Annotated in this window: 47 protein-coding genes and 1 pseudogene (2 of these 48 running past the window's edge); 29 read left to right on the forward strand and 19 right to left on the reverse strand. The window is 35.1% G+C overall.

Annotation, left to right across the window (positions count from 1 at the left end):
- The 6 genes in view from BB050_RS20210 to BB050_RS20235 are tightly spaced (at most 6 nt apart) and all read left to right on the forward strand, a layout consistent with a single transcriptional unit that may run on beyond the window.
- Positions 1-2,006: the 3' portion of an N-6 DNA methylase gene (locus BB050_RS20210; protein ID WP_066034884.1), read on the forward strand. It extends 499 nt beyond the left edge of the window; only the last 2,006 of its 2,505 coding nucleotides appear in the window; the start codon falls outside the window, past its left edge; its stop codon occupies positions 2,004-2,006.
- Positions 2,006-2,740 carry a hypothetical protein gene (locus BB050_RS20215; RefSeq protein ID WP_066034885.1) on the forward strand — a complete coding sequence of 245 codons (735 nt, stop codon included), beginning with the start codon at positions 2,006-2,008 and terminating at the stop codon, positions 2,738-2,740. Before BB050_RS20210 ends, BB050_RS20215 begins: the two co-directional genes overlap by 1 nt.
- Positions 2,741-2,742: 2 nt before the next feature.
- Positions 2,743-3,108 carry a hypothetical protein gene (locus BB050_RS20220; protein WP_066034886.1) on the forward strand — a complete coding sequence of 122 codons (366 nt, stop codon included), beginning with the start codon at positions 2,743-2,745 and terminating at the stop codon, positions 3,106-3,108.
- Positions 3,109-3,114: 6 nt separating this feature from the next.
- Positions 3,115-3,387: a hypothetical protein gene (locus BB050_RS20225; protein WP_066034887.1), complete on the forward strand. Its 273-nt coding sequence runs from the start codon at positions 3,115-3,117 to the stop codon at positions 3,385-3,387.
- Positions 3,388-3,873 (forward strand): hypothetical protein, encoded by a 486-nt coding sequence (locus tag BB050_RS20230; protein ID WP_066034888.1) that lies wholly within the window; start codon positions 3,388-3,390, stop codon positions 3,871-3,873. It abuts the gene before it with no gap.
- Between the two features lie 3 nt (positions 3,874-3,876).
- Positions 3,877-5,217, forward strand: a complete 1,341-nt coding sequence (locus BB050_RS20235) for a restriction endonuclease (RefSeq protein WP_066034889.1) — start codon at positions 3,877-3,879, stop codon at positions 5,215-5,217.
- Positions 5,218-5,268: 51 nt separating this feature from the next.
- On the opposite strand, the gene BB050_RS20240 is transcribed toward BB050_RS20235, so the two are convergent.
- Entirely contained in the window at positions 5,269-6,012 is a 744-nt protein-coding gene (locus BB050_RS20240; RefSeq protein WP_066034890.1) for an SDR family oxidoreductase, read from the reverse strand.
- A gap of 98 nt (positions 6,013-6,110) precedes the next feature.
- Between BB050_RS20240 and BB050_RS20245 the strand changes: the two genes are divergently transcribed.
- Positions 6,111-6,446 (forward strand): winged helix-turn-helix transcriptional regulator, encoded by a 336-nt coding sequence (locus BB050_RS20245; protein WP_008463411.1) that lies wholly within the window; start codon positions 6,111-6,113, stop codon positions 6,444-6,446.
- 321 nt (positions 6,447-6,767) lie between these two features.
- On the opposite strand, the gene BB050_RS20250 is transcribed toward BB050_RS20245, so the two are convergent.
- Complete coding sequence (locus tag BB050_RS20250; RefSeq protein WP_066034891.1) at positions 6,768-8,528, reverse strand: peptidase associated/transthyretin-like domain-containing protein; 1,761 nt, start codon at positions 8,526-8,528, stop codon at positions 6,768-6,770.
- Positions 8,529-8,959: 431 nt separating this feature from the next.
- On the opposite strand from BB050_RS20250, the gene gndA reads away from it, so the two are divergent.
- The 4 genes from gndA to BB050_RS20270 all read left to right on the forward strand — a co-directional run bounded on the left by gndA (position 8,960) and on the right by BB050_RS20270 (position 14,694).
- The gene (gndA, locus tag BB050_RS20255; protein ID WP_066035240.1) at positions 8,960-10,369 is read left to right on the forward strand and encodes an NADP-dependent phosphogluconate dehydrogenase; all 1,410 of its coding nucleotides are present in this window, start codon (positions 8,960-8,962) and stop codon (positions 10,367-10,369) included.
- 32 nt (positions 10,370-10,401) lie between these two features.
- Positions 10,402-11,943, forward strand: coding sequence for a glucose-6-phosphate dehydrogenase (gene zwf / locus BB050_RS20260; RefSeq protein WP_066034892.1), 1,542 nt, complete (start codon positions 10,402-10,404; stop codon positions 11,941-11,943).
- The gene (gene pgl / locus BB050_RS20265) at positions 11,924-12,640 is read left to right on the forward strand and encodes a 6-phosphogluconolactonase (RefSeq protein ID WP_066034893.1); all 717 of its coding nucleotides are present in this window, start codon (positions 11,924-11,926) and stop codon (positions 12,638-12,640) included. Before zwf ends, pgl begins: the two co-directional genes overlap by 20 nt.
- 329 nt (positions 12,641-12,969) lie before the next feature.
- A complete protein-coding gene (locus tag BB050_RS20270; RefSeq protein ID WP_066034894.1) occupies positions 12,970-14,694 on the forward strand; it encodes a tetratricopeptide repeat protein in 1,725 nt (574 codons plus the stop codon).
- A gap of 411 nt (positions 14,695-15,105) precedes the next feature.
- On the opposite strand, the gene BB050_RS20275 is transcribed toward BB050_RS20270, so the two are convergent.
- The 3 genes from BB050_RS20275 to BB050_RS20285 form a co-directional block, all read right to left on the reverse strand.
- A complete protein-coding gene (locus BB050_RS20275) occupies positions 15,106-15,474 on the reverse strand; it encodes a hypothetical protein (RefSeq protein WP_066034895.1) in 369 nt (122 codons plus the stop codon).
- 302 nt (positions 15,475-15,776) lie between these two features.
- Positions 15,777-16,376 (reverse strand): REP-associated tyrosine transposase, encoded by a 600-nt coding sequence (locus tag BB050_RS20280; RefSeq protein ID WP_008463401.1) that lies wholly within the window; start codon positions 16,374-16,376, stop codon positions 15,777-15,779.
- Between the two features lie 184 nt (positions 16,377-16,560).
- The gene (locus BB050_RS20285; RefSeq protein ID WP_066034896.1) at positions 16,561-17,022 is read right to left on the reverse strand and encodes a hypothetical protein; all 462 of its coding nucleotides are present in this window, start codon (positions 17,020-17,022) and stop codon (positions 16,561-16,563) included.
- 603 nt (positions 17,023-17,625) lie between these two features.
- Here BB050_RS20285 and BB050_RS21690 point away from each other — a divergent pair.
- The 7 genes from BB050_RS21690 to BB050_RS20315 all read left to right on the forward strand — a co-directional run bounded on the left by BB050_RS21690 (position 17,626) and on the right by BB050_RS20315 (position 26,465).
- Complete coding sequence (locus BB050_RS21690; protein ID WP_236940380.1) at positions 17,626-17,976, forward strand: hypothetical protein; 351 nt, start codon at positions 17,626-17,628, stop codon at positions 17,974-17,976.
- Between the two features lie 215 nt (positions 17,977-18,191).
- The gene (locus BB050_RS20290; protein WP_236940381.1) at positions 18,192-19,286 is read left to right on the forward strand and encodes an efflux RND transporter periplasmic adaptor subunit; all 1,095 of its coding nucleotides are present in this window, start codon (positions 18,192-18,194) and stop codon (positions 19,284-19,286) included.
- 50 nt (positions 19,287-19,336) lie between these two features.
- Entirely contained in the window at positions 19,337-22,453 is a 3,117-nt protein-coding gene (locus tag BB050_RS20295; RefSeq protein ID WP_066034898.1) for an efflux RND transporter permease subunit, read from the forward strand.
- A 215-nt stretch (positions 22,454-22,668) separates the two neighbouring features.
- On the forward strand, positions 22,669-24,153 hold the full coding sequence (locus BB050_RS20300; protein WP_066034899.1) for a TolC family protein: 1,485 nt from the start codon (positions 22,669-22,671) through the stop codon (positions 24,151-24,153).
- 387 nt (positions 24,154-24,540) lie between these two features.
- The gene (locus BB050_RS20305) at positions 24,541-25,101 is read left to right on the forward strand and encodes a Crp/Fnr family transcriptional regulator (protein ID WP_066035241.1); all 561 of its coding nucleotides are present in this window, start codon (positions 24,541-24,543) and stop codon (positions 25,099-25,101) included.
- Positions 25,102-25,364: 263 nt separating this feature from the next.
- Positions 25,365-25,691, forward strand: a complete 327-nt coding sequence (locus BB050_RS20310) for a DMT family transporter (protein WP_026728926.1) — start codon at positions 25,365-25,367, stop codon at positions 25,689-25,691.
- A 327-nt stretch (positions 25,692-26,018) separates the two neighbouring features.
- Positions 26,019-26,465: a GNAT family N-acetyltransferase gene (locus tag BB050_RS20315; protein ID WP_066034900.1), complete on the forward strand. Its 447-nt coding sequence runs from the start codon at positions 26,019-26,021 to the stop codon at positions 26,463-26,465.
- On the opposite strand, the gene BB050_RS20320 is transcribed toward BB050_RS20315, so the two are convergent.
- Positions 26,462-27,331 carry a LysR family transcriptional regulator gene (locus BB050_RS20320; RefSeq protein ID WP_066034901.1) on the reverse strand — a complete coding sequence of 290 codons (870 nt, stop codon included), beginning with the start codon at positions 27,329-27,331 and terminating at the stop codon, positions 26,462-26,464. The genes BB050_RS20315 and BB050_RS20320 overlap by 4 nt on opposite strands.
- Positions 27,332-27,394: 63 nt before the next feature.
- Here BB050_RS20320 and BB050_RS20325 point away from each other — a divergent pair, with 63 nt between their 5' ends.
- Together BB050_RS20325 and BB050_RS20330 are read left to right on the forward strand one after the other, a co-directional pair.
- Entirely contained in the window at positions 27,395-27,916 is a 522-nt protein-coding gene (locus tag BB050_RS20325; RefSeq protein WP_066034902.1) for a GNAT family N-acetyltransferase, read from the forward strand.
- Position 27,917: 1 nt separating this feature from the next.
- Positions 27,918-28,805: a DMT family transporter gene (locus BB050_RS20330; protein ID WP_066034903.1), complete on the forward strand. Its 888-nt coding sequence runs from the start codon at positions 27,918-27,920 to the stop codon at positions 28,803-28,805.
- 282 nt (positions 28,806-29,087) lie between these two features.
- On the opposite strand, the gene BB050_RS20335 is transcribed toward BB050_RS20330, so the two are convergent.
- Entirely contained in the window at positions 29,088-30,422 is a 1,335-nt protein-coding gene (locus BB050_RS20335; RefSeq protein ID WP_066034904.1) for a sensor histidine kinase, read from the reverse strand.
- A gap of 2 nt (positions 30,423-30,424) precedes the next feature.
- On the reverse strand, positions 30,425-31,774 hold the full coding sequence (locus tag BB050_RS20340) for a sigma-54-dependent transcriptional regulator (protein WP_066034905.1): 1,350 nt from the start codon (positions 31,772-31,774) through the stop codon (positions 30,425-30,427).
- A 286-nt stretch (positions 31,775-32,060) separates the two neighbouring features.
- Here BB050_RS20340 and BB050_RS20345 point away from each other — a divergent pair, with 286 nt between their 5' ends.
- Positions 32,061-32,771, forward strand: coding sequence for an ABC transporter ATP-binding protein (locus tag BB050_RS20345; RefSeq protein ID WP_008463377.1), 711 nt, complete (start codon positions 32,061-32,063; stop codon positions 32,769-32,771).
- Between the two features lie 4 nt (positions 32,772-32,775).
- Entirely contained in the window at positions 32,776-35,187 is a 2,412-nt protein-coding gene (locus tag BB050_RS20350; protein ID WP_066034906.1) for an ABC transporter permease, read from the forward strand.
- 64 nt (positions 35,188-35,251) lie between these two features.
- On the opposite strand, the gene BB050_RS20355 is transcribed toward BB050_RS20350, so the two are convergent.
- From BB050_RS20355 to BB050_RS20395, 9 genes are all read right to left on the reverse strand, one after another.
- Positions 35,252-35,863: a DUF417 family protein gene (locus BB050_RS20355; RefSeq protein WP_066034907.1), complete on the reverse strand. Its 612-nt coding sequence runs from the start codon at positions 35,861-35,863 to the stop codon at positions 35,252-35,254.
- A gap of 79 nt (positions 35,864-35,942) precedes the next feature.
- Positions 35,943-36,755 carry an AraC family transcriptional regulator gene (locus BB050_RS20360; RefSeq protein WP_066034908.1) on the reverse strand — a complete coding sequence of 271 codons (813 nt, stop codon included), beginning with the start codon at positions 36,753-36,755 and terminating at the stop codon, positions 35,943-35,945.
- Positions 36,756-36,821: 66 nt separating this feature from the next.
- Positions 36,822-38,255, reverse strand: a complete 1,434-nt coding sequence (locus BB050_RS20365) for a glycosyltransferase family 2 protein (protein WP_066034909.1) — start codon at positions 38,253-38,255, stop codon at positions 36,822-36,824.
- Between the two features lie 12 nt (positions 38,256-38,267).
- Positions 38,268-39,089 (reverse strand): hypothetical protein, encoded by an 822-nt coding sequence (locus BB050_RS20370; protein WP_008463372.1) that lies wholly within the window; start codon positions 39,087-39,089, stop codon positions 38,268-38,270.
- 1 nt (position 39,090) lies between these two features.
- Complete coding sequence (locus BB050_RS20375) at positions 39,091-40,308, reverse strand: YaiO family outer membrane beta-barrel protein (RefSeq protein WP_236940382.1); 1,218 nt, start codon at positions 40,306-40,308, stop codon at positions 39,091-39,093.
- Positions 40,305-40,670 carry a response regulator transcription factor gene (locus BB050_RS20380; RefSeq protein ID WP_008463369.1) on the reverse strand — a complete coding sequence of 122 codons (366 nt, stop codon included), beginning with the start codon at positions 40,668-40,670 and terminating at the stop codon, positions 40,305-40,307. Before BB050_RS20380 ends, BB050_RS20375 begins: the two co-directional genes overlap by 4 nt.
- A gap of 76 nt (positions 40,671-40,746) precedes the next feature.
- Entirely contained in the window at positions 40,747-42,732 is a 1,986-nt protein-coding gene (locus tag BB050_RS20385; RefSeq protein WP_066034910.1) for a GAF domain-containing hybrid sensor histidine kinase/response regulator, read from the reverse strand.
- Between the two features lie 157 nt (positions 42,733-42,889).
- Entirely contained in the window at positions 42,890-43,528 is a 639-nt protein-coding gene (locus BB050_RS20390; protein ID WP_066034911.1) for an NAD(P)H-binding protein, read from the reverse strand.
- 166 nt (positions 43,529-43,694) lie between these two features.
- The gene (locus tag BB050_RS20395) at positions 43,695-44,606 is read right to left on the reverse strand and encodes a YybH family protein (protein ID WP_066034912.1); all 912 of its coding nucleotides are present in this window, start codon (positions 44,604-44,606) and stop codon (positions 43,695-43,697) included.
- A gap of 253 nt (positions 44,607-44,859) precedes the next feature.
- Between BB050_RS20395 and BB050_RS20400 the strand changes: the two genes are divergently transcribed.
- The 3 genes from BB050_RS20400 (at position 44,860) to BB050_RS20410 (ending at position 46,536) form a co-directional block, all read left to right on the forward strand.
- A complete protein-coding gene (locus tag BB050_RS20400; protein WP_008463364.1) occupies positions 44,860-45,453 on the forward strand; it encodes a hypothetical protein in 594 nt (197 codons plus the stop codon).
- 115 nt (positions 45,454-45,568) lie between these two features.
- Positions 45,569-46,054: a GNAT family N-acetyltransferase gene (locus BB050_RS20405; RefSeq protein ID WP_066034913.1), complete on the forward strand. Its 486-nt coding sequence runs from the start codon at positions 45,569-45,571 to the stop codon at positions 46,052-46,054.
- A gap of 2 nt (positions 46,055-46,056) precedes the next feature.
- Complete coding sequence (locus BB050_RS20410) at positions 46,057-46,536, forward strand: MarR family winged helix-turn-helix transcriptional regulator (RefSeq protein ID WP_008463362.1); 480 nt, start codon at positions 46,057-46,059, stop codon at positions 46,534-46,536.
- Here the strand turns inward: BB050_RS20410 and BB050_RS20415 are convergent.
- Positions 46,533-46,889: a winged helix-turn-helix transcriptional regulator gene (locus BB050_RS20415; RefSeq protein ID WP_035690806.1), complete on the reverse strand. Its 357-nt coding sequence runs from the start codon at positions 46,887-46,889 to the stop codon at positions 46,533-46,535. The two genes, BB050_RS20410 and BB050_RS20415, sit on opposite strands and share 4 nt — an antisense overlap.
- A 107-nt stretch (positions 46,890-46,996) precedes the next feature.
- Between BB050_RS20415 and BB050_RS20420 the strand changes: the two genes are divergently transcribed.
- From BB050_RS20420 to BB050_RS20430, 3 genes and pseudogenes are all read left to right on the forward strand, one after another.
- Positions 46,997-47,629 carry a nitroreductase family protein gene (locus tag BB050_RS20420; RefSeq protein WP_008463360.1) on the forward strand — a complete coding sequence of 211 codons (633 nt, stop codon included), beginning with the start codon at positions 46,997-46,999 and terminating at the stop codon, positions 47,627-47,629.
- Between the two features lie 268 nt (positions 47,630-47,897).
- Positions 47,898-48,275 (forward strand): hypothetical protein, encoded by a 378-nt coding sequence (locus tag BB050_RS20425; protein ID WP_008463358.1) that lies wholly within the window; start codon positions 47,898-47,900, stop codon positions 48,273-48,275.
- A gap of 127 nt (positions 48,276-48,402) precedes the next feature.
- A pseudogene (locus BB050_RS20430) lies at positions 48,403-48,855 on the forward strand (transposase); the annotation flags it as partial.
- A 196-nt stretch (positions 48,856-49,051) separates the two neighbouring features.
- On the opposite strand, the gene BB050_RS21990 reads toward BB050_RS20430, so the two are convergent.
- Positions 49,052-49,558 carry a hypothetical protein gene (locus BB050_RS21990; protein ID WP_066034915.1) on the reverse strand — a complete coding sequence of 169 codons (507 nt, stop codon included), beginning with the start codon at positions 49,556-49,558 and terminating at the stop codon, positions 49,052-49,054.
- 606 nt (positions 49,559-50,164) lie between these two features.
- On the opposite strand from BB050_RS21990, the gene BB050_RS20440 reads away from it, so the two are divergent.
- Positions 50,165-57,671, forward strand: partial view of a PKD domain-containing protein gene (locus BB050_RS20440; RefSeq protein ID WP_066034916.1) — the 5' portion only. 3,701 nt of this gene lie beyond the right edge of the window; 7,507 of the gene's 11,208 nt are visible here — the first part of the coding sequence; the start codon lies at positions 50,165-50,167; its stop codon lies off the right edge, out of view.

Raw genomic sequence — 57,671 nt, forward strand, 5'->3', positions numbered from 1 at the left:
CTGGACAATTTAGAACACCTCGACATATTATTGATTTTTTAGTTGAAGTTGTTGATCCTAAAAAAGACGAAACTATACTTGATCCTGCTTGTGGTACAGCAGGTTTTTTAATTTCGGCTTTTAAACATATTAAAGAAAACAACAATAACTTAACTCCAGACGAACGCAAAAAACTAATTAAGAATTTTATTGGTTACGATATATCTCCAGATATGGTTCGTTTGAGTTTAGTCAATTTATATCTACATGGTTTTTCTGATCCTCACGTTTTTGAATATGATACATTAAGTAGCGAAGATCGTTGGGACGAAACCTTTGATATTGTCTTGGCCAATCCTCCATTTATGAGTCCAAAAGGAGGTATCAGACCTCATAAAAAGTTTACAATTAGTAGTAATCGATCAGAAGTTCTTTTTGTTGATTATATAGCTGAACATTTAACTCCAAAAGGAAGAGCTGGAATTATTGTTCCTGAAGGTATTATATTTCAAAGTGGTACAGCCTATAAAGCATTACGTAAAATGCTGGTGGATAAATATCTGTACGCTGTTGTGAGTTTACCTGCTGGTGTTTTTAATCCTTACAGCGGTGTAAAAACCTCTATTCTATTAATGGATGCCAATTTATCTAAGAAAACAGAAGATATTTTATTTATCAAAATTGATAACGATGGTTATAGTTTAGGTGCGCAACGTAATCCTGTGAAAGGAGGACAACTTCAAGAAGCTGTATCCACTTTAAAAACATTTAGACAAAATTGTATTGATGGGAAAGAGTTTAATAATACAACTTTGGCACAAAGAGTAACTAAAAATGAAATTGGAAAAAGTGGGGATTATAATTTGAGTGGTGAGCGTTATAAGAACACAGAAGTAAGATTATCCTCATATCCAATTGTTGAACTTGGCAGTTTAATAAATGTTGACAATGGAAGGGTGTTAACAGAATTCGAAGATAACGGTTCAATAGCTTGCATTAAAGTAAGTGATATGAATCTACCTGAAAACACTACTGATCTAATTACATCTTCACATTGGATAAAAGAAACTTCCTTTTCCTTATTACCAGTTAATTCGATTGTATTTCCCAAAAGAGGTGCTGCTATTGCAACTAATAAAAAACGTTTTACCAAAATACCATGCTTAATTGACAACAATTGTATGGGGATTTCTGTAAATAATGAAAAAATATTAAATCCTAGATATTTATTTGCTTTTATGAGACAATTTGATTTGACAACAATTTCAAATTCAGCTGGTATCGCTTTGATAAATAATCCTGATATAAAAGGAGTGAAAATTCCACTTCCACCACTATCTATTCAAGAAGAAATTGTTGCTGAGATTGAAAGCTATCAAAAAATAATTGATGGTGCTAAAATAGTGGTTGATAATTATAAACCTAGAATTGAACTTGATAATAGTTGGGAAAAACTTGCTTTTGAAGATATTTGTGTAGTTAATCCTAAAAAATCAGAAATAAATAATCTCGATGAGAAGACTGAAGTTTCATTTGTACCTATGGCTGATTTGAATGAAAATCAAATGGATTTTGTTGTTAATCAAGTAAAACCTTTAAATGAAGTATATAAAGGTTATACTTATTTTAAAGAAGACGATGTATTACTTGCAAAAGTAACACCTTGCTTTGAGAATGGTAAAGCAGGGATAGCAAAAAACTTAATCAATGGTATTGGTTTCGGATCAAGCGAATATTATGTATTTAGGCCAAATAAGAAAATACTTTCAATCTGGATATATCTTAATATTATTACTGACAATTTCAGAGAAAAAGGAAAACTTAACATGACGGGAACAGGTGGTTTACAAAGAATTCCAACTGATTTCGTCAAGTCATATAAAATTCCAGTTCCTTCAATTAAAATTCAACAAGAAATAGTTTCTCAAATAGAAAAAGAGCAAGCTTTAATTAATGCTAATAAAGAACTAATTTCTATCTATGAACAAAAAATAAAAGATAGAATTAATAAAGTTTGGACTACATAATGGATGAAGCAATAAACATATTTAAATTTTTACCTTATAGTTATAGAAATCAAAGTGAGCAAGAATATATTACATATTTATGGGATTGCTACCAAGAAAACTATAACAATCAGAAGTATCAGTTTGCTTTTATGGCTTATCATATGTTATTTATGAGTTTTGTATATTTTAATTTGTGGCAAGTAAAATCTATAAAAGAAGATGATTTTAATAAAATTAAACTAGGATTTACTGAGGCTTTAGGAAATGCTATTAACCCATATGATTTTAGCATTGAAAACGAAAGAAAAGTTTTTGATTTATTAAAATATGTTTGCGCTTCACATTCAGATGTTAAAGCTTTAATTGGCAATTATAAAAAATTAGTTGATGAAAGAAATAATATTGCCCATGCAAATGGAGCAATTCCATTTAGAACGGATATATACCTTCACAAAAGAATAAATGACATACTTCAATATGCTAGTGAAATACAATCTTTTACTAAATCGATAATTCAAGAATGCTTTGAAAAATTTTTAATCGAAAGTAAAGATGAAGAAACCAGAGAGTATTCGATTATTGATGAGCAAATAAATCAAGTATTAATTCATAATCATTATTTATCAATAAAAGATGTCGGTGATTGCTTAGAATACGACATACATATCCTAAGTGATGACATTAATTTTCAAGAAATTGAAAGAATTTATGATTCATTAAGTAATTGGTATGAAAATGAAACTAATAATTAATCATGAAGAGGAATAAAGGAGATATTCTAGAAGCAAGAGATCGAAGGTTTGAAGCAGGTAAACATTATATAATTTTTTATGATGGTTATGATGATAATGAATTTATTGCTGGAGTTTTAACTTCCACTGATAATTTTCCTGTAAATATTTTAATGGCTGCTTTACATTTTGAAGAAAGAGACAAAAACGGAAACGATTTCAAAATTACATATAAAAATAGCAAACTAGTTCCTGCTAAATTGTTTAAGCCTGAAGAATGGGGTCCTTTTGAAAAAGTTGGGCAATTAACAGATGAAGGAATTGCATTTGTAGACCTTCACATTGGAGAACTACAACCAGAATACTGGCAAAATTATATTCAAAGATAAATCCCTATGGCTATACCATCAAATATAACTAAAGATCATATTCTAAAAGCAATTAAAAGAATTGACGACGAAGTTAATTTTAATCCAAAACGAAAAGAAAGAGTTTGGGCTCTAGAATTCAATAACAAACTTTATCCATGCAAATTGGTAATTTCCTATGCAAATTTATATCCCAATAGAGAAGAATTAGCTTCAAACCCAAAAGTTTTTACTACATACATGGCACAAAGATTTTTAAAAAGTAAAGGTTTTAATAATATCATTAGAATAAAAAAATAAATGAAAAAAATATTTATTCTCAAAGGAATTAGTGGTTGCGGTAAAACAACCAAAATAAACATTATTGCGCATTGGATCATTAATACTTACGCGATTCCTAATACTATTGGATTAGACCCGACAAACTACCTAATAGATACTTTTGGAATCTTAACTATTGGCAAACTAAAAATAGGCATTAACAGTGCTGGCGACCATGAAAATCAAGTTAAGAAAATTGACAAACTCGTAGAATTATCTTTATCTAATAATCAAGAAAGCGATAGTGATAGTAATAATGATATCGATATAATAATTTGTGCTTGTAGAACTAGAGGAAAAGGAAGAAAACACATTACAAAGAATTACAATTATTCAAAAGGTTGGCTCCAGAAATTCATTAATGTAGAAAAATTTAATCCATCAAATATACTTCTAGAAACAAACAGAGATAAAAGAATTTTTGATGAATTGAAAACTTGGTTAGTTGGTTTAGAAAAAAAGTAAATTATGATCGCCAAAAACACGCAAAACCAAATCATTGAAATTTGGGAAGATTATCAAAAAACAAATAAAAAAGTTCTTGATACAAAAGGCAATATTATAAAAGATATTGATGAAAATAGAATAGATTCTATTAAACATATCAAAGACATACTTGACATTTTTATGACAGGTGATTATTTTGTCAATGAGTTTAAAACTAGTTTAGACAGTTATAATAAACGCAATAACTATTGGGGATTTACTGCCACAAAAGGACAAATGTTTTTTAATCAGCTAACGAAAAACAGTGAGCCAAATCTTGATTCTTTAACTATATTGCTAAAGGAGGTAATCTCTGAACCTTCCAATTTAGAAGATGCATTAAATAAAATTGAAAAATTAGAAAAATTTGCTGGCTCAATTTTCAAAACAGCTCCAGATAAGCGTAAAGCTCCAAATCCTGGCTCTGTCGGTTATTTTCTTTCCTATTTTTGGCAAATATATAATCCAGAAAAATGGCCAATTTTTTATACTTCACTTGTAAACGGTTTTAAGGAATTAGAAATATGGGAAGATCATAAAACTCAGAAGGAAAACTATAAATATTTCTTTAATTTAAACGAAGAAGTTAAAAAAATCCTTGAAGAACATACAGGAAGAGAAATTAGTAACTGGGAAGCAGAACATACATTTTGGAATTTCACTGGAAAGCCAAGAGTGGATTACAAAAAAGCAAAGCCAGAAATAATAATTTTAGAACCATCTCAAAATGATGAGCAAATTAATTTTAAAGCGAATTTTGATTTAAATGATTATTTGATTCCACGAATAGCTCGACTTGTAGAATTAGGAAATTGCAATGATAAATCATCTTCAGCGAAAGGAAATGAGTTTGAAAAGATGGTTGCAGAAACTTTCAAATTCTTAGGATTTGAAATCGAAAATTTTGGTCAAGGAACAGGAAGAAACCCTGATGCCATCATAAAATTTAGAGAGGAGCATACTGCCTTTATTGTAGATGCAAAAGCTTACAATGAAGGCTATTCTATGGGACGTGACGATAGAGCAATAAGAGAGTATATTGCAACTTTTTGCCCAAAATTAAAGAAAGAGGGATTTACCAAAATTGGATTTATTATAGTTAGCAATTCATTTAAAACAAATTTGCAAGATTTTGCAAATGAAATTACTTGGAACACTGATATTAAAAGATTTATTCCACTTACAACAGAAGCATTACTTTATTATTTAGGCTATAAAACGAAAGACGACAAAGTTAATCTTTCAGTTATTATTGAACATTTGACCGGTTTTAGCGGTATTATAAACTCACAAAATGTAATTCAACGTTTTGAAGATATTTAAGAAAAGAGATGTACATTAAGTTGCTTTATGTACATCTCTTTTAAATTATTATCACCCCAAACTCATCCCACCATCCATAATAACATCAGCTCCAGTCATAAACACCGCAGCATCACTACTTAGATACGAAACCATTTGAGCCACATCTTCTGCCCTTCCCATTTGTTTTAGCGGGACTTTTTCTACTACGACATCCATAATGCCTTTTACGGTGGTTTCATCTAGGCCTACTTTGTTCATGACTTCGGTTTGAGTTGGTCCTGGGCTAACCGAATTGACACGAATCTTTCTTGGTGCTAATTCTAAAGCCGCCGATCTCATAAACGAATTCAAAGCCGTTTTACTCGCCGAATAAACCGAAGATCCCGGACCCGGCATACTCGCAGTATTCGAAGAAAGAAATACCACCGAAGCGCCATCTTTCAGAATCGGAATAAATTTGCTTAAAGTGAAAAAAGCACCTTTTAGATTCACATTCATAATACTGTCGTACAGTTCTTCTGTGGTTTGTTCAATGGTTCCTAAACCCGCAATTCCAGCATTGATAAACAAAATATCAACCGAACCGATATCGGCTTTTACTTGAGTTGCCAGTTTTTCGATATCCGAAATATTCGATTGATCTGCTGTGATGGCTGTAACACCAAGTTCTAAAGCGGCTTTTTCTATGGCTTCTTTTCTTCTTCCTGTAATAATTACGTTTGCGCCTTGCTCTTTTAATTGTTTGGCTGTTGCGTAACCTATTCCGCTGTTTCCGCCTGTTATAACGGCTGTTTTATTTTTAAGATTTTCCATCTTTTTGATTATTTAAAATTTATTTGGCAAATTTAAATTCAAAATGGTATAACTTTGTAACCAGTATCATGGAGTATACCAAACTAATACTAAACAATATGGAAAGAAACCAGAAAGAAGAAGTACAAGCGCTTCAGGACACGCTACATGTTTTGGGCGGAAAATGGCGTTTGCCTATCATCAATTCAATCTGCAACGGAAATCATCGTTTCAGGGAAATCGAACGCAGTATTCCAGGCATTACAACACGCATGCTTTCGCGAGAACTCAAAGAAATGGAACTGAATATGCTGATTAAAAGAACCGAAGATCGCGATGCCGAAATTCAGGTGAAATACGAATCGACACCGTATTGCAAATCATTTGGTCCTGTTATTGAAGAAATGATCAAATGGGGAAAATCACATCGAGAGGAGATTATTAGAAACTCTTAAAATATTCTCCCGCAGATTGTGCCAATTTTGCAGATTATACAAATCAAAAAAATCTGCTTTATCAGCTGAATCTGCGAGAGAAAAATAAGGAGACGCTAAAATTGTTTTAAACACATAGAAACATAGTTGCAGATTGCGTATAAAAGGCGTTTCACTTTCATTAATTCACATAGTTACTATGTGTTAGAAACTAGTTTCTTTTTTTTCTCTTTAAGGGTTAAAAAAAATCTATGCCTCTATGTGTTTAAAATTATTCGACAAGAAAGTTAAACTTTAAGCATTAAGGAAATAATCGCATCGCTCGGAAATCATTAGAAATTCCTAAAAAAAAGTCAATCCAAAACTCCATCCTATCCATCCCAGAATATCTTTACTGTTATTTTTAATTACAGTATAATTCTTGGTGCGATCTTGAACAAATGTCGAAGTATTTAAATTGCCGTCTTTATCTTGTTTCTCAGACCAATAAAAATTCAAAGAAGGACCTGCAGCTATTGCTACGCCTTTACACAATTGAAAAGAAAAAGAGGAATCAAATTTAGATAACGAGTTATAAATATCCCAATTTCCTAAATAAAGATACTGCGTACTAAATTCGGGATTAAAAGTGAAGCGTTTCCCTAACGGAATGTTCTTTCCTAATCCAATTCCAAAAGAAAATAGCTTTTCTTCGTCTTTTCGATCGCTTCTTCCTGCCATCAAAATAGTATACATTTTATGGTCTCCCGTTTTTACAGCAAGATTTATATCTGAAATTTCGTTGCTTGTAACACTGATTTTCTTGTAACCGCCTTTTTTAAAATTCAAGAGACCAAAACTATAACCAGAAGGCGAATCTGTAATGTTGACTAATCCAAATTGGACTCCTTGTAATTCTTTAGCATAATTAAAAAGTCCCGTAATTTGAGCACCTTGCACGGTATCTTTTCCAATATTGCAAATTCCTGAAAGCTGTAATCCGTTTTGCGAACCCTTTACCGTGTTGCTAATTCCTGCAATTTGAAGTCCTTTTGAATCCTTATACACGTTATTATAAATACCGCTCATCTGCAAGCCAATTTGCGAGCCTTTCACACTATTATGAATACCGCTTATCTGCAACCCTCTTAAATTGCCAAAAACATTACTATAGATTCCGGCTAACTGCACTCCATTTACAGATCCTCCAACGGTATTAAATATTCCAGCCATTTGAAGCGCATCGACATTCATACGGTTAATATTATAAAGTCCAGCCATTTCTAATCCGCGAACTCCAGCATTATAGCCACCCAAAATGTTTAAAGAAAAATTATTGACAATTTGAGTATTCAACATTCCTCTCGTGCTGATACTCGGAATCAAAGAAGCTTGTACGGGAACTTTAGAAATAAATCCTCCCAGATTGAGCGCTTGTATTTTTTGTTTGGAAGAAATAAAGAAACGGCCAATTCCTGATCTTTCAATTTCAGAAAAATCTCCATCGATATAATCTGTTTTATTCTTTTTGTCTCCCATCTGAATTTTAATTTCAGAAAGAAATACCATTGTCACCGTTTTATAATTCTCCTTAACGGCTGTCAGTTCTATGGCTTGAGGCGCATTTTTTAATCGAAGTTCAAAATAACCATCCTTATTGGTCAATGTAGACAGCAGTGCATTTTTCTCCAATACACTCACATTCTCAAGGCGATTGTTCGTTTTTGTATCTATAATATAACCGACTACAATTTGTTGTCCGTCACTCATAACGGTATTTTTCTCCAATACAAGAGCCAATTCTAAAGGAGCATAACGCACAATAATATATCCTGGCGATTCTTTATATTCATATTTGGCACCTAACAGCTGATCTAAAACTCCTTTTATAGTAGTATTATCAGTATGAACGCTAACAATGCTATCTTTTACAGCCAGCTTGCCATAATAAGCAAATCTAAAACTTCCTTTTTCTTCCATTAAATCCAAAACATTGCTTAATGGTTTCTTATCTGCATGAACAGATATTTCGTTTTCTAATATGGATTGGGCATTTACTTTAAAAAAGACGCTCGGAATGATAAAGAAAATGACTGTAAAAACAAGCTTTGTGCTACTTGGCATATAAAAGGAATATGATAATTTAATGAATTAAATCTTGGATCCAATAATTGAGTTTTCAAAAATACCTCAATTCCTATATTTTCAGTAAACATTTTTATAATTTTTTACTTCTTTTCTCTTACGAACATAAAGCCGCTTCTAATAAAAGTAATTCCAAATGGCATTAGCAGTATTACAACGATTTAGTTGAAAAACAGCAATAATAAGCGTAATTTTTACACATAAAAAGTATCACAATAAAGACCAAAAGTGAACGATTTTACCCCTTATTTTTCAGCATTTTTCTCTAACTTAGCGGTCTACATTTTGAAATGTAAGATTAAAATAACCATTGTTTTGCTGCAAAACATTGAATGAAAAAGAATTACCATACTTTCTCTTACTTTTTGCTGCTAAAACATTTCTTCTAATAATTTAGTTAATTGAAAACTATGAGCAAATTTGATTTTGGAATTGTAGGACTCGGCGTAATGGGCCGTAACTTACTTTTAAATATCGCCAGCCATAACTTTGCGGCTGCAGGTTTAGACTTAGACACCGAAAAAGTCAATTCTCTTCAACAAGAAGCCGAAGCCAATCACACTATTGAAGCTACAACAGATGTAAAACATTTTGTAGAGCTTATCCAACAACCAAGAGCGATTATGTTATTGGTTCCTGCGGGAAAACCAGTTGACAGCGCTATCGCTAGTTTATTGCCTCACTTAGATAAAGGAGACATTATTATTGACGGTGGAAACACTTATTTTACTGATACTGACAGAAGATTTTTGGAATTGTCTGAAAAAGGAATCCACTTCTTCGGAATGGGAATTTCGGGCGGTGAAAAAGGCGCTCGCTTCGGTCCTGCTATGATGCCAGGGGGAGATCAAAAAGCTTATGAAAGATTACGCCCTATTTTTGAAGCGATTGCAGCAAAAGTAGATGGCGAGCCTTGCGTTGAATATTTAGGAAACGGTTCTGCTGGAAACTACGTAAAAATGGTTCACAACGGAATTGAATACGGAATCATGCAATTGATCTCTGAGATTTATGACTTAATGAAAAGAGGTTATAACTTGGATGACGCAACGATTCAGAAAACTTTTGAAGAATGGAATCAAACCGATGATTTGAGATCTTATTTGATTGAAATCACTGGAAAAATACTAAAGCAAGAAGACACAGACGGAGGTCTTTTAATCAATAAAATTTCAGATTGGGCAAGATCTAAAGGAACGGGAAAATGGACTTCGCAAAATGCAATGGACTTGCAAGTTCCAGTTCCGACAATCGACGCTGCGGTTAATATGCGCGATATGTCTAAAACAAAACCTGAAAGAATTGAAGCGGCTAAAAAATTAGTTTGGAATTCTAATCCAAGCGATGTCAACGCAAGCGAAGCTATTGCTGCTTTAAAATCGGCTTTGTTCTTTTCTATCGTTGTTACGTATGCTCAAGGATTAGCGCAGCTTCACACCGCTTCTAAAGAATACAACTACGGATTAAATCTGGAAACGGTTGCTAAAATCTGGCGTGGCGGATGCATTATTCGTGCGACAATTTTAGAAGATTTCAGAAAAGCATACGTGGCAAAAGCAGATTTGCCAAACTTACTTTTAGATGGCAGCATCGCTTCAAAATTAACCGAAAATCAAGCAGGAATGCGTGCGGTGATTCAATTTGCTGTTCAAAAAGGCTTGCCAATTTCGGGATTAATGAATTCGTTAGCGTATTTTGATGCTTACCGATCTGAAAACCTTCCGACAAATCTAATTCAAGCACAACGTGATTTCTTTGGGGCACACACTTACGAGCGTATCGACAAAGAAGGCGTTTTCCATACCCAATGGGCTGAATAAGACAACTAAAAAAAACAACACAACCACACACAATGACTAAAAACAAAAATATAAATCCGACAATTATTGTAATTTTTGGCGGAACCGGAGACCTGGCAAAGAGAAAGCTCTTTCCGGCTTTTCAGAATCTGTATCTTGATGGCCGTATGGCAGAGAAGTTTCAGATTATTGCTCTTGGTAGAGCTCGAAAAAGTGATGAGGAATTCCGCAGTTATGTTTTAGAAAATCTAAATACTTTCTCTAGAAAAAAAGGACTTTCTGATGCAGAAACTCAAAAATTTCTTTCGCATATAAGCTATCACAGTCTTGATATCGACAAAGAAGAATCGTATTTGGGATTGAGCGAAAAGATAAACAGTTTTGACTTAGAATTTGGCGAGCGTTCAAACCGTCTTTTCTACCTTTCGATTACTCCTTCTTTTATCTCGACCATCTCAAGCAATATCAAGAAAATTGGCCTTGCGGCGAATGCCAAACAGGATCGTATTATTATTGAAAAGCCTTTTGGTTACGATAAAGCTTCTGCAATAGAGTTGAATGAAATGCTTTCGCAAACTTTCAAAGAAGAGCAGATTTATAGAATCGACCATTATTTAGGAAAAGAAACAGTTCAAAATATTTTGGCTTTCCGTTTTGGAAATTCAATGTTTGAACCATTATGGAGCCGTAATTTTATTGATTTCGTGCAAATTACCGTTGCGGAAGAAGTCGGCGTTGAAGAACGAGGCGGATTCTACGAAGGTGTCGGCGCATTGAAAGACATGATTCAGAACCACTTGTTTCAGATTTTATGCATGACCGCTATGGAAGCGCCTGCTTCTTTGGCAGCAGACGATATTAGAAATCGTAAAGCAGATGTGCTGAAATCAATCCGAAGAATTAAACCAGAAGAAGTTGATCACTACATTGTAAGAGGTCAATACGACGCTGGAACTATCAATGGAAAACCTGTTCCGGGTTACCGCCAGGATAAAGGCATTGCTCCAAACTCTAATACAGAAACTTATGTGGCGATGAAAATTTACCTAGACAACTGGAGATGGCAAGGAATTCCGTTCTATTTGCGTTCTGGAAAAAGAATGGAAGAAAAACAGTCGTCCATCATTATTCAGTTCAAACCAGTGCCACACTCTTCGTTTTCTTATGGAAAAGAAGGCATGACTCCAAACCGTCTAATTATTAATATTCAGCCGGATATGGACATCAAACTGCAGTTTATGACTAAAAAACCTGGTTTATCAATGTCGTTGCGACCAGCTGAAATGGTATTTGATTATTTTGCTTGTTCGACCATGTCGCCAGAAGCGTATGAAACTTTATTGGCAGATGCTTTGGCAGGAGATCCCACTCTATTTATGCGTTGGGATCAGGTAGAAGAAGCTTGGGACGCGATTGAAACGATTCAGCAGGTTTGGAAAACTACTGCTCCAACCAATTTCCCAAATTACAAAGCAGGAAGTTGGGGGCCAGAAGAAGCTGATGAACTATTAGCACGTCAAGGACACAAATGGATTCCGAACACACAAAACATTAAAAAAGAAGAAGAAATTCTAAATGGTACAGATATACAATAACACCGACGAAATTAATACTAAAGCAGCAGATCTTTTTGTAGAATCGGCTCAAAAAGCGATTGCCGCAAAAGATAAATTTACAGCCGTTCTAACGGGAGGTTCTTCTCCAGCGGGAATCTACAAATTATTGGCTTCTGATGCTTACAAAAATAAAATAGAATGGAGCAAGGTTTATATTTTTTGGGGAGACGAAAGATGGGTGCCGCTAAATGATGATTTGAGTAATGCTAAAATGTCTTATTCAACATTATTAAGCCACGTGCCTATTCCGCAAGAAAACATTTTTGAAATGTACAAAGATGATGTAACTCCTGAGGATTATGCTGCTGAATACGAAAAGTCTATCAGAACTATTTTAGGCGAAGAAGGAAAATTTGACTTGATTTTATTAGGTATGGGAGATGACGGACACACGGCTTCTCTTTTCCCAGGCGAAGCGGTTTTAGAAGAGCAAACAAAATGGGTTGACGCTTATTATTTAGCTCCGCAAAAAATGTATCGCATCACGCTTACTGCTCCACTAATCAATAAAGCAGAAAAAATTGTTGTAGTGGCTTTTGGAGAAAAGAAGGTTCATGCTTTGAAAGAAGTGACAACTGGCGAATACAACCCGACTCTTTACCCAATGCAATTGATTAAACCTGTTTCGGGCGAATTATTGTTTTTGGTAGATAAAATTGCTGCTGGAACAAACTAAGAAATTGTTTATTACCATATAATTCAAGGTCTATGCTGAAAAGTGTAGGCCTTATTTTTTTTTCCTCTTTTTTCTCTCGCAGATCTTGCAGATTTGGCAGATATTGTAATTAAAAAAAATCTGCTGAATCTGCAAAATCTGCGGGAGAACTTTTATGCTCAAAGCAATTCAAAAACCGAACACAAAACACTGAAAAACAAATATTTAAAAAACCTATTTCTTTTTTATTTAATTTTGTTTAATACTCTCCGATTTAATCTATTAGATTATAAGCATCATTTTTCTTTCGAGCTTTTACATTGATTATATAATTTCAAATCTTTTTTGCAATGAAATATAATTACTTTCTAATTGCGTTTTTTCTTCTTTTTGTTTGCTGTAAAGAAAAAAACACAGAACCCAAATCAGTTAAAGTCAGCGCTTCGCAAGGATGTTATATTCCTAAAACGAATGATAAGGATTGGTACACCCAAAACAAAAAAGCACCAAAGTTTAAAGGTCTGGAAGGCGTTACGTTTAAAATTACAACCAATAATCCAGAAGTTCAGGAATATTTCAATCAGGGGTTAATGCTGGCCTACGGATTTAATCACGCCGAAGCAGCAAGATCGTTTTATGAAGCTTCGCGTTTAGATCCGAATTGCGCTATGGCGTATTGGGGTTTTGCTTATGTCTTAGGTCCAAATTATAATGCGGGAATGGAAGAAGATAATTTTCAGCGTGCTTATGATGCCGCCCAAAAAGCCAAAAAACTTTCTGCTAAATGTTCTCCGAAAGAAATTTCCATGATTGATGCCTTATTAGTGCGTTATGCTAAAAATCCTCCTGCAGACAGAAAACCATTGGATACCGCTTACGCCGCAGCCATGAAAAAAGTCTATCTTAAATTTTCTTCAGACCCTGATATTGGCACGCTCTATGCCGAATCCTTAATGAATCTTCACCCTTGGGATTTGTATGAAAAAGATACCGAAGTACTCAAAAAATGGACACCGCAAATATTGGCTGTTTTAAACGAATTAATCAAAAAAAATCCCAAACATCCTGGTGCGCATCATTTTTTGATTCATGCCGTAGAAGCTTCTGCACATCCAGAAAAAGGACTCAAAAGTGCCAAATTACTGGAGACTTTAGTTCCGGGTTCGGGACATTTGGTGCATATGCCTTCTCATATTTACATTCGTACGGGAGATTATCATGAGGGTTCACTTTCCAACATTGAAGCGGTTCGAATTGATAGTTTGTATTCTACTGCCTGTAATGCACAAGGCGCTTATCCTCTAGCCTATTATCCGCACAATTATCATTTTTTGGTGGCAACAGCGGCTTTAGAAGGAAATTCAAAATTGGCTTGGGAATCGGCACAAATATTACAGCAGCATATGTCGCCTAAAATCATGCGTGAAGCTGGTTGGGGAACTTTACAGCATTATTATAGCATTCCGTATTATATCGCCGTAAAATTCTCGATGTGGGATAAAATTATGGAGATTCCGCAGCCCGAAAAAGATCTGGTATATCCAAATGCGATTTGGCATTATGCAAGAGGAATGGCCTATCTCGGAAAAAATGATATCGCCAATGCCGAAAAACAGCTTGCTTCTCTGAACCAATTAGCCAAAGATAAAACCTTAAAAGAGGTTACGATTTGGAATATCAATACAACTTATGATTTGGTTCAGATTGCTAATAATGTTCTTTCAGCGGGAGTTGAAGCGAAAAAGAATAATAAGGATAAAGCAATCGCGCTTTTAAATAAAGCAATAGAAATTGAAGATCAATTAAATTACAACGAACCGCCAGATTGGTTTTTCTCCGTTAGACATTATTTAGGTACAGTTTTACTTAAAGCTGGAAAATACGCTGAAGCTGAAAAAGTATACAAACAAGATTTACAAACGCTCCCAAAAAATGGCTTCGCCTTAATCGGACTTTATAATGCTTTAAACCTTCAGAAAAAAGAAAAAGAGGCTTTAAAAATTAAAACCTCTTTTGATCATGTTTGGCAATATGCCGATGTGAAGATTGTGGGTTCTTCTAGTATTTTGGAGTGATTTTTAGTTTTTATGATTTTTCATTTCCAAGGAAAAAAATGCGCAAAGTCTAAATAAACTACCCCAAAATAGTTTTTAACTTTTTAGGGGCAGTTCAGAGACATTTGCGCAGCTTTTCAATTAAAACTTAGAACTCTTTGCGGGGCGTGGGCAGCTTTTCTATTCAAATCTGGAACTCTTTGCAGAGCAGGGGTCTCGTTATTGTTAAATTCAACTTTATTTATTTTTTAAAATTTAATACTCATAACTAATGTTTAATTTAGGAATAGTTCTTTGTAATGCTGAGCCTTTTTGTACAGCAAGCAACTATCATCTCTAAATTACTTTTTTTACTGATATTTATTTTATTTCAATATATTAGAAATCTAAAATCTCATATTCTTAATCTTGAAACATAACCAATTTGAACTACTATGACAAAATTTGAGCTATCTCTTTAGTTAGATTATGTATTACAAGCCATTTTGGATTAGTTAAAAAAGAATCGCTATTCCAATCTTTACTCTCAATATCTTGCATAAGAACAAATAGTCGTTCTAATTTAAATCTAACTTCATCGTCAATCAAATTTTCTGAATGAAGTTTATTAATATTAATAGGATTTAAAAAGGTATAAAAATCTCCTTCTAATTCTTCTAAATTAAATTCAATTAAATGATTTCTCTCATCAATGTTAATACAGTTTGGAACTACCATTAATTTTAATGTATCTTCTAAAGACTTATAGATACCTATTATCTCGTTATCTTTTCTTTGCATAGAATATTCTTGATTTATCATTAGCTGTTGCTCTATAACGTTCCCCTACAACCTTATACTTACCTATTGAACCTTTAGTTATTTTATAATATGTTGAATTTGGATGGTGGCTGTTTCCTGTAGTAAATGAGATGAATCCATCACCACCTTTCTCTAGAAATTTCCAACCATCTCCAGAATTTAGATTTTTCTGTTCCCTCAGCTCTCCGAAGTCTTCCTAACTAGTGCTGCGCAAATGTCTCCGACTTTGCGCCATTTATAACTTTTCTAAAAAAAAAAAAAAAACAAAAACTTCTAAAAAGTCTCCGACTTTAAAACTAAAACTAATACAAGCCATAAATATTTATTGATTTCGGATCCAACACATTTACTATTGGATTATCAGCCTTCTCAATTTTCAATAAGCCTGAATCATTTACATAATTAGTTGCGCTTGAATAAATATAATCTGAAGCTTTAGCCACTAATCCAGCTCGCACGGGATTCAAATGTACATAATGAAGCTTTGACCACATAAATTCTAGCGAATAAATTTCTTCTGCGTGGTTTCCGTATTGCCAAAATTGATATTTTTTATTTCTCTGATGGCCTTCAGCTGCAAGTTCAAAACGTTGCAGCATCCATTCTTTTCTGCTTTCAGGGCTATTTTGAATTTTTTCTAGAATATTTTTTGCAACAAACTTTTTAAAATCTCTTATCAAATCTGACAGTTTTCCATCTTCAGATTGTATTATTAAATGCATATGATTACTCATAATCACGTAACCGTATAAAATCATTCCTTTGTTTTTAATACAATAATCGAGAGACTCTATAACTATATCACGATAACATTGACGCGTAAAAACATCAATCCAGTCTACAATTGTCGGCGTAATAAAATGTGGTAGTTTTTGATCTCGAATAACATAACCTTCTTTCATTTGATTTTTTTTATTCAAAAATAACGATTTTTCTGACTTATTAGTTTTTTTAGAAGTAATCGTAAAAAGTCGGAGACTTTTATCAGGTTTATAATATCTGAGACCAAAAAAAATTGCGCAAAGTCAGAGACATTTGCGCAGCTTTTCAATTCAAGTATGGCACTCTTTGTAGAGCTGGGTTATCTTAAAAAATATTTAAAGTCACAATTTGATTGTCAATGCATGAAGCAATAATTGAATTCTTTGTCACAACAAATCTATCAAATATTTCAGGTAAATAAAACTCATTTAAAATTTTAATATTATTTATCCCTAATTGAATAACTTTTAATTCAGAAGCAATGTAAATTTCATTTTCAATAACAATAAAATTTATAAAATATTCATCTAACTCTATTTTATATCTTATTTCTTCTTTTTCACAGTCTACAATAATAAAGTCAAAGTCAACTCCTAAACCAAAGTTAATAGAATCTATTACCTTAATAACTGGTAAAATAAAATCTCCTCTCCAACCAAGTTGAAAAACACGTCCATTCCATTGGATTTCTCCAAAATTATCGTCCGAATTTTTCTCTAATAGAACACTAGAACCTTTCTTAGTTTTGAATTCCGCTTTATTTATTTTCTTAAATTTAATACTCATCTTTTAGGATTTAGTTTAGGGATAATAGTTGATATTTTTAGCGTAGCATTCAAATTTCCTCCCTAATAATAAAAGCCAACATTTAAAGCATGCTCACCAACTTGAATCTGTTTCGTTATAGTTGTTCCATATGGTTCAATCTTTGTTTTCATCTCAATTCCAGAAGAAAATGCTTTGTTAAAAATCCTAATTAATGCTCTTTCATTAACCTGATAGCGCGGATTTGCAATCCGTGATCCCAAAAGCTTTCTGGACCTACTTTGCGTTGCCTCTAGCGCTTCTTAAAAGCACTGAACCTCAAAAAATCTCCGACTTTAAAACGAATACAAGTATAGAGATATATTGTTTTTAAATCCAAAAATTTACTACGGAAATATCAACTTTTCTTCAGTATAAAACATTTAAATCATAACTTATAACCAAACAAAAAATCAATCCCCTAAAAACCAACTCCAATTATTATCAAATTTTTAAATCTCATGGTTTTTAAAATAATTTTAAGAAACCTTATTTTTCAAATTACTATATTTGGCGCACGTTAAACAAAATAAATCCTCTTTTTAAGGAACAAGATTATAATTACCGCTGCACTGAATGAAACCCATGAAGTTCATATATATCGTCCTACTATCGCTGCTTTGCTTTTTCAGAGGCACCGAGACGTATCAGCCGATTCATCATTTCAGCAATTGTATTACCTTAGATAGTGTTGCGGCAGACGACACGCAGATTTTTTCTTCGGACTTTTCTTCTTCTAAGAATTTAGAAGTTCATTATAAGCTCAAAAAGAAAATGAAATGCAGAGCGACTACTTTAGAACAAAGTACGATCAAAGCTCCGTATCTCAGCAATTTGGTTAATTTCAAGCTTTATAAAGAAAGCTTAATCTATGGTATAGCTTCAATATACCATATCGAAAGGCATCCTCATCTTCATTTGTACCAACTTTTCTAGGCTGCAAAATTTCGTCGTTTTTATATTCTAGTATTCTGGAACAATACCTCATTTACATCTGTGATTGAGCTGTTATTGCTATAAAAACATTTCTCTAAAACGGTACTTTTTCAAATAAAAGCATCCGTACGCCTTATTATTTTCAAAATCCAAATTCAGACTCCCGATATTTAGTATCAAGGGAGCACATCTATTTATTCAAAAATTTAAACCTAATGATGAGCATTTATAAAAATCAATTTCTTTTATGCACCTTGGCTTTATTCGTTTTAGTCTCGTGCGGAGATAAAGCAAAAAAAGATTCAAACAACATAAAAACGGTTCCTGTTTACAAGGTAACCCTAAAAGACACAATAGTATCGAGCAAATTTGTTGCCGATGTACATGCTAAAAACAATGTGGAAATCCACGTTCGTATTCCAGGTCTGTTAGACAAAGTTTACGTTAGCGAAGGACAAAAAGTAAAAAAAGGACAAATCCTTTTTAAAATAAGCGATGTTGAACTTCAGATTCAACTTCTAAAAGCAGAAGCCGTTTACAAAAGTTCTAAAGCCGATTTAAGAATTGCAACTGTAGAATTGGAACAGGCTCAAACCCTTTTCAATAAAAAAGTAATTGCAGACAAAGAATTAGAATTATCTAAAGCAAAATATGAAGCGGCTTCCGCAAAAGTGGCTCACGCTCTTGCAGAAAAGAAAGCAATCAACCAACAGATTAGCTTTACCACAATCCGCGCACCATTTGACGGAACAATCGACCGTATTCCGTTTAAAGAAGGAAGTTTAGTAGAAAACGGTTCATTGCTTACAACTGTTTCTCAATTGGACGATGTGTACGCTTATTTCTCAATTCCTGAGAATACCTATTTCCAAATGATGGAAGACAAAACCTTAAACACCCAAGGTGATATCAAATTAGTATTGCCAAACGGACAAGTTTACGATCAAAAAGGAGAATTAAGAACCGCTGATGGAGAAATCGACAGACAGACAGGTTCTATTCAATACAAAGCGAAATTTCACAATCCGCAAGGATTTATCAAACACGGAACTTCTGGAAAACTCATTATTTCAGAACCCAAAACCAATGCAATTTTAATTCCGCAGAAAGCAGTTTTTTCTATTCAGGACAAACAATACGTTTTCCGCGTGAACAAAGATGGAGTAGTTAAAATGACGAATGTTACAATCGAAACGACTCTAGATGATGTGTATATCTTGAACGAAGGTCTAAAAAGCGACGACCTAATCGTGCAAGAAGGCACACAATCATTGAGAGACGGCGATAAAATCAACATGAAACAAATGTAGGTTATCGATCTGTAAAACAGTTATTTAATTATTTATCTAAAACATTCAAAATGATAGAGTTATTTATCAGAAGGAAAATATTGTCATTAATCATCTCGGTTATGATAGTCCTTCTGGGATTGCTGGCGTTGTTTCAGCTCCCTATTACCCAATTCCCAGACATTGTACCACCGTCTGTAACCGTTACAGCAAAATATACAGGAGCAAACGCAGAGGTTTCGGCCAATGCCGTCGCCCTTCCTTTAGAAAGAGCCATAAATGGAGTTCCTGGAATGACGTATATGTCAACTGTAACTTCCAACGATGGTTTAACCTTGATTCAGGTTTTCTTCGAAGTAGGAACCGATCCCGATCTGGCTGCCGTAAACGTGCAGAACAGAGTTACCACGATTCTTGATGAACTTCCAGAAGAGGTAATTCGTGCCGGAGTTACAACCGAAAAAGAAGTAAACAGTATGTTGATGTACTTGAACATCACAAGTACCGACAAAACTCAGGATGAGCAGTTTATCTTCAACTTTACCGATATTAATATTCTTCAGGAATTAAAGCGTATTGATGGTGTCGGACGTGCCGAAATCATGGGGCAGAAAGAATATTCGATGCGTGTTTGGCTAGATCCACAAAAGATGCTTTCGTATAACATTTCGGCAAATGAAGTGATTGCTTCGCTTCAAAAACAAAATATTTCTGCCGCGCCAGGTAAAGTGGGTGAAGGTTCAGGACAGATGAACAATCAGCTGCAATATGTAATTAAGTACGGCGGAAAGTTCTTTGAACCAAAACAATACGAAGAAATTCCTTTGAGAGCCAATTCAGACGGAACTATCTTAAGATTGAAAGACATTTCGAAAATCGAATTTGGCGCGATGAGTTATGGAATGGTTTCTAAAACCGACGGAAAACCTTCTGCCTCAATCATGCTAAAACAACGTCCAGGTTCAAACGCTTCTGAAGTTATTGCCAGCGTAAAAGAAAAAATGGCTGAATTGAAAGCCTCTTCTTTTCCTCCTGGAATGGAATTTAATATTGCTTACGACGTTTCACGTTTTCTTGACGCTTCGATTCATGAAGTATTAAGAACTTTGGTTGAAGCTTTTATTTTAGTAGCGTTCGTCGTTTTCCTTTTCCTTCAGGATTGGAGATCGACTTTGATTCCTGTACTGGCAGTACCTGTGGCGCTTATTGGTTCGTTTACCTTTATGTCGATGATGGGATTCTCAATCAACTTATTGACACTTTTCGCTTTGGTACTTTCCATCGGAATTGTGGTCGATAACGCCATTGTTGTTGTTGAAGCCGTTCACGTAAAAATCTCCGAAGAACATATGTCGCCAATGGACGCTACCATTAGCGCGATGAAAGAAATTACAGGTGCCGTTATCGCAATTACAATTGTAATGGCCGCCGTATTTATTCCCGTTGCATTCTTGAGCGGTCCTGTTGGGGTCTTCTACAGGCAGTTCTCATTGACAATGGCAATTAGTATCGTGATTTCGGGTATTAACGCCCTTACGCTTACTCCTGCCCTTTGTGCTATTATGCTGAAAGCACACGATCCGAATAAGGAGAAAAAATCGCTTTTAGACCGTTTCTTCCATAGATTTAATCATTGGTTTGATAATATTACTTCAAAATACATCAAAGTATTAGTAAAATTCGCTGATCGCAACACTGTAACCGTTGGTTTATTAGTGCTTTTCTGTGTATTAACTTGGGGAACAACTAGATTTTTAGCGTCAGGATTTATCCCTACTGAAGATCAGGGAATGGTTTACGTAAGTGTTACAACACCACAAGGAGCAACAGTTGAACGTACCGAAAAAGCTTTGGACGAAGTAACCAAAATTGCTCAAGGAATTAAAGGTGTAGACAACGTAACGACTCTTGCGGGATACAGTATTGTAACCGAGATCGCAGGAGCTTCGTACGGAATGGGAATGATCAACTTAAAAGATTGGAGCGAACGTGATATTTCGGTTACCGAATTCATGGCAGAACTTACCGAAAAAACCAAAAACATTACCGATGCACAAATCGAGATTTTTGCACCGCCAACTGTTCCTGGTTTTGGTAATACCAGTGGTTTCGAGCTTCGTTTATTGGATAAATCTGGAGGAAGCATCACCAATACCGATAAGGTAACCAAAGAATTCATTAAAGAGTTAAATGCTTCGCCAGAAATTCAGAACTCATTTTCGAGTTTTGATGCTACTTTCCCGCAGTATTTAATTCATATTGATTATGATCTTGCGGCTAAAAAAGGAATTTCAGTAGACAATGCCATGAGCACTTTACAAACTATGTTAGGTTCTTTTTATGCCACCAATTTTATCCGTTTCTCTCAAATGTATAAAGTGATGGTTCAGGCAAGTCCGCAATTCCGTCAAAATCCAGAAAGCATTTTGGATATGTATTTGAAAAATGATGCAGGCGAAATGGTTCCGTTTTCTACTTTCATTAAATTAGAAAGAGTTTACGGACCAGAAGTTTTAACGCGTTACAACATGTACATGTCGGCTATGATTAACGGTGAACCTGCCGAAGGTTACAGTTCTGGAGATGCCATTGCTGCTGTTGAAAGAATTGCCGCAGAGAAACTGCCAAGCCGTTTTGAAGTGGAATGGTCAGGTATGACGCGTGAAGAGATTTTGTCTGGTAACCAAACCATATACATTTTTGCCCTTTGTATACTATTTGTATACTTACTGCTTGCGGCTCAATACGAAAGTTTATTGCTTCCGTTCCCAGTATTATTAAGTCTTCCTGTTGGAGTTTTCGGTTCTTACATTGCACTTGTAATGGTCGGACTGGACAATAATATTTATGCCCAAGTAGCGCTCGTCATGCTGATTGGTCTGCTCGCCAAAAACGCCATTCTGATTGTAGAGTTCGCCATGGCACAGAACAAACTCGGACGAGACATTGTCGAAGCAGCGATTGAAGGAGCAAGACTTCGTTTCCGCCCAATTTTGATGACTTCTTTTGCTTTTATTTCAGGATTAATTCCGTTGTGTATCGCTTCTGGAGCGGGTGCAATTGGTAACCGTTCAATCGGAACAGCTGCAGCAGGCGGAATGTTAATCGGAACTGTGTTTGGTCTTTTAATCATTCCAGGACTTTACATACTGTTTGCGAAATTAGAAAAACGAATGGCTAAATCTTAATGTTTAATTTTTTAAACATATAGAATCATTCCCAATAACTATCGGGATTAAAAAGTTATAAAGATGTTTCACTTTATTTAAATAATCCCGATGCATTGGGTCTATCTTTTAGAAACTAGTTTATTTCAAGTCCCTTTTGCAGAAATAAAAATCTATGTTTCTATGTGTTAGAATAAAAATTTAGACAAAAAGATTGAACAAAATAAATTAAAACAATGAAAGAAATATTAAATCAATATAAAAATACTGATGTGATAAGGACAACCAAAAGTGCCGTTATAATAACCGGAATTCTACTTTTGACCGCTTGTTCTGCACCAAAAGTCAGCAACAAACTAGACGCTGCAAAACTTCCTGAAAATTTTGATGCTCAAAGAAAAGAAGCTTCAACCGAAACATTTATTCCGTTAAAAACAGAGACCTTCTTTAAAGATCCAAAATTAGAAGCTTTACTAAAGAAAGCCATTGCCAAAAATCCTGATTATTTAATCATGCAGGAAAGAATTCTTATTGCCAATTCGCATTTAAAAGTGGCAAAACTGGCGCTTCTTCCCTCTTTAGATCTTGTGGCAGATGCATCTGGAACACATTTCGGAAAATACACTATGGAAGGTGTTGGAAACTATGATACCAACTTTTCTCAGAATATTACCGAAAAACAAAGAATAAACGAAGATGTTACTCCTAACCTATTTTTAGGAGCAAAAGTTTCTTGGGAAGCCGACATCTGGGGAAAACTGAGCAATCGTAAAAAAGCGGCTCAACAAAGATTTTTTGCTTCTCAGCAAGGAATGCGTCTTTTGCAAACGCGTCTGTTGGGCGATATTGCAGATCTTTATTTCAAATTGATTGCTTTAGACAAACAAGCCGCTATTTATGACAACAACTTGAAAACACAAGAAAAAGCCCTTGATATTGTTTCGGCTCAAAGATCTGTCGGAAAAGCTACAGAATTGGCTGTACAGCAGTTTAATGCACAAAACAATAACATTCACGCCGAAGCTTCAGAATTAAAATTAAGCATTGATCAGACTGAAAAAGCTTTATTGACACTTTTAGGTGAATATGGTGGAAAAGTTGACAGAAGCAGCGACTTTCTAGCTGGACATTTAGAGGTTTTAAACCAAAAAATAAGCGTAGATTCTATCATTCATAAAAGACCCGATGTGTCTGAAGCTTATTTTGAATTATTAGCAAGCAACGCTGACGCTAAATCGGCTCGCGCCGCTTTTTTTCCAACGGTAAATCTAGGCGGATATGCAGGTTTCAATTCGTTTTCATTCAATACTTTTTTTGATGCAGGTTCTTTCGCTTGGCAGTTGCTGGGCGGTTTGACGGCTCCTGTTTTCAACAAAGGACAGATCAAACAAGAATTTTATGTTTCCAACAGAAGGCAGGAAATTTCATTTCTTCAATATCAGAATGCAGTCACCACAGCTTTCAATGAGTTAAGTGCTTTACTGCACCGAAACGAAGCTTATGAAGACGTTTTAAAATATAAACTAAACGAAATTGATCATCTCGAAATCGCCGTAAACGTCTCAAACGATTTGTATTTGAGCGGTTATGCCAATTATCTGGAAATCATCAATGCACAAAAAAATAAATTGCAAGCCGAATTGGATTTTGTTGATATCCAACTTCGAAATGCAAACTCACAAGTATTGCTTTACAAAGCTTTAGGCGGAGGAATAAATTAGTTTATATGTTGGTCAAAAATTGCTTCTGTTTATAATAGCTCATCGCAGAGGTTATTTTATATCCCATTTCTTTTGAAGTGGGATTTTTTTTATTTAAAATATGACCCGTTGGACTAAATTATTTTTAACACATAGATAAAAGCCATGTGTTTTACCGCAAAGTCCGCAAAAGATTTTTTAGAATCATTATAGTGAAAAAGTTCGCAAAGCTATGTCTGCACAAAGCTTTGCGAACTTAAAATATCGATTAGGATTAGTCTCAAAATAAAAATGTCTTTGCGAACTTTGCGTTAATTTTTATACCCTTCAACAGGAAAGCAATTGTTTTTTTATCGAAATTTTTCGGTTACACTTAACAACTATTATCTTTATTCCAAAAAACAAAAAATGGATATTTCCAACATTCTTGATCGCATACACGAACTTCCTGAGCAGTCTAAATTGGCTCTGCAAAACAATGTCACAGAAATAGCTCTTGCTAAAGGACATATTTTGCTAAAAGCCAACAAAATAGAATCTAATATTTATTTTATAAAGAAAGGATTGGTCAGAGCTTATGTTGAAAGAGATAATGAGGTTACTTTCTGGTTTGGAAAAGAAGGCGAAACTGTTATTTCCATGAAAAGTTATGTCGAAGAACAACCTGGATATGAGACTATCGAACTTTTGGAAGATTGCGAATTGTATGAACTCAAAACAGAAAATCTTAGAAAACTCTTTAATGAAGATGTTCACATCGCCAATTGGGGCAGAAAATTTGCAGAAAAAGAATTGATCAAAACCGAAGAACGTTTGATTTCTAAACAATTCAAAAATGCTTCTGAACGCTATTTGGAATTAATGAAAGATCATCCCGAACTCTTGCAAAGAGTGCAATTAGGACATATCGCTTCTTATTTAGGCATTACACAAGTCAGTTTGAGCAGAATTCGTGCAGAATTAAAATAACAGTTAGAGCAAAATTATTTTAACACATAGAAACATAGCTTTTAGAAACTTTAAAGCGTTCCACTAATTTCCATACACATAGTTATGCGTTAAAGCTTGCTTTTTTTGTAATCTTAACCGCAACAATAAAATCTATGTCTGTATGTGTTAAAATTAAATTTGGTTCCACTTAAGTCAATTCCTAAAAAAAATGTTTTTTTTATCATTTGTTAATTTTTTTCTGATTTTCATAAAAGAACTTTGCACCACAAAATTTTAACTATATGAACTGGATTATTTTAATCATCGCAGGACTATTTGAAGTAGCATTCGCCTCATGTCTCGGAAAAGCAAAAGCAACAACAGGAACAGAAATGTACTATTGGTATATTGGTTTCTTTATATCATTAACCGTAAGTATGCTTTTATTAATGAAAGCTACAGAAACCCTTCCTTTAGGAACTGCTTACGCTGTTTGGACAGGAATTGGCGCTGTTGGAACGGTTTTAGTCGGTATTTTTGTTTTTAAAGAACCTGCAGCTTTCTGGAGATTGTTTTTCTTAGCTACTTTAGTTGGTTCTATTGTTGGTTTAAAGGCGGTTTCGCACTAAAAATATATTTTACGATTATATTCAACTTTGTCAAAGTTCAGAACTTTGACAAAGTTTTTTTTTATTATTAAACACATAGAAACATAGATTTTTTCTTTATCTCAAAGGCAATCAAAAGAAACTTGTTTCTAACACATAGACATTAGCTATGTGATTTTTAGAAAAGAGAAACGCCTCTACTAAGTCCAACAAACTATGTTTCTATGTGTTTAAAAAGTATTTGCTCTACACTTTAATGCAATTTCAGCATCACATGATAAAAAAATAGCATTTTACATCATTATTCCCTATTCTATCTTTGTCAAAAAATTAAGCCTAAAATAAAAAATGACATTCAGCCATTCCATTAAATCATTTGACGAATTAACTAATCACGAAATGTACAATATGCTTCGTTTGAGAAGCGACGTGTTTGTAGTCGAACAAAATTGCCCTTATCTCGATTTGGACAATAAAGATCAAAAAGGTTTTCATTTATTGTATTATGTCGATAACGAATTGGCAGGTGTAACGCGCTTGCTTCCTAAAGGAGTATCATATGATGAAGTTTCAATTGGAAGAGTGGTAATTGCCAAATCGTATCGCGGATTAGGTTTGGGAGTAAAACTAATGGAAGCTTCGATTGAAGGTTGTGAGGAAAAATTTGGAAAAGGACCAATTCGAATCAGTGCACAATACCATTTGTCAAAGTTCTATCAATCCTTGGGGTTTGTAGAACAGGGAGAAGTTTATGATGAAGATGGAATTCCGCATATTGGAATGCTGCGAACTTAACAGTTAGGGATAATCAGTTTCAAAACATTGGCCAAAACCGGGTTATGATCTTCGGTTCTCCAATTGACATATAAATCGGTCTCTAAAGGCAACTTTATAAATCGGATTCCTGGAATTTCGTGATAGACATACGAATCGGGTAAAATGGCAATTCCGAGTCCTTTTCGAACCAAAGCGATAATCGCAGAACCAAATTCAGAATAAAGATAAACCTCGGGAGCATTTTCGAAAGAATTGAACAACCTTCGGATAAGATCACTGTAACTGCTACCTTCGTCATTGGTCGGTAAAATAAACTTTTGAGAAGCAAGCGTTTCCTTGGTTAAATCGGCAGGTGTCTGATAAGGATGATCTTCTGGAACGACAATTGCCAAATAATCGGTTTGGATTTTTTGAGACTGAATATCTTTATCGGTATTAATATCTCTGGTAAAAGCCAGATCAATTTTATAATTTCGAAGAAAATCCTGCTGATTCTCGTATAAAACCTGAACTAGTTTGATTTTAAGCTTCGGAAAAGCGTCTGAGATACGGGATAAGATTTCGGGCATAGCAGAAGCCGAAATAGAATCGGGATGAGAAATCGTAATCGTACCGCTCTCTCCCAACTGAATCTGGCGGGCAGATTGATGAATAAATTCCAATTTACTCAATTCTACCTCCCATTTTTCTTTTAAGAATTGGCCAGCGGCAGTCAGTTTAACATTGCGTTTGTTACGTTCAAACAACTGAACGCCAAGTTGATTCTCAAGAGACTGAATCTGACGGCTAAGTGCTGATTGTGTAATATTCATTTTTCCGGCAGTATTCCAGAAATGAAGTTCGCGGGCCAAAGCCAAAAAATATTTAATCTGCTGTAAATCCATTGATGCAATTTACGCATTTATAAAGAATAAAAAACAGCTTTTAACGCATTAAAGAAATAAAAAATGAACGATCTAAAAATAACTAAAGCAGCGATCGATGATGTTTTAAAGCTTCAATCTATCGGCAGACAAACTTTTTCTGAAACTTTTGCAGATGTCAACAGCGAAGAAAACATGAAAAAATATTTGGACGAAAGTTTCGCCATAGAAAAATTGATGGAAGAACTAAACAATCCATCGTCTTATTTTTATTTAGCTGTTTTAAACGAAAAAGTGATTGGCTATTTGAAATTGAATACTGCAGATGCTCAAACCGAAAAAGAAGATTTAAACGCCTTAGAAATAGAACGTATTTATGTTGCAAAAGAATTTCACGGCAAAAAAGTCGCACAAGCATTATATGCTCAGGCAGAAAAAATAGCCGAAGAAATTAAGGCAAACTATATGTGGCTTGGCGTTTGGGAAAAGAATTTCAGAGCTGTGAGTTTCTATACTAAAAATGGTTTCGTACAATTTGACACGCACATTTTCAGATTAGGCGACGACGAACAAACCGATTTAATGATGAAAAAAGTACTGATTTAAAATGGAAAGAAGACAGCTTTTATTGTTTTTATTAATTCTTGGCACTGCATTTTGGGGAATCTCATATTCTATTACCAAAATGGCAATTGGCGAATATTCACTAAATGTATTTTTATTTTACCGTTTCCTGTTGGCTGTCGTGGTATTGAGTATTATTTTCTGGAAATATGTTAAAGACATCAATCACGAAGCTATTAAAACAGGCCTTTTGCTTGCTGTTCCAATGTTTTTAGGCATTCAGCTGCAAACTGTTGGACTTAAATATACAGATGCTTCACAATGCTCTTTTATTGCGGGATTAACCGTTATTATTATTCCACTATTAAAACTGGCAATTTATAAAACCAATGCTTCTCTAAAAATCTGGATTGCTGCTTTAACGGCTTTAACCGGTTTATTTATTATTGCCATTCAGGATAAATTCACCATAAACTTCGGGGATTTATTTACCATTGCTGGTGCGTTTGCTTTTGCGGTTTATTTAATTGCTGTCGAAAAACATTCGGCTACCAAAAACCTCTTATATTCCATTGTGCCAATGTTTGCGTTTTGTGCGCTTTTTACTTTTTTAATAGCGTTGGCAGATAGTTCATCAGAATGGTTCCCTCAAAATAATACCTTTTGGATGGGCGTAATTTATTGTGCTTTATTTTCTACAGCTTTTATGTACACGGTTTCAAACGTTTCACAACGTTACTTATCGGCAGAACGTGTAGCGGTTATTTATTTGTTTGAACCTGTTTTTGGTGCAATTGGTGCTTTCTTTATTTTGGGCGAAAACCTAACTTGGCGTTTGCTTTTGGGCGGAACTTTAATTTTTGCTGGAACTATTATTTCTGAAGTCAATTTTAAAAGTGAAAAACTAAAACTGCTGATTAGAAAAAACTAATGCTTTTCTTGGTTTTAACACATAGAACCATAGCTGATTGGAGTTTATAAAGGCGCTTCACTTTTCTAAAAATCACATAGCTGTCTTTTAATCCCAAAGCTAAACTTTGGGCTAAGTTTAATATTTACTTTGAGCTCTACTTTTCGTAAACTTTGACAAAGTTCTCAAGCAGAAATGACATCTTTTATATCTATGTGTTAGAAACTAGTTTCTTTCAACTACCTTTTAGATAAAGAAAAAATCTATGTTTCTATGTGTTTAAACAAAAACTTCGACAAAGCATTAATCCTCAATCAAACTAATCTCAAAAACCGTTTTTCCATTTTCGTTTTTATGCGAAACATATCCGCCGTGCGCTTCAATAATATTTTTGGATAAAGTCAGGCCAATTCCCGCGCCTTCAGGTCGAGTGGTAAAAAACGGTAGAAATATTTTTTCTTCAATTTCTTTTTCAATTCCTTTTCCGCTATCTGAAACTTTTATAAAAATGCGATTATTTTTGGCTTCCGCCGAAATCGAAATTTGTTTCAGATTACTGTTTTCTAAAGCATTAATAGAATTGGTCAATAAATTAATCAACACTTGTTCAATCTGTTGCGAGTCGATATTTATCAAATAGTTTTGAGCAACAGAATTGGTAACTTCGATGTTGTTTTTTCTAAACAGCGGATTCATGACTTCAATACAGTTTTCAACCACCTGCTGCAATGCTGTTTTTTCTTTCTTAGGAGAAGGAAGCATAGCCAGTTTTCGATACCCTTCAACAAATTTCTGCAAATGATCGCTTCGTCTCAACATTGTCTGCACACTGTGTTTGACATCTTCTAAATCTTCTGCCGAAAGCGAATCTTGCTCTACTAAATCTTCCAAATTCTGGCAAATAGAACGAATAGGCGTTATGGAATTTAACAATTCATGCGAAATCACTTTCATCAAATTGATCCAAGCATCCTTTTCTTTTTTTTCAACCACACTCTGAATCGAGTCGAGCAAAACAATAAAATAATCCTGTTCGAAAATTTCGGTTCGTGAAGCCTGTAAAACAAACGTCTGTTTACTTTGTTTGTTTATACTAAGCTCAATCGAAGTTTTGATTTCATGAAAATCATCTTTTTCGATAATTTCACACAAAGATGGCAGCTGATTCTTGAGGTATTTCCATTTTGAAACTTTAGGCACATTAAAATGGCTCGAAAAATAATCGTTCATTAAAAAAATACTCCAATCGCTCTCTTGCTTCTGCAAAATAATAACGCCCGATTCTATATTATTTAAAATCGAACGATAAATTATATCTCTCGTAACTTGCTCATTTTGCTTGTTTTTTAATGTTTCATACAAAGTAAAAAGCTCGTTATACGTACTATTGAATTTATGTTTAGAAAAATCAGAACTAAAATCATCCTGCAATATCGAAGAAATGGTTTTATTATAAATCAAAACCATATTTTTAACATAAAAATACATTTCTCTACTCAGCAGAAAAACCATGCAGAGGCTAAAAATTCCCGTAAAAAGCAAACCAATCTTAAAGAAATAAAGCGACAATTCGATGCCGATGACGATAAAAATTAATCGCAGAAAAAGGAGTTTATAAGTTTGTAAAGTCCTTAACATAATTAGTCGATATTGATATTAAATTTCTCCAAACGTCTATACAGCGCGCCTCTTGAAAGCCCTAATTCTTCGGCTGTTTTACTGATATTGTTGTTGTTTTTAAGAAGTGCTTTTTCAACTGCTGCTTTTTCAACAGAAGAAAGCTGAATATCATCTGAATTTTCCTCGTAAGGTGTTATCGTTTCTAAATCCAGATCAGAAACCGTTATGGTGTTATTTTCGCAGAGAATAACGGCGCGCTCAATCTTATTTTCCATTTCACGGATGTTTCCGTTCCAGGCATGTTTTTCAATCTGCTCCAAGACTTTTTTATCAAAAGTGATTTCGTCGCGGCCATATTTCTCAATCATTTTATCCAAAAGATATTCGGCAAGCGGAATCTTATCTTCGTGACGTTCTCTCAACGGAGGCAAAACGATTTCCATGGTATTGATGCGATAATACAAATCTTCACGAAAATTTTTATCAGCTACTTCTTTTTTTAGATTCAAATTGGTTGCTGTAATAATTCTAACATTCAAAGGTCTTGCTTTCGTTTCTCCCAATCTTGTTACGGTTTTGGTTTGAATCACTTGAAGTAGTTTTGATTGCAAATGAAGTGGCACATTCCCGATTTCATCCAAAAAAATAGTTCCGTGTTGCGCCATTTCAAAGCGTCCTGCTGTATCCGTTTTAGCATCGGTAAAAGCGCCTTTGGCATAACCAAACAACTCGCTTTCGAAAATATTCGAATTTAAAGAACCTAAATCGACTGCAATAAACGGCTGGTTTTTCCTTTCGGATTGCAAGTGAATATGATGCGCGAGAACAAATTTTCCGGTTCCATTTTCACCTAAAATTAGAACATTAGCATCGGTTTTGGCGACTTTATCTGCCAGTGAATAGGCCTTTTTTATAATTTCAGAACTGCCGACAAAAAAGTCTTCTTTTAGCTCAACCTCTTTATTTTTCTTCTGTTCTTTTCGAGATTTATCTACGGCTTGTTTTACCGATTCTAAAAGCTTTTTATTTTCCCAAGGTTTTAGAATATAATCAAAAGCACCCGATTTTAAACCTTCGACAGCTGTTTCTACTTTTCCAAAAGCCGTCATAAGAATGACAACTGTTTTTGGCGAAAGCGTTTTGATTTCCTTCAAGAGATACAGCCCTTCTCTCCCATCTTCAAAACCTAATCTGTAATTCATGTCTAATAACACTACATCAATGGCATTTTTCGCCAATAATTCGACAATGTTTTTCGGATTATTGAGCGTATAAATGTTTTCAAAATACTTTTTCAGATAAACTTTTGATGCAAAAAGAATGTCTTCCTGATCGTCGATGATTAAAATAGATGCGTTGGTCTTTTTCATTATTGTTCAGTTTTGGACGAAAGGTGTCCATTTATGGACAGTTTAGATTTTTATCAAAAAATAATCCCTTAAAAACAAGGCTTTTACAAGGTTTAATTTACTGGCACGAAAATCACATTAGAACTTGTAAATCATTAAGAATTAACCTCTTTAGGAAGTACAAATAACAAAATAAATAGCGATAAATTAAAAAAATTTTATCTTAATTTTCAGACTTGTTTCTGTCATTTCCGAAGGGCATAAAAATTTTAAAAGAAAATCAATCAAAAATTAAAACAGTCAAATTATGATTACCATTACAAAACTTTCGAAAGTATTTAGAACTGAGGAATTAGAAACCAAAGCATTGAGTGAAATTTCGTTAACCATTAATCAAGGCGATTTTGTTTCGATTATGGGACCTTCGGGAAGTGGAAAATCGACTTTATTGAATATTGTTGGACTTTTGGACAGCGCTTCAAGCGGAAGTTACCAACTTCTTGATCAAGAAATGGTCGGCTTGAAGGAAAAACAAAAATCGCAAGCCAGAAAAGAAAACATCGGATTCATCTTCCAGAATTTCAACTTAATTGACGAATTATCAGTTTTTGACAACATCGAATTGCCTTTAATTTATAGCAATGTGCCTTCTGCCGAAAGAAAATCGCGAGTAAACGAAATGGCAAAAATTTTGGGAATCGCACACCGATTGAAGCATTTTCCGCAACAGCTTTCAGGCGGACAGCAGCAGCGTGTAGCCGTAGCAAGAGCTTTAATCAATAATCCGAAAATTATTTTGGCCGATGAGCCAACAGGAAATCTAGATAGTAGAAACGGAAACGAGGTTATGGAATTACTAACCGACCTTCATGCTAGCGGATCGACAATTTTGATGGTGACACACTCCGATTATGACGCTTCTTTTTCGCAAAAAACCATTTTCATGAAAGATGGTGCAATTCTTTCAGAAAAAGTAAATCATAGAAATGTTGATGTATTGGTAAATTCAAATTACTAGGGTCATGCTTAAAAACTGGACAAACATATTTATTTACCATATTAGGAACAACAAATTCTTTACAGTTCTAAACATATTAGGCTTAAGTATCGGAATTGCAGGTTTAATCTTTGCCATTCTATACTGGAATGACGAACACGCTTACGATAAGTGGAATCCTGAAAAGGATAAAATTTATAACGTAATGAATGATTTTGGCGGGGGAAATATCTGGACAACAAACTCTCCAATTCCTGGCCGAATGCTAAAAGAAACTACTTCTTATTTAGAGCAATATTGCTATTATAGACCGTATTATACAAAAGAAACGATTCAGTACAACGGAAAAATAGAATTGGTCGACAAAATCTTTTCGGCCGAAAGGAGCTTCTTTTCTTTTTTCCCTTTTGAGTTTATTCAGGGCAATGCCAAAACAGCCTTTAGCGATCGCAACAGCATGGTGCTTTCTAAAGAAACTGCCACGCGCATTTTTAAGAATGAAAATCCAATAGGCAAACAGGTAAAATATGCCGATCGAATTTTTGTTGTTCGCGGTGTTTACAAATTACCTGAAAAATCGTCGGTAATGCCAGCTGTAGTGACTCCCGTAGTTGAAGAAGAATTAGAAAAAAATAAAGAAAACTGGGGTTTCAATTACGGATTAATGCTTAAGCTGAAAAAACAAAGTGATACGACAGCTGTAATTCAAAATTTGGATAAAATATTTCTTGAAGACAACTACAAAAAACAAGCAAAAGCTGAAGGTTTATCTCTTGAACAATTTATAAAACAATATGGAGATCCCATAAAATCAAGGCTTCTTCCGCTTTCAAGGGCAAGACTTTTTCAAGGTAATTATGCGTTTCCTGAAAAAAATGGCAATTTACAGTTCTTGAAGATTGTAATGGGTTTATCAATCTTAATTTTAATTCTTTCGATTGTAAACTACATCAATATGGCAACTGCAAATGCGATAAAACGTGCCAAAGAAGTTGGAGTTCGCAAAATAATTGGCGCTTCAAAATCTCAAATTATTGCTCAGTTTGTATTTGAAACCACACTAATGACGTTATTTTCTGTTCTGCTGGCCATGGTAATTGTTGAGCTTTCACTACCCTTCTACAATTCTTTTTTAGAAAAAAATCTAGTCCTAATCGGAGCTCAATTTTACTTTCAGCTGATTGTAGTTTTCTTTGCTGTAATATTGGTTTCCGGGGTTTTTCCAGCAGTCTACATTTCAAATTTTGAAACTCTGAAAGTTCTAAAAGGCAATTTTTCGAGAAGCAAAAACGGTGTCTGGATTCGTAACGGAATGCTTGTTTTACAGTTTTCTATTGCTACTCTTTTTATTATCGGGTCTTTTATTGTTTACAAACAGGTAAACTTTATGATGGCGAAGGATTTAGGTTTTAATGGATCTCAGGTTATGGACATTTCTTTTAAACCGCAAAAAGGAAAAAATCAATATGAAAGGTATAAAGCAATTAAACAAGAACTTCTAAAAATTAAAGGCGTTGAAGGTGTTTCTGCTGGAATGTTTTCTATTGGAAGCAATGAGAATTCATGGCAAGGGCTGCACTATAAAGCAAATAAAGAAGTGATTACGCAGCAATTGCCTATGGATTTCGGACAGCTCAACCTCTTAGGAATCAAAATATTAAAAGGAAGAGATTTGAATCCTGAATTGGCAACAGACAGCATCTCGAGCGCTTTATTGAATGAAACCGCGGCCAAAACCCTAATGGTAAAAGACCCTGTAAATCAAGATATCACATTTGGAGGTCAGAAATTTAAAGTGGTAGGTATTGTCAAAAATTTCCATTACATCGGATTAGAATATAATGTTGCTCCAATGATCTTTTTTCATATTAAAGCGTTTGACTGGATGACTAATGATATGAGAAATATGACGGTCAAAATATCTCCAGACCAAATGCCCGAAACGATTGCAGCTATAGATAAATTCTGGAAATCTAAAGTAGATCAGGAATATCCGTTTGAGTATGATTTCGTAGATAAAAACTTTGCCAGAACCTATAAGAAATATCAAGATCAGAGAAATCTGTTTGCTCTGCTGAATGTGGTGGTCATATTAATTGCTGTTTTCGGATTGTTTGCTTTGGCTTCTTTTTCTATGGAAAGAAGACTGCGCGAAATTGCCATCAGAAAAACGCTTGGCGCTGAAACCAATACTTTGCTAAAAGAATTATCCAAACAGTATGTCATTTTCTGCATAATTGGTTTCCTTATCGGAATTGTTCCTGCCTATTTATTTATGCAGAAATGGCTTGAAAACTTTGCCTCTCGAATCGATATTCCGTTTCTGCCTTTTCTAGTCGCTTTTGTTTCGCTGTTATTTTTAACGCTGACGATTGTTTTAGCAAAAGCCTACCAAGTAACAAAAGTAGATGTACTGCGATATTTAAAATATGAGTAATTAGTTTGAGTTTTTGTAAAAAGCTGTGCAAGTCTGAGCCCCTTGCGCAGCTTTTTTATTTTGATTAAGCGTAAAATCTTTTTAAAATTTTCTTGGCACTATCTGAAGCTACAATCAGTCCACCACTCATCATGATAATGTCTTTGAGAACCAAACGGCCTCCAACTGAAAGATACGGAAAACCAAACTGTGGCGTTGGAAAATCACCTCCCAAATTCGGAACGTAAACTTCTGGTGTTGTAATTAAAAATGATAAGGTTACAAATGCCATTCCGAATGTCAGAAGTCCGCCCACAAAGCCCATTTTAGGAAACCAAATGCCTAAAAGAACCAATAAACCTATTGTTACAATAACAATTCCTAATCCGTAAGAGAAAATGTATGTGCCGTTTTCTTCGTGCCATTTGATGTTTTTCTCAACCGTTTTACCTTCAACGTTTTTGTAAAGTGTGTAGGCTTTTACCGTTTTTCCGTCATCATTTACAATTTGTTTATTGGCATCTTTATAAAAGAAACTCATAAACGGACTATTCGCGACAAGCGGAACTATTCCGTCTGCTTCATATTTAAAGACTTTTAATCCGCCAATCCAAGCCATTACAACAAATATGGCAATTCTTAAAAAGTGAATAAAGTTGTTTTGCCCACCAGCAATAAATCTTATAAATTTTTCCATTTTGATTATGTTTTAAATACATATCAAAATTACTTTACAGCTAACGGGATAAAAATGGACGTAAAGGAGTTTTCATGGATTATTTTGCCACGATAGAAATACCGACTTCTTTTCTAAATACTGTAGGCGAAATTCCAACACTTTTCTTGAAATAGCGGCTGAAATAGAATTCGTCTTCAAAATTAAGATCGTCTGCTATTTCTTTTATCGTTTTGGTTGTCAAATGCAACAATTTCTTGGCTTCCAAAACAATTCGATCTTGAATAAGCTGAGAAGGTGATTTTCCAAAATGCTTTTTAATTCTTTTACTAAAAGTATTCACACTCAAATTGTATTTTGACGCATAAAAAGCAACTTCTTTTGCTTCTAGAAAATGCGTGTCTAACAAATGCTGAAACTTCAAAATATCAGCATTTCCTATAGATTCCTGAATTTGTGGTGACATTTTAAGTTGTTTTTCTTTGCTGCTTAAAGCTAGAATAACTTGCAAATAGGATTTTATAATCGAATTATCATAATCCAAATCAGAGTCTTCCACCCTTTTCATTCTTTCCATAATACTCGTAATTTCTTCGTAAATAAAATCGGAAACAGTTACAAAAGGTTCGCTGTAAATATCATTGAATAAAATTCCGTTGCATGCCACTTCTTTTTTATGATATTCAATGCAGTAAAAATCTCCGTGAAAACTTAGAATATTTACGAAAGACGCTGTCGAACTTTTCCATTGCAATAATTGATACGGCGTTAAAAACAAAAGACTCTTTCCTTTGCATTCATAATCAGTTAAATCGACAGAGAAAACAGCTTCTCCGTCAAACATTAGAATGTTGTAATAAGGCTCGTTGATTTCCTTTTGAAGAAAAGAAGATTGCTGCAGTTCGATTTTCATATTACTAAATTACGGTTTGTTTCTTTTGTTTCTCCAAAAAAACTAAACCGTATAAATTTAGCTTTTTTATTCTTTTTTGGTAAATCCCTTTCTGGTCATTTCACCCCAACCTTTTGTTCCCATAATTTTTTCTTTATAGCCGACCAAAGCCGCATAAACAGTAAGCGGATGAAAGTAAAACGGTTCGACAAATGCAGCCATTAAAAGCTTGAAAAAATCGGCTTGTTTGGGGTATTTATGATAGGTTTTTTCTTCACTGTATAAAGCAATCACAGAAAACAAAACTGCAAACGAATACACAAAAAACAATAGCAAGAAGAAAAAATGCCAATTCAACAGACCGAATATTATAAATACAGCAGTGATTATTAAACCAATAAATTCTATCCCAGGCGCTAGAAATTCGAACAAAGTCCAATACGGCACACTTAGCATTCCTAGTAATTTGTATTTTGGATTAAGAAACATTCTGCGGTGAATGCTTAATGTTTCTATTGTTCCTCTCATCCATCGGGAACGCTGTTTTTTGAATATTTTGAAATCCTCAGGTGCTTCTGTCCAACAAAGCGGATCTGGAATGTAACTTACAGAATAAGGCAGTTTATTATCCAGCATATAACGGCGCATTCTAACTATAAGTTCCATATCTTCTCCGACCGTTTTGGTGCTGTAACCACCAGAAAGTATGGCTATTTCTTTGTCAAAAGCGCCAAAAGCACCGCTAATCAGCAATAATCCGTCTAGTTTTCCCCAAGCCATTCTTCCTAAAAGGAAAGCTCTCAGATACTCTAAAACCTGAATTCTCGAAAGCATTACATCTGGTACATTTACTTCGACCAAGCGTCCATTTTTTATCACACACTGATTAGCGATTCGCACCACCCCACCAGTAGCAATAATACGTTTTCCGTAGGACTCTAAAAATGGCTTTGCGAGTTTTAAAAGCGAATCTTTATCTAAAATGCAATCGACATCAATACAAACCACATAGGGATTTTGAGCAATATTAAGTCCGACATTTAATGCATCTGCTTTTCCGCCATTTTCTTTATCAACAACAATCAGTTTTTTGAAAGCTGCATTTCTAGAAGTATAAATTCCTCTAATCTTTTTGGTTTCAATTTGTGGATGAAAGTCTAAATCGGTTAAAACCAAATCGTAGGTTTTGGTTAAGATTTCCATCGAATTGTCTTTGCTTCCATCGTTTACCACGATGACCTGATAATTATTATAATTCAGAGAAAGTAGAGATTTTACATTTTCTTCGATGGTAAGACCTTCGTTATACGCTGGCGCAATAAGCGAAAGTTTTGGTGCAAACTCGCTGGTTAAGAGCACATCATAATCAACAAAACTGTTTCGTTTGAGATATTTTCTAAGCTCTTTTGTAGAAATATAAGCCAGCATTAAATAAGAAGACATAATTAGTATGGCGTAACCAAGAATCAGGAGTATGTATACATCCAAAAACCACGTTATTTCAGTATTAAAAAAAGTCATTTTCTTATAAGATTATGCTGTTAAGGTCTGTAAAAGACTCTGTGCTTTGTATTTAATTACCGTGTTTGAAGTATTGTCTGCTAACTGAACTACATAAGGAAGTTTCTGTGTTAGTTTAAGTTCTTTTATAAGTTTTAATCCAAGCGCAATTACAGTGGTGTTTTGCGATTCTAACAAATGTTCAATTCCTTCTCTATCACCAACATCATGTTTTTTGAAAGCGCCAATAATATTCAGCTGCATCCAATCGTCTATGGGATCTAAATGGTCTACCAAATATTTTATACTCTCAGTACCTTCAAGTTTTATAGCGGCATTTAATGCCACAATCTTTAGTGTTTTTTTTCTCGCTTTAGAGTAAGCAATAATCTGATCGAATGCTTCTTTAATATTAAATTCTGCCAATTCAGTAATTCCTTTGCATTTTACTTCCCATTTCAAGCTTTTAAGCTTTCGGAACGAAGATTTTATTAATCCCGAATCTTTATAAAACTCTTCCAATTTCTGAGCATAAATTCCTTCGTAGTTTTTATGCAGATTGATAAGGGATTCCATTAAAACTTCTCTAAAAAAAGGCGTGTCAAAAAGCACAAGAAAATTTTTGTCTTTTTTTACTTCAGCAAAAGAAATATTCTCAAAAATGACAGCCGATAATACTTTATCTATCACAACACTGTATTCTTTGCTAAGACGTTCTTTTTTGATTTTACCATTTCTGCTGGCTACTATAATAAGATACAGAATAAGTGAACCCGCTAAGAACAGATAAATGGAGAAAGTAAGAAAAGGCACTTCCCACTGGCCGTTTTTATATAGTTCCCAGAATTCTGTCATCTTAAAAACGTTTTGTTACAATTAGCTGTACATTAAACTTGTTTCTGTATTCGCTGGGAATATATTCCTCATATTCATAAAGGAAAATCGGGCGCACAAAAAACGAATCCCCAAAACGATGCTGATATTGAAGTCCGACACGATAAGCTTTTAATGGCTGTGTAAAACTATTGTAGAGATACAGATATGGAACATTTCCGTATTGCAATTCCAATCTGATAAGGCGTTCTTTTTCTTCATTTACGCGCTGAACGCTTAAAACATGAGAAAAAAGTTCGTTCGAAATATCATAATAAGGTCTATAAGCAAAATTATAAACTCCTGCATTGTATGCCACTTGTCCTGTCAGCAAGGTAATATCGTCTGTATCAAAATGCATAAATCTTGCTCCAAGCGAAAAATCAAACTTTTTCTGTGGAGCAAAATAATATTCCAAACCACCTTTTAATACAGGAAATATGGTTTTTCCTGTTGATACTCCAGCATTTGCATACAAATAACTTTTGTCTGAAAAAGTCTGATAAAAATCGGTTTCAAAAAGCATTTGAGTCTCATTGCTGATGTTTCCAATATTTGCCCTTCCTACAATCGCTGATTTACTGAATTTATGCGAGTACTCTGCGTATCCATAATGAAACGGAGACTGTCCAGGATTTGATGTCGAAATATTTAGATAAGAAAACGAAACTGCATTTTTGGCTTTGCGCCCAATAAGCGTACGGATTCCTCTGAAAGCTTGAGTACTATTATCAATGTAAGATGCTTTATCTATTAAATCTAATGCCTCCTGATCACGGTTTAGTTTTTCCAGACAAGTGGCTTTAATTTTCAAAACCTCAACCGATTTTGGATCAATAGCAAGGTATTTATCGCAATACGAAATACATTTTTCGTAATCTTCTGTCCAGAAATACACATTTATAAGCGCTTGCAAAGCCTCAAGATTGGGATTGTTTCTGTCTGCCATGGGAGACAAAACTTTTACTGCCATTTTATAATCCTTTTTCCAGCTGTAAATTCGTCCCGCAAAAGTCTGCACATCCTCGTTTTCAGGATATTTTGCGCGAAGGGGTTCTATCAGCGACAATGCTTTATCATAATTTTCTTTTTCGGCTTCACGCCTTGCATTTGTCAGAGTCTCATCAACATTGATTTCTTGGCCCATTGCAATTGAGGAAATAAAAAGCAGGAAAATAGAATAATATACCAACTTCATCATATTCGAGTCTTTAGCAGTTTATTAATCCTCACTAAAAGCACAGCCGGACTTACAGGCTTAGCAATAAATTCGTTTGCTCCAATGTCAAAAGAATCAAGCTCTGTCTGCTCAACACCCGAAGAAGTTAATATAATGACAGGAATATCAGATTTAAGGTTCTCTCTAACATGCTGGGTAATTTCCATCCCGCTTATTCCTGGCATATTTATGTCGGTCAATATCAAATCATAGTTTTCTTTTTCGATCGCCTCTAGCGCCTCTTTACCATCAGAAAACTGGTCAACATTAAATCCTTTAGACTCTAAGAAAAAAGACAACGATTTGCGTAGGATATCATTATCTTCGGCTACAATAATTCTCATTTTTTATTTTTTTCTCTTTGGGACAAACTAAATCATATTCATTATTACTATAAAACTACAGTATATTTCCGTTATATCATAACTCTTTTAAAATTTTAACGACTTCCTCAATTCCACAACTGAAAATATTCATTTTATCTAAAACGTCTGCCGTAAATTTACCATATGAGGCTTCTTCCTCAATAATTGACAGGCAATTGCTCAAATCCTGCAGCATAAAAATATCCATGCTTGATTTCATATTATGCGCCAGTTTCCTTACGTTGTCGTAATCAGTTTCCTTAAATGCTTCTTCTAACTGTGCCACTTGATTCGGAATTTTTTCAATAAAAAGATTAATCATATCTTTTTTAAATTCTGGATCGTTTCCAGACATTTCATCTAGAAAAGACATATCAATAATTCTCTTATGATGCGCATCAGCGTCTGGTGACATTACCGTTTTTATGGCTTTTAAAAGAACGGACTGCTTAAACGGTTTTGGCACATAAGCATTCATTCCTACTTTGTAGCATCGCTCCTGCTCTCCTACCAGAGAATGTGCTGTCATGGCAATAATCGGAATGGCGGAATTCATTTCATTTCTAATATATTCTGTGGTTTGGTAGCCATCTTTAACGGGCATTTGTAAATCCATTAAGACCAAATCATATTCATTTTGAGACAAAAGTTCGATGCCTTCTTCACCGTTTTGTGCAATATCCAAATCAAAACCAAAATTATTAATTACGCTTTTTGCAAGCTTTTGGTTTAAAACATTATCTTCGCAGAGCAATATTTTAAGATTTCCCAAATCATTATTAGAAACAGTTTTTACTTCTGCTTCCCTAGCGTTTGATTTTTTATATGACAGGGTAAAGAAAAATTCCGAACCACGGTTTAAGGTACTTTTTACATGAACTTCTCCTTTCTGAAGTTCGACTAGCTGTTTTACTATATTCAATCCGAGTCCAGTGCCTCCAAATGTTCGCGTTGTGCTTTCCTCACCTTGCGTAAACCTTTCAAAAATAGTTTCGAGCTTATCTTTTGCGATTCCAATCCCAGTATCTTTAATAGAAAATTTAAACGAATAACTGTCTTCGGTTTCCTCAATTTTCTTTACCGAAACGGTCACTTCTCCTTCATTTGTAAACTTCAGCGCATTTCCAATGAGATTTACCAATATTTGATTGAGCCTTCCTTGATCTCCAATCACCATGTCTGGCAATTCAGCATCAAGAAAAAGATTAAACTCAACTTCCTTCTGCACTTTTACTTTCAGCAAACTATAAACGTGTCTAAGGGTTTTCTTCAAATTAAATGGCTCGGATTCGATTGGTAAATTTCCAGACTCCATTTTTGAAAGATCCAGAATATCATTTACTATCAAAAGTAAATTTTCGCCAGCAATTTGGACATTTCCTATATAATCACGCTGTGTATCATCAAGTTTTGTTTGTGCCAGCAGATCTGTAAAACCAATAATTGCATTAAGAGGCGTCCTAATTTCATGACTCATATTGGCCAAAAAACTATCTCTTGCCAAAACTGCTCGTTCTGCGATTTTTCGTTGCGTATACAATTGATTGTTTTTTGTGCTTAATTCCAATGAAGTAATAACATGTTTGGCCACAATAGAAAGTGCATTACGCTGATTTTCATTCAATACTTTGGCCTCATGATCAATAGCACATAATGTTCCAATATTATACCCGTCTGGCGTTGTAAGCGGTACCCCTGCATAAAATCGTATATTAAAACCTCCAGTAACATTAGGATCATCTTTAAAACGATCATTAAGTAAAGTATCGTTTATTTCTGTCATTTTAGAGTCCAAGATGGTATACTGGCAAAAACTGATTTCACGCGGCACTTCAGAAACGCCTATTCCAATCTCCGATTTAAACCATTGCCTGTTTTCATCAATAAAAGAAATATGCGCAATTGGCACGCCGCAAATATAGGCTACAAGTTTTGTTGCATCGTCAAAAGCATCATCTGGAAGCGTATCAAGTATATTATAGCGTTTTAGAGCTGCTAAACGCTGTAGTTCGTTTTCTGGAATGGGGTAATTATTATTCATTTCTTTGGCGCAGTAAAAAGTATAAAGATAAAGCAAAATAGTCTAAAACCCTTGTCCAGCATAGAGTTTATTATAAAATTATATCCACAAAGACTTAAGTATTACGGTTTGGATTACTTATTTATTCTTTTTTCAATTTTCTATTATCAAATTTATGTTACAATTTAAGAATACTGTTTAATTCCAATATTGTCATTCCTTCAGGAAGCGCTTTGGGTGCTTTTACTAGTTTTTTGGCCAAAAATGAGGTTGCAATTGGTTTCAGATTTTTAAAAAGTCCAATTGCATTAAAGAATTTTATTACTTTAATTGAAAGCTTTTCGCCCAAACGATCTGTATTCTCACGAATTAGCGGTCCAGGTCTAAAAATAATATATTGAGAAAAATGAAGCTCTTGGAGGTATTCTTCTAGTTTTCCTTTCATCATAGAATAATATACGCTGCTTTTGGCTGAGGCTCCGTACGAAGAAACTAATACCAAAGATTTTACCTTATTTTGTTTTGCAACAGCTGCAAATTCGGCCGGAATATCATAATCGATTTTCCATTGTTTTTCTTTTGAACCTGCATCTTTCAGCGTGGTTCCCAAACAAGAAAAAAGAACGTCTCCATAAATTAAATTCTGAAATGAAGCTACATTTGAAAAATCAACAATATATTCTGTGAGTTTTGGATGTGATTTTTCTATTGGGCGTCTTACAAAAATCGAAACTGCTTCGTAATCATTATTTTCCAATAGCAGGTTAACTAGCTCTTTTCCTGTAGCGCCCGTAGCTCCAATTACTAATGCTTTCATGATTTTAGAAATTTTGTGTCGTAAATATAAGGATCTTTTTAAAAAACTTCTACCGATACTCCTCTGAAACATTCGGAAAATTCCCTTTCAAATGTTTTTTAAAACCTAAAAAATAGACTAACACAACGTGTAGTTTCTCTAACTTCAAATTAGAATTTTTAATTTTTTAATCATGATTTACCATCTGGCGAAAAAGCAATAATTCTCCATTACTGTTTTTTTTCCAAACATTTATACTTTTTCCTTTTACATTTCCGTTTTTTTCGTCGTCACGCCAATCAACGTTATAAAAGCCAAATTCTACAATGGCTTTTTGGGCATAAATGATATTTGAAGTTTGAATAGAAATCTGTTCAATACGCAATGTGCCAGGCTTTTCGTGTTCTGTAAAATAGGCTGTAATCTCTTTTTCGCCAGAAAGAATCGGAGTATAATAAGTCAAATACATGGCATCTGGCATAAACATTTTGGCATGCTCTGCTCCTTGCCTATTCTGAACTAATTCTTTAATTCTATTATTTCTTTCTTTTACTTCTAAAGTTAACTTGTCAGTCGGAATATATTCTTTCGTTGGCGGAACTGCGGTATCGTCTATATTCGGAATATTTTTATCATCAAAATAACTTGCCGAACCCCAAATTTCTGCGGCAATTGTTGGAGGCAGGCTCCTATTGGAAGACTTTTTCCATAAAACTGAATATTTTCCAGAATACGAAAACGGATTCTGTCCGTTTACATTTAAGTTTTCAGCGAAAGTTCCAATCTCTAAAACGTAATTGCCGAGGTCTTGCAATTCTAAAATAGTTCTTTGGTAAGCACTAACTTTTGCCTGTGCCAGCCATTGTTTGTAGAAATCTCGAATAGTTTCTCTACCCACCCGCTGCCTGCTGTGTTCTGGCATAAATAGGGTTTGATCGGTATAAGATTTTACCAAATCTTCTTGTTTTCCATTTATAAAAGCGGTGGCAAAAGAAGCATTATACTCTTCAATCTGCTTCTTTATAGCCGAATCTGCTTTGTTTTCTTGAGCAAAAATACCAATTGTCAAAAAAAGAAAAGCTAAACTAAACTTGATCATAGCATATTTGTTTTGGTTACACACAAATATACAATATTGATATTCAGTATTTTAAAAACAACAAAAAGGATTCAAAAACCACTTTGCAATAAGTCCATTTTTTATTAGAAAGCCTAAAACGGAAAAGTTAATTTTTAGAAAAATAACCATTTATAAGACAATAATTGGTTTTATAAAATGTTTATATATAAAAGATTATGATGCATCTAATTTTTTTAAATCAATACCACACAAGATTAAATAGTATAAAAACATGAAAAAAATATTTTTGATAATTGCCTTTGCTTCTTTTTCAATGCACAGTTTTGCTCAGGAATTGGATAATAAATTCAAATCAATTCCAGCAAAAAAATCTCCTGTAAAAGAAGTTATTCCTCCAGCAGAAGCTGCTCCCAAAGAAAACCCACCAGCGCCTATCGAGAAGCCAGCTCCATTGCAGGTTAATCCAGACGAATTATTTAAAAACACTAATCTTTATAAGCCGGAAGCCAATGTTGAGGGAATATTTTATAGAAGAAATCAGTTTTTAGGCAATTTCAACACTACTGCCGTTACTTCTACTATAATGTACCGAGATGCAGCTTTTGTAGACGGAGATAAAGTAAAAGTATATTTGAACGATAAAGTTATTGAACCTGAAGTCTTTTTGAACGGCGATTTTAAAAGTGTCAAAATAAATTTGGAAAAGGGAATCAATAAAATTGATATTGAAGCCTTAAACGAAGGTTTTGCTTCTCCAAATACAGCCGAATTTAAGGTTTATGACGATAAAGGCCAAGTTATTTCATCAAGCGAATGGAATGTTGGTACGGGTTATAAGGCTGTTATTGTTTTAGTTAAAGAATAAAAAAATTGTAATAAATCATAAAAAAGACTTAAAACTGCTGGGTTCAGCAGTTTTTTGCTTGGATACATGTAGTTAACTACGTAGTTTTGTACTCATATTTTAATTTTAAAATGCCATGCAGATTAAACCTATACAGAATGAGTACGAAAATGAAATCGTAGATCTCATATTAAACATTCAGCAAAAAGAATTCAATGTACCAATAACTTTAGCAGATCAGCCAGATTTATTAGATATCCAAAACTTTTATTTCAAATCGGGCGGTACATTTTTAGGCGCTTTTATTGACGGAAATTTGGTTGGCACAATTGCTTTGGTAAAATTTAATCCAGAAGCTGCTGCCATCAGAAAAATGTTTGTCAAGAAAGAATTCAGAGGAAAAGAATTTCAAATTGCCCAGCAATTATTGGAGCAATTAATTGAATATAGCAAAGAAAACGGAATTAAAAACTTATATTTAGGAACGGTTTCTTTATTGCAAGCTGCTTTGCGCTTTTATGAAAAGAACAACTTTGCAACAATACCAAAAGAAACGCTTCCTGCTGATTTTCCGTTAATGAAACCTGACAATGTTTTTTGCCATTTAATACTAAATCCATAACAATGAATATAATTGACGAAATAGGCATTTTGGCCATATCAACACGTTTGCAGCGTCTGAGCGAGCAATTGCGCAAAGACGGCGCACAGATTTACAGTTATTTTAATATTGATTTTGAACCAAAATGGTTTCCTGTAATTTACACGCTACATGTAAAAGAAATGCTGAGTGTAGTTGAAATTGCTAGCGAAATTGGCTACAGCCACCCTTCGACAATCAGTTTATTAAAGGAATTGGAAAAAGAGAAAATCATTAGCTCGAAAAAAGACAAACAAGACGAACGCAAGAGATTGATCATTTTGACAGCAAAAGGAAAAGAACTGGTTTCTAAAATGCAGCCCGTTTGGAGCATTATGACAAAAGCATTAAACGAAATTACCAACACTCAAAACAATCTTTTACGAGCAATTGAAGAAGCAGAACAGAATTTAACTCGTCAGGGATTTTTTCAAAAAGCCATTGAAATAAAAAGCAAAGACTAATCTTTGCCTGTAATTTTCTTTCTATGGTTATGCCCCCATTTTGCAAGAGAATCAATAACCTCTTTTAAGGTATGTCCGTATTCTGTTAACTCATATTCAACCGTAACAGGCTGTGTATTGAGAACAGTTCTCGTTACCAGCTGATTTTCTTCAAGGTTTTTCAATTCCCTGCTCAGCATTTTCCCAGAAATGCCTTCCACTTCTCGCAATAAGTCGGTAAATCTCAATGTATTGAAGCATAGCGATGCTATAATAGAAATTTTCCATCTTCCGTTTAAAATATACATGGCGTCATGGACTGCCATAATATGCTGATTGCACGATTTTTTGTCGTGTATGGGTTCTTTTATCATATTATATTAGTAGGTTACCTCTATGTTACAGTTACTTTTGGTAATCTTATGACAAAAATACACTTAAAGTTTTTACATTTGAATACAATTTTAATCAATTAAAAAAAATGGCCTTAATAGATGCACTAAAGTGGCGTTATGCTACAAAAAAAATGAACGGACAAGCTGTTCCGCAAGAAAAAGTAGATTATATTCTGGAAGCTGCAAAATTGGCACCTTCTTCTTCTGGTTTACAACCTTATAAAATCTTTGTCATTACAAACCAAGAGCTTAAAGAAAAGCTAAGAGCGGTAAGTTTTGATCAAAGCCAAGTTACAGACGCTTCTCACGTTTTGGTTTGGGCTGCTTGGGATGGTTACAGTTTAGAGAAAATTTCTGCCGTATTTGACAAAACCATTGCTGAGAGAGGAATTCCTGCTGATGCAATGGACGAATACAAGCAAAGACTTTGGGGAATGTATGAGCCTCTAGGTCAGGAATGGCACGCTAACCATGCGGCAAAACAAGCTTATATTTCGTTTGGTATTGCAATCGCTGCCGCGGCTGAGCAGCAAGTAGATGCAACTCCAATGGAAGGTTTTATTCCGTCTGAAGTAGACAAACTTTTAGGTTTAAACGAACTTGGTTTAAAAAGTGTTTTAGTTTTACCTCTTGGTTATAGAGATGATGCAAATGACTGGTTGGTAAACTTGAAAAAAGTAAGAACTGCTCAAGAAGAATTTATAACAGTAATTAAGTAAAAAATTAATTTTTGCTTAAAAGAAAATGCTTTTGAAAGGTACACCAGTACTTTTTTCAAAAGCATTTTTAGTTTAATTATTTCATTTTCAATCCAAAACGAAATCCAGTTTAAAAAACAAAAAACCAATTTTATCAGACTTATGTTATTTTTTAATTATTGTATAAAAAAAGGTACGCAATGCGGATAATTAAATAATATTGTATCCCTAATTTTGCTTTTATCCAAAACTATTCAATCTTATTTACAACAACTAAAATTCTAAAATTATGTCTGATTTTTTAACTCAATTTGGGGAAGACCTAAAAAAGAACGTCCCAGGGTTCATCGCAGTTTCTGTAGCTGAAATTGCAAGCGGCATGTCATACTATTCTCAATCTGTAGTAGCGGATTTTGATCCTGAGTTAGCATCGGCTTATAATCTAGAAGTGGTAAAAGCAAAAATGAATGCTATTAAAGCTTTAGGATTAAAAGACCAGGTAATTGACAACATCATGATAACGCTAAGTTCTCAGATTCACATCATTGATGTATCTGACAATCAGGAATACTTTATTTATCTGGCTGTAGATTCTACAAAAGCTAATTTAGGTATGACAAAATCTATCCTTAATAAATACAAAAAAGAAATAGTAGCTAAATTATAACACAATTTTACCTTTGTAAAGAGGAATATTCGAGAACGAATATTCCTCTTTATTTTTTATACAAATTGTTATTCGTTTCTTTTTAAAATATTTTATATTTCGAAATGTAAATAATGGATTTGTATAGATGGAGCTACGCGCCTATTTTGAAAAATATTCTGATGAAGCAACCTGTATTGAAGAGCTTAAAAACAAACGTTTAGAAAACGGACTTTTATGCAGGAAATGCGGACATAATGCGCATTCTTTCCGTCAGAATGATTTAAAATTTCAGTGTCGCAAATGTGGCAGCCGCACTAGCCTGCGCTCAGGCACTGTAATGGAAAACTCCAATCTTCCGATTCGATACTGGATGATCTGCATTGAATTGATGACGCTTTCGCACAGAAGATTATCTATTCTCAAAATTCAATATTTACTAGGACATAAACGTTACGAACCTATCTGGATGATGGTGCAGAAAATTCGTCTGGTTATGAAAATCAGGGACGAAAAATACAGATTAAAAGCCTATTCTGAATTTGATCCAGAATTTCTTCAAAAAATAGACAAACTCGCAATAAAGAAAAAAGCAGAAAATAGTACGTTGTGAATTATGTTATGAGTATCAATTTTTTATTTTTAACGCAAGACATTAATAAAAAGCCACAGATTATTAGGATTAAAATGATTTCTTAAAATCTGTATCAATCCTATAATCTGTGGCTTTATAAATATTGCAGAAGCTTCGATTTCTCTCAGCTTGACAATTCGAATTATCAATTGTTAATTCTCCATTATTTCTTCTTATTCTTTTTAGCTTTCGATCTTTTCGCTTTGTTTTTAGCTATCTTTTTTGCCTTTACTTTTTCTTTAGCTTTTTTAGCTTTGGCTTTCTTTTTAGCTTTCGCTTTTAATTTTGCTTTTTTAGCCTTCTCTTTCTTTTTGTCTTTTTTCTTAGCTGCAGCTTTTTTCTTTTTCAGTTTTTCTTTTTTCTCTTTTTCTTTCACTTTTTTATTTTTTTTAGATTTTGGCTGGTCTTCTTTTTCTTCTGATGTCTCCGCTGCTTCAGATGTAGTTTCCTCTCCTTCTTCTGCCTGTTTTGGTTCTTGCACTGCCTCTTTTGTGCTTTCCTCTTTTTCTGCAGTTTTTCTCGGAGCTCTTTTTGGTTTAGGTTTTTCTAGAGTTTCAACCGCTTCAGATTCTGGAACCAGAGCATCTTTTTGCTCGTTTTCATCATTAGAGATAACTGGACTAGCTTCTACCTCTTGATCGATTTCATTAGTAAGCACTTCTTTTGCCATTATTCTGTTAATTTTAAGAAATTGATTAAATTTATTTTGGATTAAACTAATTTTTAATGTTATTAAATCATTAAATTAACATCAAAAAATAATAAACAAAGATAGATTGAAAAACCTATTCGCCAATGTTAAGTTTTTCATGAGCATAAAAACCAGATTGTATTCATTTACAAATCAGATACTTATCCAATGTTAAGTTTTTTACCATTGCTTTTACAAAATTAAAAACGCCTTTACAGCCTTTTTACAGCTGTTTTTTCTCCGTCATAATGAATACTGAATTGCAAAATTTCGATTTAAATCAGATAAAAGGATTTACGATTTAGAATATTCAAAAACATTTATAAAAAAGCATTGAAAAGGCTCTAAATTCTGTATTTAAAGCATTTTTATTTGATGATATTCCATTTTATTGTTTCAAAACCTGTTTTTCGTGTTTCATTTTATAATCTGCAACATAGAAAAAAAAATTTCCTGACTTTGTTTCTTTAAATTTGAGTATTCCCCAAAATCAGATTAAGATAACTACACATTAATGCTTAAATCAATTTATTAATTTAAGGTGGTTATAAATTGCTGTGCTGCCTTTTTTATTCCTGATTGCTTATGGCACAATTTTATTTTTCCTGGAGAATTTGCACTTTATCAAAAAAACTGGCTTTTACTGCATTAGTAGTTTTCCTCACTATTTATCAAACCAATGCTCAAAACTGTACTGTAAATGCTGGAGTTTTAAATGAAACCATTTGTGAGACAGACGCGCTGGTTTTGACTGGAAATAATCCGAGTCCAATTATCGGCACAGTCAAATGGACACAGATTTCGGGACCTGCAGTAACAATCAATTCGCCAACTAGTCCAAGCACAACAATTTCAGGCTATACAGGAGGCAATACTTATATTTTTAGATATAGTGCAACCTGCGGTGATGGTATCGTGTCGTATCAGGATAAAGTAGTAAATGTTAAACCCATAACAAAGGCTAATGCTGGCGCCAATATCGCAAGCTGTCCCAATAACAATGGTACATTGGCTATTATTGCAAATACTCCGCAAAACACAGGAGAAACAGGATATTGGGAAATCGTAGGAGCCAATAATGCAGGAGTTGTCATTAATTTCCCTAATCTAGCCACTTCAACCATCACTCTACCCGAAACTAGCTGTGGCGTTACAACACTTCAATGGGTTATTGAAGGGCCAGAATATGCTCCTGGACAACGTTGCAGAACCACTTCCCAAATAACCGTAACCAATTATGGAGGCGTAAAACCTGTTTCAGCAGGTCCAGACCAGACTTTAAGCAATTGTTACACTACAACGCAATCAACTAACTTAAATGGCACTTATGGTGGCTGCGGACTTAATGGCCAAAATGGGCAATGGACATTTGTAAGCGGACCTAATACACCAACTATAGCCAACCCAAATGCCAATAATACAGGAATTTCAAATCTAGTTGAAGGCACTTATACTTTCAGATGGACAGTTACTGGTCCTTGCGCTTCAGGAAATGATACGGTTGTAATCACTGTACCGCCTGCAACTCAGGATGTAACACAGCTGCCGGGTGGAGACGAAAACATATATTTTTGCGACAATACTATAAATCAGGTAACTCTTGTTGCGCAGACTCCTCTCTACGCAGGTGAAACGGTGGCCTGGTCTCAGATCTCTGGCGACAGTGGCGCTGTAATTGTATCGCCAACAAACCCTACCACATTGGTAACCAATATTTTTCAGGGAGGCGATCCGTATCGTTTTCGTTACACTCTCACAAATACCAATACAGGCTGTATTTTCACCAAAGATTATATCGTGCAATATAATGGGCAAACAAGGACTATTGTGGCAAATGATGGAAAAGACATTGTGGGAAGCTGTAATGCGACTGTCTTTACAATTCCACTCACAGTAACTGGAACTGGTTCCAATCAATACCGCATCGTTAGCGGCCCTCCGCTCTCTCCTTTAGGGCCTTTTCCTACTGCATTGGCAGATGTTGGAAATTCACTTACTCTGACTCTTACTGCACCTGGTGAATATACAGTTGAATTTATCAGAAAACAAGGCGGAGCATTAACTGTAGAATGTGATTATGGTTTTGATACCCTCAACATTTTGGTTTCTGGAGATCCTACACCATCAAATGCAGGAACCGATGTTAGTCTGCCCTGCGGTGATACAACAACTGTTCTTTCTGGAGTAAGCACAGATGACGGCTTGCATTTTTGGAGTCAGCTCAGCGGTCCTAATACAGCTGTAATTGATGATAATTTTGCAGTCGATACACCAGTTAGCAATCTTATTTCTGGAACCTATGTCTTCCAATACATCACAAAAGGAGGCGGTGCTACATGTGGTTTTTCAGTGGCGACAGTAACTGTTTACGTTTCTGACAGTTCTATAGACGATGTAGATGCTGGAATTGACCAAGTTACTTGTGCTGGTTCGCAAGTACCCCTTACCGCTGTCCAAGCTTCAGCTGGCGAATTCGGAACCTGGAGTCAAGTTTCGGGCCCAGATACAATTACTTTTTCAGATGTAAATGATCCAAATGCCATTGCTTCTGGTTTTCTAACGCCTTCTTCTACATATGAATTGCAATGGACAGTTGCTTATTCGCATCCAGGACCTTCTTGCGGTGGCTCTGTTTCTGATACCGTAACTATCATAACTGATAATAACAATGCGCCCACGACATCAGATGCTGGACCAGATGCCTGCTATTCTTCAGGAACAACCACTTTTAATCTTAGCGGAAACACACCGGCACTAACCGATTTTGGTACTTGGAGCGTTGAACCATCGGCTGGAGTTGTTTTTACAGACGTAAATGATCCAAACACAATGGTAACCGTTCCTGGAAATGGAACTTATATTTTTACATGGTCAATCATTTCAAGGTTTAGAACCTGTCTTCCGAGCGAAAGCAGCGTATCTGTTACTGTTGCGCAAACTCCTCCAATTGCTGATGCGGGACCGGATCAGGAAACTTGCGGTAATACGGTAACAATGGCTGCTACACAAAGTGGCGGATCAACTGGCACATGGACAAGAATTTCTGGCGTTGGAAATTACACCATAAGCGATATTCATGATCCAAATGCTGTTTTTACTTTCTCCTACAGTGGATATTACATTTTCAGATGGACAGTTGATGCTGGTACTTGTGGTCAGGCATTTGACGATATCAATCTAACTATCGGACTTCCTCCTGATCAGGCTGCAGCAGGTCCAGATCAAAATATATGCAACAACAGTACAGTTACCATGGCAGGCAATGCCTATGATAGCTTTTTCGAATCAGGCCAGTGGTCTGTACTTACTGGTTCTCCCAATCAGCCTCTAATTGTAGACCCTTCCAATCCAAATACAGAAATTAATGGTCTTATAGCAGGTACATATACATTTAGATGGACGATAACTGCAAAAAGCATCTTTTTATGTCCAGGCAGTTTTGATGATGTAGTTGTAGTAGTTGACCCAGCAGCAAATGCGGGACAAGACCAAACCTATTGTGATGTTACAAGTGTACAGCTTATAGCCAACGAAAATTCAACAGGAACTTGGTCACTGACCAGTACAACAGGAAACCCCGCTGATGTTATCATTACACAGTCTCCATCAAATAGCTATATTGCTAATGCAACTGTAGTTCCTGGAAATGATTATGTCTTTACATTCACTACCAGCACTACTACATTTCCAAATGGCGCTACATGTAGCGGAACTTCAGATTCTGTAAATATTACTGTTTTTAGCGGTGCCAGTATTGATCCAGACGCAGGTCCAGACCAAACATTATGTATTAGTGATGTTGGCGGTGTTGCAACCATGAGCGGAAATACTCCCCCTCCAGATGTTACAACATTTGAATGGCGATTTGTTTATCAGCCCACTGGAAGTGTAGCTGTTATTGATACTCCAACAGCACCATTGACAACAGTCTCAAATCTAACCGTTCCAGGGCTTTATATCCTCGAATGGGTATTCAAAAGCAATGATTGCCGAACTCTTTCAGATATTGTGCGAATAGAAATGAACGCACCGCCAAGTGCTGCCAATGCAGGTCCTGATGATACCGTTGCCTGTCAGACCACTTATAAGACTGCGGCGGTTCCTCCGACGGTTGGTATTGGAACTTGGACGTTTTTCTCTCAGCCTCCTGGAGGAGCTGCAGTGATTGACAATCCGAACAGTCCTGTTACTACTTTATCCAATATTAATGTTTTAGGAACTTATATCTTAACATGGACAGTTACTAATGGTCCTTTTACGAATCCTTCACTATGTCAACCTACTTCAGATCAGGTAGAAATAACTTTCAATGATGTCCCGCCATCTATAGCAAACGCTGGTCCTGATCAAGAACTCTGCAATTTGACCAGTGCTACTATGAATGCTGTTACGGTAACATCAGGTTTAGGAACATGGACACAGGTTTCTGGTCCAAACACAGCTGGCATTGCATCTCCAAATAATGAAAATTCATTAATGCTAGGGCTAATCGCTGGCACGTATGAATTTAAGTGGACCGTAACTACAACTAATTTAAACGGATGTTTCTCTGAGGATTCTGTTCTTGTAACGATATATCAGAATCCTTCAACTGCCGATGCAGGGCCAGATCAGACTGTGCCTCAATTTTCTCCTATCAATATGAATGCTGTTGTTCCAACAGTTGGCACTGGCAGCTGGACTCAGGTAGCTGGCCCAAGCACAATAGGATTTACAGATCCTACTAGTCCGACAACTGCAGTAACTGGGACTATTCCTGGCATCTATACACTTCAATGGAATGTAACAAACGGAAACTGTACACCTTCATCTGATACTATGACTCTTAGAATACTCGCTGTAGCGGATCTTGAATTAACCAAAACTGTAACCCCTACAACAGGAAGTGCTGGTGACGTAGTTACTTTCAATATTAATGTTTTCAACAACAATGCACTAGGCGGATCTGTTACAGCCACCAATGTTGCCGTACGTGATTATATTCCGCTTGGCTTTGCACTTGTTGCAGGATCTGTTACTTCGGCAGGAATATACAATGTTGGCGATAACACGATTACTTGGAGTAATTTGACCATTCCAAGCGGTAGTATCTTAAATTTATCATTTAAAGCTACCATATTACCTGCAGGAGGATCTTACGTAAATACCGCAGAGGTTATCGCCTCTGATCAATTTGATCCTGACAGTACGCCAAATAATCAAAACCCTACGGAAGATGATCAAGACAGTGCTACTGTAGTACTAGATTTAGCCGATTTATCGCTTAAAAAAACAGTTTCCCCTAGTACAGTTAGTATAAATGACAATGTCATTTTTACCATTTCGGTGACTAATAGCGGACCAAATAATGCAACTGGAATAACGGTTTCAGAAAAGCTTCCTCCTGGATACACTTACGTGAGTGACAATGGAGCCGGAAAATACAATAGTCTTACTGGAATTTGGAATGTTGGCAATTTAAACAATGGAAATACGCTCACTTTACAAATTACCGCTAAAGTAAATGTTGTGACGTCTATGAACGATTACTTTAATACGGCAGAGATTCAGACTGCAGATCAGCTTGATCCAGACAGTACGCCTGGAAATGGTATTACAACAGAAGATGATATATCTACAGCTTCTGTTTCGCTGAAGCAAGCTGATTTGGAACTTACAAAATCTGTCACTCCTACTTCAGCCGCAGCAGGTGAACAAGTTACCTTCACTATAAATGTGAATAACTTAGGCCCAGGAAATGCAACTGGAGTTGGTGTAAAAGATGTTATTCCTGTTGGCTATACGCTTATTCCGGGATCAGTATCAAATGGTGGCACTTATCAGGTGGCCACTGCTACTCTAGAATGGAGAAATCTGTATCTTCCAGCTAATTCGAATGTGAATCTTACCTTTAATGCTTTTGTTAATCCTTTAGGAAATTATCTGAATGTTGCCCAAGTCATAACCAGCGATCTGCCTGATCCTGACAGTGTCCCAAATAATGATATTCCTACCGAAGATGATCAAGATGATGCCGAAATTATCTTTATCGGACCATCTGCAGATTTATCTTTAGTTAAAAATGTGGTGGCAGGCAATACAAGCCCTGTGGTTGGAAGCCAAATTTCGTTTGAACTTAAAATAACAAATGACGGTCCAAATAATGCCACTGGAGTACAAGTAGCCGATTTATTGCCTTCTGGTTTCGAATATGTAAACTATAGCTCTTCTGCAGGAACATACGATAGTACTACTGGAATTTGGAATGTCGGAACGGTTGATTCTGGTGTTACCGAGTCTCTTATATTGGATGCCAAAGTATTGCCGACAGGTAATTATCTCAATATAACTCAAGTAATTGCGAGCGACCTTCCTGATCCTGATAGTACACCTAATAATGATGATGGCGATCAAAGCGAAGATGATGAAGACAATGCTGTAGTAACACCTATCCCTCCTTCTGCGGATTTATCATTAATAAAAACGGCAAGCAACCCAACTCCGCTGGTTGGATCTACTGTAACTTTTACCATTATAACCACAAACAGCGGCCCGCAGGATGCAGCACTTGTTCAGGTAACCGACTTATTGCCTTCTGGTTATACGTATAGTAGTTTTAATGCCACAAGTGGGACGTATGATAATACGACGGGATTATGGACATTAGACATATTAAGAAGCAGTGAGTCTGAAACACTACAGATCAATGCCATAGTAAACCCAACAGGAGATTACACAAATATTGCTGAAGTTACAAATAGCGATACTGCCGATCCTGATTCGACACCTAACAACGGCGTAACTACTGAAGACGATTATGGAACGGCAACTACTGTTCCTATCCCTCAATCTTCAGACCTGTCATTAACAAAAACAGTCAATAATGCAACACCATTGGTAGGCTCGCTTGCTACTTTTGAAATTGTCGTAACAAATAATGGCCCTCAAGACAATTTTGGCGTACAGGTGACCGATGTGCTCCCATCTGGATACGCATTTACTGGATTTACTGTTTCAACAGGAACCTACGATACTGCCACAGGAATATGGACAGTTGGCAATTTAGTGGCTGGTGATTCTGAAACGCTTCAAATTGTAGCCCGAGTTAATCCAAACGGCATTTATCTAAATACAGCCGAAGTTACCGCTGCAAATCTTCCTGATCCTGATTCCACTCCAAATAACGGAATCACAACAGAAGATGATTACGCAGAGGTTATAACAACGCCAATTCCAACATCAGCAGATTTATCGCTGACTAAAACAGTGAGCAATACTACTCCGCTTGTGGGCACTCAGGTAACCTTCAGTATTCAGATTACAAACTCTGGACCGCAAGAAGCAGACGGCGTTACCGTTACAGATTTATTGCCTTCGGGCTATACATACGTGTCGTACAGTGCAACAACTGGAACTTATGACCCTGGTACAGGACTTTGGGATGTTGGAAATATGCCAGTCACAGATTCGTATACTTTACAGATAACAGCTTTGGTCAATCCAGCAGGAAATTATACTAACAGTGCAGAAATCACAGCTAGCAGCCAGCCTGATCCCGATTCTATTCCGAATAACGGAATTACAACTGAAGACGATTATGCTGAAGCTTCAACAACACCAATAACAACATCGGCCGATTTATCATTAACTAAAACAGTAAGCAATACTACGCCTCTTGTGGGTTCACAAGTAACTTTTAGCCTTCAGGTAAATAACGCAGGACCGCAAGCCACAGATAATGTAGCAGTAACCGATTTATTGCCCTCAGGCTACACCTATGCATCTTATACCGCAACAGCTGGAAGTTATGATGCCGTAACAGGACTTTGGTCAGTTGGAAATATGCCTGTTGCATCAAATCATACTTTACAAATAAATGCTGTAGTTAATGCTGCGGGAAATTATACAAATACTGCCGAAATTACAGCTAGCAGTCAGCCTGATCCCGATTCTACTCCCAATAACGGAGTTACCACAGAAGACGATTATGCAACAGCAACAGTTACTCCAACAGCCCAATCTTCTGATTTGTCTTTAACCAAAACGGTAAATAATGCAACGCCATTAGCGGGTTCATCAGTTACTTTTACAGTTGTTATAACCAATAATGGTC

Source organism: Flavobacterium anhuiense (assembly GCF_001705175.1).
GTDB classification, from domain to species: Bacteria; Bacteroidota; Bacteroidia; order Flavobacteriales; family Flavobacteriaceae; genus Flavobacterium; species Flavobacterium anhuiense.

Bases quoted from the DNA above. Each gene is read 5' to 3' on its own strand.
- BB050_RS20215 (WP_066034885.1), top strand. From the start codon at position 2,006: ATGGATGAAGCAATAAACATATTTAAATTTTTACCTTATAGTTATAGA.
- BB050_RS20220 (WP_066034886.1), top strand. From the start codon at position 2,743: ATGAAGAGGAATAAAGGAGATATTCTAGAAGCAAGAGATCGAAGGTTT.
- BB050_RS20225 (WP_066034887.1), top strand. From the start codon at position 3,115: ATGGCTATACCATCAAATATAACTAAAGATCATATTCTAAAAGCAATT.
- BB050_RS20230 (WP_066034888.1), top strand. From the start codon at position 3,388: ATGAAAAAAATATTTATTCTCAAAGGAATTAGTGGTTGCGGTAAAACA.
- BB050_RS20235 (WP_066034889.1), top strand. From the start codon at position 3,877: ATGATCGCCAAAAACACGCAAAACCAAATCATTGAAATTTGGGAAGAT.
- BB050_RS20240 (WP_066034890.1), bottom strand. From the start codon at position 6,012: ATGGAAAATCTTAAAAATAAAACAGCCGTTATAACAGGCGGAAACAGC.
- BB050_RS20245 (WP_008463411.1), top strand. From the start codon at position 6,111: ATGGAAAGAAACCAGAAAGAAGAAGTACAAGCGCTTCAGGACACGCTA.
- BB050_RS20250 (WP_066034891.1), bottom strand. From the start codon at position 8,528: ATGCCAAGTAGCACAAAGCTTGTTTTTACAGTCATTTTCTTTATCATT.
- gndA (WP_066035240.1), top strand. From the start codon at position 8,960: ATGAGCAAATTTGATTTTGGAATTGTAGGACTCGGCGTAATGGGCCGT.
- zwf (WP_066034892.1), top strand. From the start codon at position 10,402: ATGACTAAAAACAAAAATATAAATCCGACAATTATTGTAATTTTTGGC.
- pgl (WP_066034893.1), top strand. From the start codon at position 11,924: ATGGTACAGATATACAATAACACCGACGAAATTAATACTAAAGCAGCA.
- BB050_RS20270 (WP_066034894.1), top strand. From the start codon at position 12,970: ATGAAATATAATTACTTTCTAATTGCGTTTTTTCTTCTTTTTGTTTGC.
- BB050_RS20275 (WP_066034895.1), bottom strand. From the start codon at position 15,474: ATGATAAATCAAGAATATTCTATGCAAAGAAAAGATAACGAGATAATA.
- BB050_RS20280 (WP_008463401.1), bottom strand. From the start codon at position 16,376: ATGAAAGAAGGTTATGTTATTCGAGATCAAAAACTACCACATTTTATT.
- BB050_RS20285 (WP_066034896.1), bottom strand. From the start codon at position 17,022: ATGAGTATTAAATTTAAGAAAATAAATAAAGCGGAATTCAAAACTAAG.
- BB050_RS21690 (WP_236940380.1), top strand. From the start codon at position 17,626: ATGAAGTTCATATATATCGTCCTACTATCGCTGCTTTGCTTTTTCAGA.
- BB050_RS20290 (WP_236940381.1), top strand. From the start codon at position 18,192: ATGATGAGCATTTATAAAAATCAATTTCTTTTATGCACCTTGGCTTTA.
- BB050_RS20295 (WP_066034898.1), top strand. From the start codon at position 19,337: ATGATAGAGTTATTTATCAGAAGGAAAATATTGTCATTAATCATCTCG.
- BB050_RS20300 (WP_066034899.1), top strand. From the start codon at position 22,669: ATGAAAGAAATATTAAATCAATATAAAAATACTGATGTGATAAGGACA.
- BB050_RS20305 (WP_066035241.1), top strand. From the start codon at position 24,541: ATGGATATTTCCAACATTCTTGATCGCATACACGAACTTCCTGAGCAG.
- BB050_RS20310 (WP_026728926.1), top strand. From the start codon at position 25,365: ATGAACTGGATTATTTTAATCATCGCAGGACTATTTGAAGTAGCATTC.
- BB050_RS20315 (WP_066034900.1), top strand. From the start codon at position 26,019: ATGACATTCAGCCATTCCATTAAATCATTTGACGAATTAACTAATCAC.
- BB050_RS20320 (WP_066034901.1), bottom strand. From the start codon at position 27,331: ATGGATTTACAGCAGATTAAATATTTTTTGGCTTTGGCCCGCGAACTT.
- BB050_RS20325 (WP_066034902.1), top strand. From the start codon at position 27,395: ATGAACGATCTAAAAATAACTAAAGCAGCGATCGATGATGTTTTAAAG.
- BB050_RS20330 (WP_066034903.1), top strand. From the start codon at position 27,918: ATGGAAAGAAGACAGCTTTTATTGTTTTTATTAATTCTTGGCACTGCA.
- BB050_RS20335 (WP_066034904.1), bottom strand. From the start codon at position 30,422: ATGTTAAGGACTTTACAAACTTATAAACTCCTTTTTCTGCGATTAATT.
- BB050_RS20340 (WP_066034905.1), bottom strand. From the start codon at position 31,774: ATGAAAAAGACCAACGCATCTATTTTAATCATCGACGATCAGGAAGAC.
- BB050_RS20345 (WP_008463377.1), top strand. From the start codon at position 32,061: ATGATTACCATTACAAAACTTTCGAAAGTATTTAGAACTGAGGAATTA.
- BB050_RS20350 (WP_066034906.1), top strand. From the start codon at position 32,776: ATGCTTAAAAACTGGACAAACATATTTATTTACCATATTAGGAACAAC.
- BB050_RS20355 (WP_066034907.1), bottom strand. From the start codon at position 35,863: ATGGAAAAATTTATAAGATTTATTGCTGGTGGGCAAAACAACTTTATT.
- BB050_RS20360 (WP_066034908.1), bottom strand. From the start codon at position 36,755: ATGAAAATCGAACTGCAGCAATCTTCTTTTCTTCAAAAGGAAATCAAC.
- BB050_RS20365 (WP_066034909.1), bottom strand. From the start codon at position 38,255: ATGACTTTTTTTAATACTGAAATAACGTGGTTTTTGGATGTATACATA.
- BB050_RS20370 (WP_008463372.1), bottom strand. From the start codon at position 39,089: ATGACAGAATTCTGGGAACTATATAAAAACGGCCAGTGGGAAGTGCCT.
- BB050_RS20375 (WP_236940382.1), bottom strand. From the start codon at position 40,308: ATGATGAAGTTGGTATATTATTCTATTTTCCTGCTTTTTATTTCCTCA.
- BB050_RS20380 (WP_008463369.1), bottom strand. From the start codon at position 40,670: ATGAGAATTATTGTAGCCGAAGATAATGATATCCTACGCAAATCGTTG.
- BB050_RS20385 (WP_066034910.1), bottom strand. From the start codon at position 42,732: ATGAATAATAATTACCCCATTCCAGAAAACGAACTACAGCGTTTAGCA.
- BB050_RS20390 (WP_066034911.1), bottom strand. From the start codon at position 43,528: ATGAAAGCATTAGTAATTGGAGCTACGGGCGCTACAGGAAAAGAGCTA.
- BB050_RS20395 (WP_066034912.1), bottom strand. From the start codon at position 44,606: ATGATCAAGTTTAGTTTAGCTTTTCTTTTTTTGACAATTGGTATTTTT.
- BB050_RS20400 (WP_008463364.1), top strand. From the start codon at position 44,860: ATGAAAAAAATATTTTTGATAATTGCCTTTGCTTCTTTTTCAATGCAC.
- BB050_RS20405 (WP_066034913.1), top strand. From the start codon at position 45,569: ATGCAGATTAAACCTATACAGAATGAGTACGAAAATGAAATCGTAGAT.
- BB050_RS20410 (WP_008463362.1), top strand. From the start codon at position 46,057: ATGAATATAATTGACGAAATAGGCATTTTGGCCATATCAACACGTTTG.
- BB050_RS20415 (WP_035690806.1), bottom strand. From the start codon at position 46,889: ATGATAAAAGAACCCATACACGACAAAAAATCGTGCAATCAGCATATT.
- BB050_RS20420 (WP_008463360.1), top strand. From the start codon at position 46,997: ATGGCCTTAATAGATGCACTAAAGTGGCGTTATGCTACAAAAAAAATG.
- BB050_RS20425 (WP_008463358.1), top strand. From the start codon at position 47,898: ATGTCTGATTTTTTAACTCAATTTGGGGAAGACCTAAAAAAGAACGTC.
- BB050_RS21990 (WP_066034915.1), bottom strand. From the start codon at position 49,558: ATGGCAAAAGAAGTGCTTACTAATGAAATCGATCAAGAGGTAGAAGCT.